A 56,642-nucleotide genomic window follows, 5' to 3' on the forward strand; every position below is an offset into this window, starting at 1 on the left:
GCCGGCACGGCCCCCTCCCCCCTTCGCCCCCGCCGAGCAGCGCAGCCGGCCCGGGGGGATGTCGGCGAGGACTGTTTGAGGCCGCAGGCCGAGTTCCGCAGCCGCCCCGGGACGGCGAGCAGCGCAGGGCACCGCCGGGCCAGTCTCATCGGCCCGGCGGCGGGGGCGCAGGGGTCGCTTTTTCTTTGGTGACTTTCTTTTGGCGACGCAAAAGAAAGTCACTCGCCGTCAGGGCGAAATACAGCCCCAACCCCAGCGCTCACGCCCGGCGAGGCCACCGACGCTCAAAGCAACACCTCTCACCAAGCGTCGCCACGCACCGAACCGCCAGGCTTCGCCTGACGGCGCGATTTCTTGACCCGCATCAAATGCCCCGCAACATAGTTGAGTAATCTACTCAACTATCCCTTCGCCCGAACAGTGCCGCCACCCGCGGCCCACCGGGCTGGCCCCGTCGGAGATCCCCATGGCCAAGAAATTTCCCCTCCACCCCAAGCACCCGGAGCGCATCTGCTGGGGTTGCGACAAGTACTGCCCGGCCGAGTCGATGCAATGCGGCAACGGTTCGGGGCGCACCCTGCACCCGGCGGAAATGCTCGGCGACGACTGGTACCTGTACGGCGACTGGGGCATCGACGGTAGCGAAGAGACGATCGTCCCCTCGGCCCTCCCCGCCAAGACTGCCTCCTGAGGCAGGCGTAGCGCCCGCCCCCAGCAAATCCGTCTTCAGCCGTAGCGCCGCGCCGCCTCCACGGCCAGGCCGGCGCCGATGCTGCCGAACAGGTCGCCTTCCACCGCCCGGGCGCCGGGCAAGAGGTTGGCGATGGCCCGGCGCAGGCGCGGGATGCCGCTGGAGCCGCCGGTGAAGAACACGGTATCGATGTCCCCCGCCGCTACCCCGGCGTCGCGCAGCAAGGCCGCCACCGTGGCCGCCACCCGCTCCACCAGGGGCGTGCCGGCCGCATCGAACTCGTCGCGCCGCACCGGCTGGACCAGGCCGGACTCCAGCCGGTCGAGGCTCAGATCGGCCACTTCCGCCCCCGACAGGGCGATCTTCACCCCTTCCACCTCGTTGGCCAGCCAGTGACCGGCCCGCTCATCGAGCAGGGCCAGCAGGCGGGCCGATTTTTCCTCGTCCCGGGCGTCCAGGGCCAGACGCTGCTGCTCGGCCAGGCTCTGGCGGGTGTAGGCGAAATTGATGGTGTGCCAGGTGGCCAGGTTGAAGAAGACGCTCGACGGCATCTCCCGGCCGGTCTTGAGCTGGCTGCGGTAGCCGAGCAGGGGCATGGCGCAGGCCAGGCTCAGGCTGCGGTCGAAGTCGGTGCCGCCGATGTGCACGCCGCCGTTGGCCAGCAGGTCGCCGCGCCGGTCCGCCGCCCGGGCCCGCTCCGGGGAAAGGCGGATCAGGGAAAAGTCCGAGGTGCCGCCGCCGATGTCGGCCACCAGCACCAGCTCTTCCCGGTCGATGCCGGTTTCGTAGTGGTAGGCGGCGGCGATGGGCTCGAACTGGAAGCTCACGTCGGCGAAGCCCACCTCCCGGGCGATGGCCGCCAGGGTGTCCTCGGCGGCCTGGTCGGCGGCCGCGTCGTCATCGACGAAATACACCGGCCGGCCCAGCACCACCTGGTCGAAGGAGCGCCCCGCCTTGTCGTCGGCGCGGCGCTTGATCTCGCCGATGAACTGGGCGAGCAGGTCGCGGAAGGCCAGGGCCCGGCCCTGGACCTCGGTGCGGCCGTCGATCAGGCTGCTGCCGAGCAGGCTCTTGAGGGAGCGCATCAGGCGCCCTTCCGACCCGGCCAGGTAGTCCGCCAGCCCGGCCCGGCCAAAGCGGGTGACCGCCTCTTCCGCATTGAAGAACACCACGGAAGGCAGGGTGGCCTTGCCGTCCTCCAGGGGCAGGAGGGTAGGCAGGCCGGGGCGCAGGCAGCCGGCGGTGGAGTTGGAGGTGCCGAAATCGATGCCGCAAGCGCGGGCGGCGGAAACAGGAGTCATGGACAGGCCAGGGTGCTGCGAGGGGCGGGGATGCTAAGCGAGCTTGGGCGCCCTGTCCATCCCTGCGACGGGCCGACGAGCGCCTGAAGACGCATCGCCGGCCCGCCGCTGCGTTCAGCGCCGCAGCGCGCGGAACACCCCCGCCAGGGTTTTGACCGCCGCTTCCAGCTCGTCCGGGGCATACGCCGCGAATCCCAGCAGGAAGCCAGCCTGCCGGGGTTCCGCCGCATGGAGGCCGGTCAGCCCCATCAGTTCGATCCCGGCCCGCCGCGCGGCAGCGATGGCGTCCTGCTCGGCGATGGCGCAGGTCAGCAGGCAGGGCAGCTGCAAGCCGCCGATGGGCACCCGGGGTTCGACGAATCCGGCCAGGTGGGTGCGCACCAGGCGGACCAGGGTGTCCAGCCGCTCGGCGTAGACGCCGCGCATGGCGCGCACGTGGGCGCCGAAATGGCCGCCTTCGATGAAGCGGGCCAGGGTCAGCTGGGCGATGGAGGCGCTGTGGCCGTCGAGCAGGGTGCGCGCCACGGTCATCGGCTCCACCAGGGCGCTCGGCAGGACCATGTAGCCGATGCGCAGCCCGGGGAACAGGGACTTGGTGAAGGTGCCGATGTAGATCGTCCGCTCGTGGGGGTCCAGCCCCTGCACGCAGGCCGTGGGCCGGCCGGCGTAGTGGAATTCGCTGTCGTAGTCGTCCTCGATGAGCCAGGCCGGCTGCCGCGCCGCCCATTCGATCAACGCCAGGCGCCGATCCAGGGCCAGGGTGGCGCCGGTGGGGAACTGGTGCGAGGGGGTCAGGCAGACCGCCTTGGCCGGACGGGGATCGGCGCGCAGGCGCTCCACCAGGAGGCCCTGGGCATCGAGCGGAATGGGCACGCACTCCAGGCCGGCGGCCTCGAAGGCCCGCCGTGCCCCGTGATAGCCCGGGTCCTCGATGAAGATGCGCTCGCCGGCGTCGAGCAGCACGTTGGCGCACAGCGCCATGGCCTGCTGGGAGCTGGTCAGCACCAGCACCCGGTCGGCGCTGGCGTGGGCGCCCCGCTCCAGATTGACGTAGTCGGCGATGGCCCGCCGCAGCGGCGCCATGCCCTGGGGGTCGCCGTGCCGCAGCGCCTGGCTGCCGTATTCCTTCAATACCTGGCGCTCCAGGCGCTCCCAGATCGGCACGGGAAAGCCCCGGGTTTCCGGCACCCCGGGCACGAACGGGCGCAGCACCGAAAAATCGCGCACACCGCCGCCCTTGAACATTACGGCGCCGCGCTGGCTGAGGGTGGCCGCCTGGGTGCGCGGCGGCCCCAGGCGCCGCGCCTGGCCGCGGCCGGAGGGGCGCTGGGTCATCTCAGAAACGAAGCTGCCGCTGCCCACCCGCCGCTCGATGAAGCCCTCGGCGTGCAACTGGCCGTAGGCCGCCTCCACCGTGTCGCGGGAAACCCCCAGGGACGCCGCCAGGGCGCGGGAGGCCGGCAGCGGCTTGCCCACGCCGAGGGCGCCGTCGAGGATCAGCTGGCGGATGGCGCGCTGGATGCGGGCGTGCAGCGGCAAGGCCGCCTGGGCGGGGTCGGCCAGCCAGGCTTTGACCGATTCGAGTTGGGAATGCTTGAACAATTGGCAGGTACACCTTGAAAAAAGTGGCGGGGAACATCAGGCCATTTACGCCGTATAAATCGGCTTCAAGCCCAGGTCAAGCACCGGGCCTTCAAGGAGCCTACCCATGCCGTCCCCCCACCCGCCCCCGTCCTTGCGCCTCAGCGATCTCACCCACCCGGTCGTGGCCGGCCTGATTTCGGTCATCGTCAATTACGGCGGCACCTTCATCCTGGTCTTCCAGGCCGCCAAGGTGGCCGGCCTGAGCCCGGAACTGACCGCCTCGTGGGTGTGGTCGGTATCGATCGGCGTGGGGATCACGGGCCTCTTCCTCAGTTGGGTCGCCCGGGAGCCGATCATCACCGCCTGGTCCACGCCGGCCGCCGCCTTCCTGGTCACGGCCCTGGCGACGACGCCCTACGCCGAGGCGGTGGGCGCCTACCTGATCTCGGCCGCCGCCTTCGTCCTGCTCGGCCTGTCGGGCTATTTCGAAAAGGTCATCCGGCTGATCCCGCCGGGCATCGCCGCCGGCCTGCTGGCGGGCATCCTGCTGCAATTCGGCATCGGCGCCTTCGGCGGCATGAGCGTGGACCCGCTGCTCGCTGGCCTGCTGATCGTCGCCTACGTCGCCCTCAAGCGCTTCACCGCCCGCTACGCCGTGGTGGGCATCCTCACCCTGGGGCTGGCCTTCCTGCTGCTCCAGGGGCGCGTGGACCTGTCGGGGCTGGAACTGCGCCTCGCCGCGCCGGTATTCACCGTCCCGGCCTTCTCCCTCAACGCCCTGCTCAGCGTCGCCCTGCCCCTGTTCCTGATCACCCTGACCGGGCAATACATGCCGGGCATGCTGGTGCTGCGCAACGACGGCTTCAAGACCAGCGCCAACCCGATCGTCACCGTCACCGGCCTGGGCTCCCTGCTCATGGCCCCCTTCGGCTCCCACGCCTTCAACATCGCCGCGATCACGGCGGCCATCTGCACCGGCAAGGAGGCCCACGAAGACCCATCCAAGCGCTGGATCGCCGGCATCGCCGCGGGCACCTTCTACATCCTGGTCGGAGTCTTCGGCGTCACCCTGGCCGCGGTGTTCATGGCCTTTCCCGCCACCTTCATCACCACCCTGGCCGGGCTCGCCCTGCTCGGCACCATCGGCGGCAGCCTGGCCAACGCCATGGCCGACGCCAAGTCCCGGGAAGCCGCCCTGATCACCTTCCTGGCCGCCGCCGCCAACATCAAGCTGCTCGGCATCGGCGGCGCCTTCTGGGGGCTGCTGATCGGCCTGGTCGCCTACGCGGCGCTCAACGGCAGCCTGCCGCGCCGCCAACCGCGCCACGAAGCGGCATCCCCGCTCCAGCCCGCCCTCGTCCCCGAACCGGCCGCCAGCGGCGGGAGCGCCAAGTGACGCCCAGCCCGCAGCCTGCGCCGCCCGGAACGTCGGCAACGTCCGGAGCCCCCGCAACGTCCGGTACATCGACCTGGCACGAACGGCACGGCCACTATCCCCGGGCCGACAGCGTCGCCGACTTCCAGCGCAACCTGGCGGCGGTCCACGGGCGCATCGCCGCCGCCTGCCGGCGCGTCGGCCGGGCGCCGGAAGAGGTGCGCCTGCTGCCGGTGAGCAAGACCTTCGACGACGCCCACCTGCGCCTGGCCTACGCGGCGGGCTGCCGCCAGTTCGGCGAGAACAAGGTGCAGGAGGCCCAACGCAAGTGGGAGGCCCTGGCCGACCTGGCGGACCTGCGCTGGTCGGTCATCGGCCACCTGCAAACCAACAAGGCCCGACTGGTGGCGCGCTTCGCCAGCGAATTCCAGGCCCTGGACAGCCTGCGCCTGGCCGAGGCCCTGGATCGCCGCCTACAGGCCGAGGGGCGTGGGCTGGACGTGTTCGTCCAGATCAACACCTCCGGCGAGGCCAGCAAGTACGGCCTGGCGCCGGAGGAGGCCGCCGCCTTCCTGGGCGCCTTGCCCGCCTTTTCCGCCCTGCGCGTGCGCGGCCTGATGACCCTGGCCCTGTTCTCCGCCGAGGCGACCCGGGTGCGCGCCTGCTTCGCCCTGCTGCGTCAGCTACGCGACCGGCTGCGCCAGGACGCCCCCGCCGGCATCGGCCTGGACGAACTATCCATGGGCATGTCCGGCGACTTCGAGATCGCCGTCGAGGAAGGCGCCACCGTGGTGCGCGTCGGCCAGGCCATCTTCGGCGCCCGCGCCCTGCCGGACAGCCACTACTGGCCCGCCGACGGCGCCCCGTGAGCGGATGCCGCCCCTCCATCCCCCCTCGCCGCGCCGGTCTCGGCGCGGGAGCCCTCCGACCATCCCGACCCTTCAGGGAGCATCACCATGCACGACCACTCCGCCATCGTGGCTGAACTCAAGGACTTCGACGCCGAACTGGCCGAGGCCATGGCCGGCGAAGCCCGCCGCCAGGAAGACCACGCCGAACTGATCGCCTCCGAGAACTACGCCAGCCCATTGGTGATGGCCGTGCAGGACTCGGTGTTCACCAACAAGTACGCCGAGGGCTACCCGGGCAAGCGCTACTACAGCGGCTGCGCCCACGTGGACGTGGCCGAGCGCCTGGCCATCGAACGGGCCAAGGCCCTGTTCGGCTGCGACTACGCCAACGTCCAGCCCCACGCCGGGGCCCAGGCCAACGCCGCGGTGTTCCTCGCCCTGGTCAATCCGGGCGACACGGTGATGGGCATGAATCTGGCCCAGGGCGGGCACCTGACCCACGGCAACCCCTCCAATTTTTCCGGCCGCCACTACCGCATCGTCCCCTACGGTCTCGACCCGGCCACCGGGCTGATCGACTACGACGAAATGGAGCGCATCGCCCTGGAGACCCGGCCCAAGCTGCTGATCGGCGGGTTTTCCGCCTATTCCCGGCACAAGGACTGGGCGCGCATGCGCGCCATCGCCGACAAGGCGGGGGCCCTCTTCTGGGTGGACATGGCCCACGTGGCCGGGCTGGTGGCGGCCGGCGAGTACCCCAATCCCTTGCCCCACGCCCACGTGGTCACCAGCACCACCCACAAGACCCTGCGCGGCCCCCGGGGCGGCCTCATCCTGTCCCAGGGCCAGGGCGAGGCGTTCAACAAGAAGCTCGATTCGGCGGTGTTCCCCGGCATCCAGGGCGGACCGCTGATGCACGTCATCGCCGCCAAGGCGGTGGCCTTCAAGGAAGCCCTGGCCCCCGAATTCACCGCCTACCAGCGCCAGGTGGTGACCAACGCCCGGGCCATGGCCGCCGTGCTGCAACGGCGCGGCTATGCGATCGTTTCCGGCGGCACCGACAACCACCTGATGCTGATCGACCTGTCGGCCAAGCCCTACACCGGCAAGGACGCGGACGCGGCCCTGAGCGAGGCCTGGATCACCGCCAACAAGAACTCGGTACCCAACGACCCGCGCTCGCCCTTCGTCACCTCCGGGCTGCGCATCGGCACTCCGGCCGTCACCACCCGGGGCTTCGGCGTGGCGGAATGCGAGCAGTTGGCGGGCTGGCTGTGCGACGTGCTCGACGCCCTGGAATCCGGCACCAGCGCCCAGGTGGCGCCCCGGGTGCGGGAACAGGTGGTGGCCCTGTGCCGACGCCATCCGGTGTATCGCTGACGCGGCGCATTTCCTGGGCGCGGGCACGGGGCGGCGTTCTCCCCAGAATCCGTGGACAGCGCTGTGGATAAGGTGAAAAACCGCCTGAACATTCAAGGCTATGACGGCGCGCTGAAAAAACAGGCAGGGGAGCGAAAATTCCGGAGGCGTGCCCGCCGGCACGAGGCCCCCCCCGGCAGCGGCCGTCAGGCGGGGCGGCAGCGGCGCCTCGTATCATGGGGCCTCGCCCCCTGCCTCAGGCCCACCGCCATGCCGCCCCTGCCCCGCGCCATTCCGTCTTCATCCCCCGCACCCGGCACTCGTGCCGCCTCGCCGAAGGCTTTCCCCGGGCGCATCGCGGCGCTCGCCGGCCGGCCCCTGGCACGATGCCGCCGGCTGGCCGCCGGGCTCATGCTGGCGGCGCTGGGGGCAGGCCTGGCCCCTCCCCTGCTCGCCGACGAAGCCGCCAGCCGGGTGGTGACCATTCCGACCCGGCCCGGGGTCGGCGAAAAGATCCTCTACCGCACCGTGCCCGGCGCCAAGGCCACCCTGGTGCTGCTCGCCGGGGGCCACGGCGGGCTGCAACTGGCCGACGACGGCGCCATGAAGTGGGGCAGTGGCAATTTCCTGGTGCGCAGCCGGGAGCGCTTCGCCGCCCGGGGCTTCAACGTGGCGGTGCTCGACGCGCCGTCCGACCGGCAGTCCTGGCCCTTTCTGGAGGGCTTCCGCCAGACGCCGGAGCACGCCGCCGACGTGGCCGCCCTGATCGCCTGGCTACGCCGGGACAACGGCCTGCCGGTGTGGCTGGTGGGCACCAGCCGGGGCACCCAGTCGGCGGCCTACGCCGCCACCCGCCTGGCACCGGCCCAGGGGCCCGACGGCCTGGTGCTAACCTCCACCATCCTCACCGACACGCGCAACTGGCCGGTGCCGTCCATGGCCCTGGACACGCTGGCCATCCCGGTGCTGGTGGTGCACCACCGCTACGACGGTTGCAAGCTGTGCAACCCGGCCGAGCTGCCGCGCCTGATGGAACGGCTCGGCCACCCCGGCGGCGCGCCCCGGGAACTGGTGCTGATGGAGAGCGGCACGAGCCAGGGCGACCCCTGCGAGGCCCGGGCCTACCACGGCTTCAACGGCATCGAGGACGAGACGGTGGCGGCCATCGCCGCCTGGATCGACGCCAACGGCGCCCCCCGCACGAAGGCCGAGGTCAGCGCTTCGCCCCGTTGAGCAGGGCCGCCACCGGCACCTCGCCGTCCCGGGTGAAGGGAATCTTGCCCAGCCCGCCGGCGCTCACCGTACCCTTCAGCCGGTAGGGCAGGGTTTCCGGCAGGCGGCCGTCGCCGTCGCGGCGCAGCTTGCGGAACTGCTTGAGCCAACCGTTCAGGTCGCTGGTGGCGAACACGGTGACCACCGCCTCGCCCTGGCGCGGCACGCTCACGGCCTCGGCGGACTGGCCCCGGGCCAGGGGCTCCCCGTTCAGGTCCAGGGTGAATTCCAGCCCGTCCACCGGCAGATCCCGATCGTTGGGGTTGCGCACCCGCAGCAGCAGCCGGAAGCGCTGCTCGAACAGCCGCACCTCGTCCACTTGCAGGGACGACAGGCTCACCTCCAGCCGGTTGGGGTAGCCGCTAAGGGCCGAGCAGCCGGCCAGCAGGGCGGCACAGAGCGCCAACAGGGCGAAAACGGCGGCGGGAACGAGGCGGACTGGGCGGATGAGGCGGAAATGGCGCATGGAAGAACGGAAGCGGAGCGCCCGCCGGGGAAAGGCGGGTCGGGACGGGTAGAATAGCGCATCCGGGGATCGGCCTCGTCCGCCCCGGCCGCGCCATCCGCCCCATTCCGGCCATCCGGCCCGCCACCACCTTCGCCGCTGCGCCCCAGGTTCCAGCCGATTCCCGACGTGTCTTCCGCCGCCCTCGCCACCACCTCCACGCCGCCCCGCCCCACCGACGCTCCCCTGGCCGACCAGGCCCTGCACGTGCTCCAGCACGTCTTCGGCTACCCGGCCTTCCGCGGCCGCCAGGCCGACATCGTCAGCCACGTGGCCGGCGGCGGCGACGCCCTGGTGCTGATGCCCACCGGCGGCGGCAAGTCCCTGTGCTACCAGATTCCGGCCCTGCTGCGCCACGGCGTCGGCATCGTCATCTCGCCGCTCATCGCCCTGATGCAGGACCAGGTGGAAGCCCTCACCCAGGTGGGGGTGAAGGCCGCCTACCTGAACTCGACCCTGGATTTTTCCACGGTGCAGCAGATCGAGCGGCAGCTGTTCACCGGCGAGCTGGACATGCTCTACATCGCCCCGGAACGGCTGATGACCGACCGCTCCTGGAGCCTGCTCGACCGGCTGGAGGAAAGCGGCAAGCTGGCCCTGTTCGCCATCGATGAGGCCCACTGCGTCAGCCAGTGGGGCCACGACTTCCGCCCCGAATACCTGCAACTCTCGGCCCTGCACGAACGCTATCCGGCGGTGCCGCGCATCGCCCTCACCGCCACCGCCGACCACGCCACCCGGGACGAAATGATCGCCCGCCTGGGCCTTGGCGAGGCCCGGGTGTTCGTCTCCAGCTTCGACCGGCCCAACATCCGCTACACGGTGGTGGAAAAGGACACGCCCAAGCGCCAGCTGCTCGCCTTTCTCAGCGGGCGGCGCAAGGAATTCGGCGTCGAGGCCGGCATCATCTACTGCCTGTCGCGCAAGAAGGTCGAGGAAACCGCCGAATGGCTCTCCGGCGAAGGCTTCGCCGCCCTGCCCTACCACGCCGGCCTGGGGGCCGAGGTGCGCGCCGCCAACCAGCGCCGCTTCCTGCGCGAGGACGGGCTGATCATGGTCGCCACCATCGCCTTCGGCATGGGCATCGACAAGCCCGACGTGCGCTTCGTCGCCCACCTTGATCTGCCCAAGAGCCTGGAAGCCTACTACCAGGAAACCGGCCGGGCCGGCCGGGACGGGGAAGCCGCCGAAGCCTGGATGACCTACGGTTTGCAGGACGTGGTGCTGCAACGCTCGCGCATCGACGATTCCACCGCCCCCGAGGACCAGAAGCGCCTGGAGGCCCAGAAGCTCAACGCCCTGCTCGCCTACTGCGAGACGCCGCGCTGCCGCCGGGTGGTGCTGCTCGACTACTTCGGCGAGGCGAGCCAGCCCTGCGGCAACTGCGACGTGTGCCTGGACCCGCCCACCCTGTGGGACGGCACCGACGCGGCGCGCAAGCTGCTCTCGGCCGCCTACCGCACCGGCCAGCGCTTCGGCGCCACCCACCTGATCGACGTGGTGCGCGGCAAGGCCAACCCCAAGGTCAAGGAATACGGCCACGACCAGCTGCCCACCTTCGGCGTCGGCAAGGATATGGACGAGGCGGTGTGGAAGTCGGTGGCCCGCCAGCTGGTGGCCGGCGGCTACCTGCGCGCCGAGCTGGCCGAGCACGGCGCCCTGAAGCTCACCGAGGCCGCCCGGCCGGTGCTGAAGGGCGAGCAGACGGTGGAGATGCGCCGCGCCACGGTGCGCGCCAAGTCCAGTTCAAGCAGCAGCGGCTCGCGCCTCAAGGCCAGCCAGGACCTGTCGCCGGAAGCCGCGCCCCTGTTCGAGCAGCTGCGCCAGTGGCGCTTCGAGGCGGCCAAGGAACAGGGCGTGCCGGCCTACGTCATCTTCCACGACAAGACCCTGCGCGAAATCGCCGAAATGCGCCCCGCCTCCCGGGGCCACCTGGCCCAGGTGCCCGGCGTCGGCGCGGCCAAGATCGACCGCTACGGCGACCAGATCCTGTCGGTGATCCGGCGGGCGGAGTAAGGCGGAGTGTAAGGCGGAATAAAGGCGGGGTAAGAGCGGAAGCCGTGGGCGTGGCCGGTGTTGCGGCCGACGCCGGCGATGGCGCCGCTGCGGCCCCTCCACCCCGCTCCCGCTTTATTCCCTCTTTTCCCCATTCCCCCGGCCCGGCCGATGCCGGATTGCCGGGTGGGATCGCCGGATTGCCGGCGCCTCACACGCAAGGCGCGGCGCCGCTCCAGTGCCAGCGATTCAAGCCATGCAGGCGATGTAACGCCGCAAGCAGAGCCGGGCAGCGCCGCCATCCCATTCCCCGAAAGCTGGGCGCTCCAATACATTAATTTTTTTCAAGTATCTCGGCAGGCGTGTTGCCAAACTCTACTACTGGCGCGGACCTTCGCTTTTCCGCCCGCAGAACGTATTAATTTTTTTCATATATCGCCCCGGTAAGGCGGTTCAATCCCGTCTACCGGACGGCGGACATGGGCGGTAGGCGCGGCGGCAGTTCAGACCCGCACACTCGCCGCGCCCAGGCCGGCGAAGCGCACCGTCAGGGTCTGCCCCGGACGGGCGAAATGAACGCCCAGCCAGGCGCCGGTGGTGACCACCGTACCGGCCATCAGGGTGCCGCCGCCGGCGGTGGCGTGGCGCAGCCAGTGGGGGATCACCCACAGGGGCGAGCCGCAGGGATGGCCGCCGGCACCTTGCGCCACCTCCTGCCCATCCACCTCTAGGCGACAGGCCTGTTGCGTCCAATCGTGGCCGACCCAAGGCCGGTAGGGCTGCCATTCCCCCAGCACCAGGCCGCCGTGGCAGAGCAGGTCGGCCAGCTTGAGGGCGTCCGGTGCCGCCAGCCCCTCGTCCCAGCGGGAATCCACCAGCTCGATGGACACGCACAGGGCGTCCAGCCAGTCGGCCAGGTCGTCCGCCGTGGCGATGGCGGCGGCCTCGGCGGGGCCCACCGGCCGGCCCAGACGCAAGGCCACCTCGGCCTCCACGCCGATCAGGTGGAAGCCCTGGCCGGTGGCGTCCGCCGGCGATGCCGGAGTGCCGGCCCACACCCCGGCCGGCGGCAGGGGGGCGTAGGAAGGCATGGCCTGGATGTCGCCGGCCCCGGCCTTCCAGTGGCCCGCCCGGTGACGCTCTTGCCACCAGCCCAACTGGCCGGCCACCGCGTCCTGGATCCGGTAGCCGGCGGCGCTATCGGGCCTCGGAGCCAACCCCGCCAGGGGCGCGGCGGAAACGGTGCGGCCGCTGCCGCGGGCCGCGCAGAGAGCGGCCACCAGGGGCGCCAATGGATCGGAGGCAGCGTCGGTGCGGTCGATGGAATCGGTCATGGGCGGCAGGGCGAAAAAGACGAAACAGCCGCAAACGGCGCGGCAAGCCAATCAAGCCGCCATGGGCGGCGTGTTGGGGTTGTTGGGGGTATTGGGCGGCTCCTCGTCTGGCGCATCGCTGGCGTCGGCACGGCGGCCCGGCCAGGGCAGGATCACGGCGCCGCCCATCTCGGCCTCGCCGTCATCGTCATTCGCGATGGCGGGCGGGAGCGGCACCACGTTGGCCCCATCCGCCGCCAGGCCGGTCTGGACCTCCGGCGGCAGGGGCACGCCGTACAGGCTGCGCAGGCGGATGCACTCCGGGTTCCAGGAACCGTCGTCGAGAAACACCGGGAACTCCCGGCAGGGGGACGGGCGCTGGGCATAAATGCCGCAACGGCCGTCGTCCTGAAAGGCCACGCAGCGGCCGTGGCCGGCCTCGGTGCCGCGCATGGCGACGCGGAACGGGGTGACCGGCACCGTCAGGGCGGCGGGCACGAGCCCCCCCGGGTAATCGTCGGTCTCGCCCTGATAGAAGGAGACCCGGTAGTGGCGGCAGCACACGCCGCAGCCATCGCAAGGGTTGTCGCTGGCGGACATGTCGTAGAAGACGCGCCCGTCCTCGGTCTGGATGACGATTTGCCTGGGAGCCATGGTGGTTTTGCGCTGGCGGCGGTTGATTAAAAAATAGGCAGCAAAAAGCATTGGACCAACAAAAGGGCGGGAAGACTCGCGTCTTCCCGCCCTTGTGGCTGTGTGCGGCGATTATAGCGCCGTATCGCCTCGTTTAGCGCTGCATAGCGCCGTTTGACCACCGCTCAGGGGATCAGCGCCCCCGGCTGCCGTTACGGTGGCCCGGACCGCCGCCGAGCAGGGCCGCACGGCCGGTGTTGCCGCCGCCGCGCCGTTCCGGATGCTGGTCGTGGCGGCGCTCGGGGTGGCGCTCACCCTGGGATTCCGCCGGGGCGGCGCTACGGCCCTGGCCGTCAGTGTTGCGGCCGTCGCGGCGCGGGGCGCCGGCGTTGCCGTTGGGGTTGTTCGGATTGCCGCCCTGGCCTCGCCCTTGGGAAGGCGCGCCGTTATTGGGCCCCGGGCCGCCCCCTTCGGAACGCCGCGCCCCGCCTTGCTCTTGGCGGCCATTGCCCGAAGAGCGTTGCGGGGCCTGGCCCCGCGGGGCGCCCCGGCCACCGTTACCGCCATTGCCGCCGTTGTTGCCACGCCCGCCGGGCTGACCGCCTCGGCCCTGGCGCTGTGGGTTGGCGGGCGCGGTGGAAGGGCCTTCGGTGGGCTCGAAGCCGGGCAGCACCAGCCGCTCCAGGTCGCGTTTGATCAGGCGTTCGATGTCGCGCAGGTAGGTGCGCTCGTCGGCGCAGACCAGGGAATAGGCCTCGCCCTCGGCACCGGCCCGGCCGGTGCGGCCGATGCGGTGCACATAGTCCTCGGGGACGTTGGGCAGCTCGTAGTTCACCACGTAGGGCAGCTGGTCGATGTCGATGCCCCGGGCAGCGATGTCGGTGGCCACCAGGGCCACCAGCTTGCCGGACTTGAATTCGGCCAGAGCCCGGGTACGGGCGCCCTGGGTCTTGTTGCCGTGGATGGCGGCGGACTTGATGCCTTCCTTGTCGAGGCGCCGGGCCAGGGCGTCGGCGCCGTGCTTGGTGCGGGTGAACACCAGCACCTGATGCCAGCCCCGGTTCTCGAACAGGTGCAGCAGGGCGTCCTTCTTGCGGTCCTTGTCCACCGGGATGACGGTCTGGGCCACGGCTTCAGCCGGGGTGTTGCGGCGCACCACCTCCACCGATTCCGGGTTGTGCAGGAAGCCCCGGGCCAGGTCCTTGATCTCGTCGGAGAAGGTGGCCGAGAACAGCAGATTCTGGCGGGTGCCGGCGGGAGGCAGCAGGGCCATGATCTTGCGGATGTCGCGGATGAAGCCCATGTCGAGCATGCGATCGGCTTCGTCGAGGACCAGGATTTCGACGCCGGACAAGTCCACGGTGCGCTGCTGCACGTGGTCGAGCAGGCGGCCCGGGCAGGCCACCAGGATGTCGATGCCGTTGCGCAGGGCCTGGATCTGGGGGTTCATGCCGACGCCGCCGAACATCGCCAGGGACTTGAGCGGCAGGTGGGCGCCGTAGGTGCGCACGCTCTCTTCCACCTGGGCAGCCAGCTCCCGGGTCGGGGTGAGGATCAGGGCGCGGGGGCGCTTGAGGCTCTTGGAGAGCGGGCTCTTCTCGGCGGCGCCGAGCTTCTGGCTCAGGAGGTGCAGGATCGGCAGGGTGAAGCCGGCGGTCTTGCCGGTGCCGGTCTGGGCGCAGGCCATCAGGTCGCGGCCGGCCAGCACCACGGGAATGGCCTGCTGCTGGATGGGGGTGGGCGTGGTGTAGCCCTGGGCCTCGATGGCGCGCAGGATCGGGGCCGCCAGGCCCAGGTCGGTAAACTGCATGGAATGTTGCTCCGGGAGCCGGCCACCGCGCTCATGGGAGCGGGTCAGTCTGGGCAGACTCGTCAGGGAGGGAAAGAGTGCCGGAAAGCGCGGCCGGATCGCATGGAATGGGCGAAAGCCCGGCCGGCGCATCGGGGACGGGCCGTCAGACTGTTGCGCGGCCCGGGAGTCTGGCACGAAAGCGCGTCGGCTTCGGCCAGGAGGGGGCGAGTGTAACACGGCGCCCCCCGCGCCGCCCGCCCACGGGGCTACCGCTGCCCCTGGCGCGGTCCCGCCTTGTCCCGTGCCGCAAACGGCGACGCCGCCCGGAGGCGGCGTCGTTCGTTGCGGCAGCAAGCCCCGGGACGTAAGGCCGGGTTACAGCCCCCGGGCTAGATCGGCCTTCAGGTCGTCCACCGCTTCCAGGCCCACGGCGATGCGCAGCAGGCCCTCGCTGACCCCGGCGGCGGCCCGGGCTTCCGGGCTGATGCGGCCGTGGGTGGTGGAGGCCGGGTGGGTCAGGGTGGTCTTGGTGTCGCCCAGGTTGGCGGTGATCGACAGCAGCTTGCAGGCGTCCACCACCTTCCAGGCTTCGGCGCGGCCGCCCTTGACCTCGAAGGAGACGATGGCCCCGCCGGTCTTCTGCTGGGCCATGGCCAGGGCGTGCTGGGGATGGGACGGCAGGCCGGGGTAGAACACCCGGGCCACGCTGGGGTGGGCTTCCAGCCAGGCGGCCAGCTCCAGGGCGGCGGCGGACTGGGCCATCATGCGGATCTTCAGGGTTTCCAGGCCCTTGAGCAGCACCCAGGCGTTGAACGGCGCCAGGGACGGGCCGGCGGTGCGCAGGAACTTCAGCACCTCGTCGGTCAGCGCCTTGCGGCCGCACACGGCGCCGCCCAGGACGCGGCCCTGACCGTCCAGGTACTTGGTGGCGGAATGGACCACCAGGTCGGCGCCCAGGTCCAGGGGACGTTGCAGCACCGGAGTGCAGAAGCAGTTGTCCACCGCCAGCAAGGCGCCGTGGTCATGGGCGATCTGCGCCAGGGCGCGGATGTCGGCCACCTCGGTGAGGGGGTTGGACGGGGTCTCGGCGAACAGCAGCTTGGTTTCCGGCCGCACCGCGGCAGCCCAGGCGGCAGCGTCGGTCTGGGGCACCAGGGTGGTCTGGATGCCGAAGCGCGGCAGGATGTTGGTGAGCAGCTGCACCGTGGCGCCGAACAGCCCCTGGGAGGCGACGATGTGGTCGCCGGCCTTGAGCAGGCCCATCACCAGGGAGAGGATCGCCGACATGCCCGAAGCGGTGGCGATGCAGCCCTCGGCCCCTTCCAGGGCGGCCAAGCGCTCCTGGAAGACGGTGACGGTGGGGTTGGAGAAGCGCGAGTAGACGTTGCCCTCCTCTTCCCCGGCAAAGCGCGCCGCCGCCTGGGCGGCGTTCTCGAAGACGAAGCTGGAGGTGAGGTAGAGGGCTTCGGCGTGCTCGTTGAACTGGCTGCGCTCCTGGCCGGCGCGCACCGCCAGGGTGTCCAGTTGCAGGTCGGGGGGCAGGCTCATGTCAAAGGTCCGAGGCGGTGGCGACCACGGTCAGCTCGACCTGCTGGGACTCGTTGGAGTCGTCCTCGCTGATCTTCTTGCTGTCGTGCTTGCCCCGGCTCTGCTCGACGCCGTCCAGGTAGGCCGCGTCGATGTCGCCGGTGACGTAGATACCGTCGAAACAGGAAGCATCGAAACGGGTGACGGCCGGGTTGCACTGGGTGACCGATTCCTTCATCGCCGCCAGATCCTGGTAGACCAGGGCGTCGGCGCCGATCACCTCGGCGATCTCGGCATCGGTGCGGCCGGTGGCGATCAGCTCGCCCCGGGTCGGCATGTCGATGCCGTAGACGTTGGGGAAGCGCACCGGGGGCGAGGCCGAGGCGAAGTACACCTTGAGGGCGCCGGCGGCCCGGGCCATCTCGACGATTTCCCGGGAGGTGGTGCCGCGCACGATGGAGTCGTCCACCAGCATCACCCGCTTGCCCTTGAATTCCTGGGTCACGGTGTTGAGCTTCTGCCGCACGCTCTTCTTGCGGGTGGCCTGGCCGGGCATGATGAAGGTGCGGCCGATGTAGCGGTTCTTCACAAACCCTTCCCGATAGGGGATGCCCAAGGCCTCGGCCAGTTGCATGGCCGAGGGGCGGGAGGAATCGGGAATGGGGATGACCACGTCGATCTGGGTCGGGTCGATGGTCTCACGCACCTTGGCGGCCAGCTTCTCGCCCATGTTGAGGCGGGTCTCGTACACCGAGATGCCGTCGAGCACCGAGTCCGGGCGGGCCAGGTAGACGTATTCGAAGATGCAGGGGGCCGGGGTCACCTGGGGGCCGCAGGCGGCACGGGACAGGTTGCGCTCCAGGTCGATGAAGATGGCTTCGCCCGGGGCCACGTCGCCGACGACTTCGAAGCCCTGGGTGTCCATGGCCACGGATTCGGAGGCCACCATCCATTCGGTGCCGGCCTCGGTCACATTGCGGCCGAGCACCAGGGGACGAATGCCGTAGGGGTCGCGGAAGGCCACCAGGCCGACGCCGGCGATCATCGCCACCACGGCGTAGGCCCCCTTGACGCGGCGATGGACGCCATCGACGGCCTTGAACACGGCGGCGGCGTCGAGGCGGATGCCCGGGGCGGCGGCGGCCAGTTCGTGGGCCAGCACGTTAAGCAGCACCTCGGAATCCGAGTTGGTGTTCACGTGGCGCCGGTCCTGGACGAACATCTGCTCTTTCAGGGTCGGGGCGTTGGTCAGGTTGCCGTTGTGCGCCAGCATGATGCCGAAGGGCGAGTTCACGTAGAACGGCTGGGCCTCGGCAAAATTCCAGGCGGAACCGGCGGTGGGGTAGCGGCAGTGGCCGATGCCCCAGTTGCCCGGCAGGGCGCGCATGTTGCGGGTGCGGAACACGTCCCGCACCAGGCCCGGCCCCTTGTGCATGTGGAAGGTGTTGCCCTCCGCCGTGGCGATGCCCGCCGCGTCCTGTCCGCGGTGCTGCAGCACCATCAGGCCGTCGTAGAGCAGTTGGTTAACCGGAGTGGTGGCGACTACGCCGATGATCCCGCACATAAAGCACCTTACTTGAAGCGAATTCGTTTCGAGACTTCGGACGGAAGCCACGGCCGCGAGGCCAGCACTGCCGTCTCGAAGGGAGCTGCAAACTGGGCGTTGGCCCACCAGTGCTGCTTCGGCAGGGCGGTCATGCCCCCCAGCAGCACCAGCACAAAGACGATCAGGGCGCCGCGCAGCAGGCCGAACAGCACCCCCAGGGCCCGATCGGTGAAGCCGAGGCCGAGGGCCTTCAACAAACCCTGGGCGGCCAACCGGGCCAGGGCCATCAAGGCGATCACGGCAAAGAACACCAGCACCCAGCCGGCCACGGTGCGCCAGAACGGATCGGCGACGACCTTGGTCAGGAAGGCGGCGCCGACCTCGTCGCCGAAGGCCCGGGCGGCGAAGAAGGCCAGCACCCAGGCCACCAGGGCGATCACCTCGCCGACCACGCCCCGCCAGGCCCCGAGCAGGACCGAGCAGAGCAGGATGGCAATGACGGCGTAGTCGAAATAGGTCACGAAAATGGACCGCCCCGGTCAGAGGAATCGGGGCGGCAGGAAAATCACGGTTTGGCAGCCACCACGCCCGACACGCCGACGCGCTTCATCTTGTCCAGGGCCTTGTCGGCGGCTTCCTTGCTGGCGAAGGGACCGGCCCGCACCCGGGTCTTGGTGCCCTGGGGCGATTCCAGGGCCTCGGTGTAGGTCTTTACCCCGACTTCGTCGAGCTTGGCACGCAGCTGCTTGACGTTGGCCGGATTGGCGTAGGCGCCGATCAGGATCACGTAGCCGTTGCCGGAAGCGGCCGGCTCCTTGGCGGCGGGCTTGGCGTCGAAGCGGCCGGCCAGGAGATCGGCGGCGCGTTTGCTGTCGGCGTCGCCCTTGGCTTTTTCGGCCGGTTTCTCGGTGGGCTTGTCGGCCTTGGCCGGGGCTTTTTCCGGCGCCTTTTCGGCAGGCTTGGCCACGGGCTTGTCGGCGGCTTTTTCCGCTGGCTTGGCTTCGACCGGTTTGGCGGCAGGACGTTCCGCCGGCGGCGTCACGGTCGCGACCGGGGGCGGCGCCACCGGCACAGGAGCAGCCACGGCGGGCGCCGGCTTGGCCGGCGGAGCAACGGGTTCGGGGGCCGCGGGGGCGGCCGGCACCGGCTCGGCCACCGATTCGGGCGCCTTGGCCGGGGCGGGCTTGGCCGGCAGGTCCCGTTCGGGGATGACGATCTGCACGTCGGTGGCCGGCGGCGGCGGGGCTTCGTCCATGACCATGGGCAGGATCACGGCGGCCAGGGAGGCGAACGCCACGGCACCTACGAGGCGGCGGCGGGCGCGCTTCTTGAGCAGGAGTTGCGCGTCGTTGTCGGTCATGCCGGTAGGCGGAGGGAAATCCAGGCTGGTGAAGGGGACGCGACGGCCAACAAGGCTCAGGCCGCCGGGCGGATCGGGCGTACCCGGGCGAGCACGTCGGCCACGGTGTAGAACGATCCGAAGGTGACGATTCTATCACTCTCCCCCGCCCGCTTCGCGGCGGCGGCAAAGGCGTCCGACGGCGCGGCGAAGGTTTCCACCGTACCGCCCAGGCCCTGAGCGGCGATAACCTCGGCCAGGGCGGCGGCAGTGGCGCCCCGGGGCACGGCCAGGTCGGCCAGCAACCAGTAGTCCACCTTGTCCTTGAGGGGCGCCAGGGTGCCGGCGATGTCCTTGTCGCCGAGCATGCCCAGCACCGCGTAGGTACGGTCGAAGAAGCCCATGGTGGAGAGGTTGCCGGCCAGCACCTTGGCGGCATCCGGGTTATGGGCCACGTCGAGCACCACCGCCGGGCGACCGGGTAGGACCTGGAAGCGGCCGGCCAGCTCGGTCTCGATCAGGCCGCGGCGGATGGCGCCCATGGCCACCGGCAGGCGCAGCTTGAGGGCTTCCAGGGCCGCCAGGGCGACGCTGGCGTTGCGCAGTTGGGTAGCGCCGCGCAGCCCCGGGTAGGCCAAGGAGCGGCGAGCCACCTCGCCGCCGCTGCGGCACCAGTAGCGCCATTGCAGGCGGTCCTCGGCGCTCTTCTCGAAGCCGAAGTCGCGGCCGAGCAGGCGCAGGTCGGCGCCGATAGCGGCGGCGGCATCGAGCAAGGACTGGGGCGGCTGCGGATCGGCGCACAGGGCGGGCTTGCCGGCCCGGTAGATGCCGGCCTTCTCGCGGCCGATGGATTCCCGGTCGGGACCGAGGAAATCCTGGTGGTCCAGGGCGATGCCGGTGACCACCGCCACGTCGGGCTCGTAGACGTTGACCGCGTCCAGCCGGCCGCCCAGGCCCACTTCCAGGACCACCGCATCCACGCCGGCCTCGGCGAACACTTCCCAGGCCGCCAGGGTGCCGAATTCGAAATAGGTCAGGGCCTCGTCGCCCCGGGCCGCCTCGACCCGGGCGAAGGCGCGGCACAGGGTCGCATCGTCGGCGGGTACGCCGTTCAGCGCCACCCGCTCGTTGTAGGCCACCAGATGGGGCGAGGTGTAGCAGCCCACCTTGTAGCCGGCCCGGTCGAGGATGGTGGACAGGTAGGCGCACACCGAGCCCTTGCCGTTGGTACCGGCCACGGTGATGACCGGCACGGCTTCGCGCTGGCCCAGGGCGGCCTTGACCCGAGCCACCCGTTCCAGCCCCAGTTCGATGCCGGCGATGCCGCGAGGGTGGAGGGATTCGAGGTGGGTGAGCCAGTCGGCGAGGGTACGGTGGGACATTGCCATTTCTCGCCGCCGAACCCGGTTTGGGGCTCGGCGGGTAAAGCCAGAAGAAAGTGGAGGACGCTTGACGCTTAAGCCGCCGCGGGCAGCTTTTGCAGCATGGTGATGAGCTGGGCCAGCTTGTCGCGCATTTCGCGGCGGTCCACGATCATGTCAATGGCGCCCTTCTCCAGCAGGAACTCGGAACGCTGGAAGCCTTCGGGCAGCTTCTCGCGCACGGTCTGCTCGATCACCCGGGGGCCGGCGAAGCCGATCAGGGCCTTGGGCTCGGCGATCACCACGTCGCCGACGAAGGCGAAGGAGGCGGACACGCCGCCCATGGTCGGGTCGGTGAGGATCGAGATGAAGGGCAGCTGGGCTTCCGACAACTTGGTCAGGGCCGCGGTGGTCTTGGCCATCTGCATCAGGGAAAAGAGGCCTTCCTGCATGCGCGCACCACCGGAAGCGGTGATGCAGATGAAAGGCACCTGCTGCTCGATGGCCGCCTTGACGCCGCGCACGAAGCGCTCGCCCAGGACCGAGCCCATGGAACCGCCCATGAAGTCGAACTCGAAGCAGGCGGCCACCACCGGCAGGGTCTTGATGGCGCCTTGCATGACCACCAGGGAATCGGTCTCGCCGGTGTCTTCCATGGCCTCGGAGAGGCGGTCCGGATAGCGCTTGCTGTCCTTGAACTTGAGGCTGTCCACCGGCAGCACCTCGGCGCCGATCTCGAAGCGGCCTTCGGGATCGAGCAGCAGGTCGAGGCGCTGGCGCGAGTTGATGCGGTTGTGGTGGCCGCACTTGGGACAGACGTGGAGATTGCTCTCCAGGTCGGTGGCGTAAAGCACCGCCTCGCAGGAGGGGCACTTGCGCCACAAGCCTTCGGGCAGGGGCGAGTTCTTGCGCGGGCCGCTTTCGCGTTTGATCTTGGGCGGCAGGAGCTTGTTCAGCCAGGACATGGACTCGGGGTCTCCAGCAAAGGGAATTCGTTGAAAGGGTCAGGCCGCGTCGATGCCGCGGCGGATGTCGGTGGCCACGGCGCGCACCGCCTCGGCCGCCTGGGCGGCGGGATGGCGCTCCATCTCCTCGATCAGGCGGCTGCCCACCACCACCGCGTCGGCGATGGCGGCGATGCCCCGGGCGGTCTCGGCATCGCGGATGCCGAAACCCACGCCCACCGGCAGGCCGGTGCGTTGGCGGATCAGGGGGATGCGGGCGGCCACTTCGGCCAGATTGAGGGTGGCAGAGCCGGTCACGCCCTTGATCGAGACGTAATAGACGTAACCGCTGGCCACCTCGGCCACCTGGGCGATGCGCGCATCGGTGGAGGTGGGGGCAAGCAGGAAGATGGGATCGATGTCCACCGCCCGCATGGCGGCGGCGAACTCGGCGGACTCCTCGGGGGGGTAATCCACCACCAGCACGCCGTCGACGCCGGCGTCAGCGGCGGCCTGGGCAAAGGCCTCCAGCCCCATGGCCTCGATCGGGTTGGCGTAGCCCATCAGCACGATGGGGGTGGTGGCGTTGCCGGCGCGGAAGGCGCGCACCATCTCGAACACCTTGGCCAGGGTCATGCCCTTGGCCAGGGCCCGCTCGGAAGCGCGCTGGATGGTGGGGCCGTCGGCCATCGGGTCGGAGAACGGCACCCCCAGCTCGATCACGTCGGCGCCGGCTTCCACCAGGGCGTTGAGCACCGGCAGGGTTTGTTCAGGATCGGGATCGCCGGCGGTGACGAAGGGGATCAGGGCCTTCTTGCCGGCGGCCTGGAGTTGGGAAAAAACGGTAGCGATACGGGACATGGTCAAAATCTCCTCGGCATTCGGTCAGAACTGGATGCCGGTTTTTTCGGCCACGGTATGCATGTCCTTGTCGCCCCGGCCGGACAGGTTCACCAGCAGCACCTTGTCGCGGGGCAGGGTCGGCGCCAGCTTGGCGGCGTAGGCCAGGGCGTGGGACGACTCCAGGGCGGGGATGATGCCTTCGAGCCGGCAGCAGTCATGGAAGGCCTGCAAGGCCTCGTGATCGCTGATGCCGACGTAGCTGGCCCGGCCGGAATCCTTGAGCCAGGCGTGCTCGGGGCCGACGCCCGGGTAGTCGAGGCCGGCGGAGACCGAGTGGGTCTCGATGATCTGGCCGTTGGCGTCCTGGAGCAGGTAGGTGCGGTTGCCGTGCAGCACGCCGGGACGGCCCTTTTGCAGGCTGGCGGCGTGGCGGCCGGTGTCCATGCCCTCCCCCGCCGCCTCGACGCCGATCAGCTCGACGCCCTTGACCGGGATGTAGGGATGGAAGATGCCCATGGCGTTGGAACCGCCGCCGACGCAGGCGATCACGTAGTCGGGCTGGCGGCCCACCTGCTCCTGCATCTGGCCGATGGCCTCGGTGCCGATCACCGACTGGAAGTCGCGCACCAGCATCGGGTAGGGGTGGGGGCCGGCCACGGTGCCGATGATGTAGAAGGTGTTGCCGACGTTGGTCACCCAGTCCCGCATGGCCTCGTTGAGGGCGTCCTTGAGGGTCTTGGAGCCGGACTCCACGGGGACCACGGTGGCGCCGAGCAGCTTCATGCGATAGACGTTGGCGGCCTGGCGCTTGACGTCCTCGGAGCCCATGTACACCACGCACTCCATGCCGTAGCGGGCGGCCACGGTGGCGGTGGCCACGCCGTGCTGGCCAGCGCCGGTTTCGGCGATCACCCGGGGCTTGCCCATGCGCCGGGCGAGCAGGGCCTGACCGATGCAGTTGTTCACCTTGTGGGCGCCGGTGTGGTTGAGGTCCTCGCGCTTGAAGTAGATCTGGGCGCCGCCCAGCTTCTCGGACCAGTGGCGGGCGTGGTAGATCGGGCTGGGCCGGCCGACGTAGTGCTTGAGCTCGTACTCGAACTCGGCGCGGAATTCCGGATCGCGCTGGGCCTCGGCGTAGGCTTCCTTAAGCTCTTCCAGGGCGGCGATCAGGGTTTCGGAGACGAACACGCCGCCGTAGGGGCCGAAGTGGCCGCGGGCGTCGGGCAGGTCGTAAGTGGAAAAATCGGCCACGGGAATGGCGGGGGTGGCAGAGGCAGGTTTCGGAGTGGTCATGGGAATCTCCAGGGGATGCAGGAGTGAATGCAGGATGAGGCGGGCGCTTGGCGACGCAAGGCCGCGCCGGACGGGTCGGCAGTGTGCCGGCCGGTCAGGTGTGGTTGGCCAGGAAGCAGCGCCACGCGCGGCGGCTCTGTCCTCCCGGAATCCTGCGCATCGATGTCCTCATGAAAACCCAACTCCTGGCGGAAGCGCCGGCTCAAGCGCCGCGCACCGCCGCGATGAATGCCCGGATGCGTTCCGGGTCCTTGACGCCCTTCACCGGCTTGCCTCCCTCGTGCAGCTCGACGCCGGAGGACACGTCCACCGCCGCCGGCCGGATCGCCCGGATGGCGGCGGCCACGTTGCCGGCATCCAGACCGCCGGAGAGCACGATGGAAAAATCGCGCGCGACGGGCGCCGGGATCAGGGACCAGTCGAAGGTCTGACCGCTGCCACCGTAGCCCTCGACGAAGGTATCGAGCAGCAGGCCCCGGGCCGAAGGAAAGTCAGCCGCGTATTTTAGCAGATCGACCCCGGCCTTCATCCGCGCCGCCTTGAGGTAGGGGCGGCGGTAGCGCCGGCACTCGGCTTCGCTCTCGTCGCCGTGGAACTGGAGCAGGTTGAGGGGTACCCGGTCGAGCACCGCGTCCACCTCGTCCGGGGCCGGATTGACGAACAACCCCACCACGGTGACGAAGGGAGGCACGGCCCGCACCAGTTCGGCGGCCCGCTCGGCGCTCACCGCCCGGGGGCTCTTGGCGTAAAAGACGAAGCCCAGGGCGTCGGCACCAGCCGCCACGGCGGCGGCCACGTCGGACTCCCGGGTCAGGCCGCAGATCTTGATGCGCGGGAGGGGGGCTGCGGCGGGAACAGTGGAAGCAGTCATGGCGCGATCCAGGGAAAGGCCTCGCCCTCGACGGGCGCGGCGGGCAGGGCGAAGCCGGCCGGGTAGTCGACGCTGGCCAGGTAAAGCCCGTCCGGGGCGAAGGTGGGGGCCGCCAGGGTGCGGTTGCGGGCCGCCAGCAGTTCGTCCATCCAGGCTGGAGGATGGGCGCCCTTGCCGATGTAGACCAGGCTGCCCACCAGATTGCGGATCATGTGGTGCAAAAAGGCGTTGGCGGCGAAGTCGAAGACGATCCAGTCGCCGAAACGGCGCACCTCGGCCCGGGTGACGGTGCGTACCGGCGAATTGGCCTGGCACTCGGCGGCACGAAAGGCGGAAAAGTCGTGGGTGCCCATGATCCGCGCCGCCGCCTCGGCCATCGCCGCCTCGTCCAGGGGGTGGTGGAACCAGCCGGCCCGCCCGCGGGCCAGGCCGGGGCGCTGGGGCCGGTTGAGCAGCAGGTAGCGATAGGCCCGGCCGGTGGCGGAAAAGCGGGCATGGAAGTCCTCGGGCACGACCGTGGCCCAGCGCACCGCCACGCTGTCCGGCAGGTAGGTGTTCACGCCGCGCACCCAGGCCGACTCGGGGCGCTGCACGTCCACGTCGAAATGCACCACCTGCTGGGTGGCATGGACGCCGCTGTCGGTGCGGCCGGCGCACACCGTGGCGACCGGGGTGCCGGCAATGCGCGACAGGGCCGCCTCCAGGGCGTCCTGGATGCCGGTGCCGGCGGGCTGGGTCTGCCAGCCGGTGAAGTCCCGGCCGTCGTATTCCAGCCCCAATGCGATCCTCATGCAGCGCCTCCGATCAGGTTTGCCGCCAGGGCCAGGGCAACGGCGCCCAGCAGCGCCAGCAGCCCGCGCTCCCCGGCCGTCAGCGTTTGCCGGGGAATCTCCAGCACATTGCCGGGCAGGGCGTCGTCGGGCAAGCCCGCACCGGCCAGGGAGGCCAGGCTGAGGCGCCAGGTGCCGGCCACGCCCGCCGCCCCGGTGCGGGCCGGTGCAGCGTCGATGGCGCGCAGCACCAGCACCAGCCGGGCCACCGCCCGCTCCACCGGCGCCCCGAGACGGGCCAGGGGCGCGAACAGGGTGAGCAGCCCCGCCGCCAGGGTCTGGGCCGGCGTCCGGGCCAGCAGCATCGCCACCACCGCCAGCACGGCCACCAGGCGGGCGCCGTGCTCCAAAGCCAATTCCAGTCCTTCCCGGGTCACCCACATACCCAAGGGCGGCCACCACACGCTTCCCGGCGTGCCCAGGGCGAACACCGCCACCAGGGACAGCAGCAGCCAGCGGGTGCGCCGGAGCAAACACCTCAGGTCCGCGCCGGCGCCGGCCGCCAGGGCCAGGGGCACCAGGGCTAGGACCAGCCAGGGACCCCAGGGCTGCTGGGCCGCGAGCAGGAGGACCAGGCTGGCCGCCAGGGGGAGGACGGGGTGATGGGAGGAAGGCACGAGGGGTAAAGAGGGGGAAAAGAGTGACCGGACGCCGGCCGTGGTCGGCAAGCGTCGCGGGGCTAGAAAGGGACGACGCGAAAAAACGAAGCGCCGCGGCCCCGGGGGGCGGCGACGCTTCGGGCTGGGCGCATTGTAGCGCCCGGCCAGGTCGGGGAGTTAGCGCAACAGCCGCTCAGCTCCCGATACGGCCGATGATGGCGCGAGCCTGTTCCTGCTGGGTGGCGTCGCCTTCGGCGAGCACCTCCTGCAACAGCTCCTTGGCACCTTCCACGTCGCCCATTTCCTCGTAGGCCTTGGCCAGGTCGAGCTTGGTGGCCACTTCCTGCCAGCGGGAGTCGCCGTCGGCGGGCTGCTCCGGCGGCAGGTCCAGGGGCACGTTGCTGCTTTCGCTGCCGAAGTCGATGGCGCTGTCGGCCGGGGCCATGATCACCGTGGCTTCCGGCGCCGGAGCTGCGGCGCCGGCCGCTTCGTCCGGCTGGCCGGGCTGACCCGGCTGATCCAGGTCCAGGCTGATCGAGGACAGGTCGAAGGAACGAGCCTGGAGGGCGTCGCCCAGGACGGTGGATTCGGTCAGCTGCACGTCGAATTCCAGCCCCGAATCGTCCGTAGCAGACGCATCAGGAGCGGCAGGCACGGCGGGCTCTTCGGGGGCCGGCTCGGCAACTTCGAGCGGCGCAACGGCCGGCAGCTCCTCGGCTTCCTCAAGCTGGGGCTGGGCCGCGGGCACGGATGCAGCCGGCGCGGCAGACGGGGCATCTAGCGCCAGGCCGGCGTCGCCCAGGTCGAGTTCGAAGTCCAGGCCGTTGTCGTCGTGCTCCAGGGCCGCCGGGGTCTGGACGGCGGTTTCGGCGCTGCTGAAGCTGTCGTCCAGGGAGAATTCGACGGCGCCCGGATCGGGCAGGGTCATGGTGCTTTCCAGGTCGGACTTGGGCGCTTCCTGGGCGGCTACCGGCCCGTCGTCATCCGCCGCAGCTGTAGCTGCAGGCGCCGGCGCCTCGGCTACGGGCTCGGGCAGGACCAGGTCGGGCAGGGGGTCCAGCTCCGGCTTGGCAACCGGATCGGCTCCCGCGTTGAGGACATTGCCCAAGTCGAAATCCAGGGTAGCCGCATCGGCGCCGTGGGACGCCAGCAGATCGGCCAGGCTGTTGTCGCCCTTCGCCTTGGCGGTGGCTTCGGTCGGCTCGGCACCGAAGACCTCGCCCAGGGCCAAAGCCGCAACACCGGCGGCAGCCGCGGTGCCGGCAGCCTGGAGCGGCGCGGAGGCCGGACTGGCGGCGGGCTTGTCCGCCGGCGCGCCGGCATGTCCGCCCTGGACGGCGGCGAACAGGGGATTGTTCGGATCGAGCTTGGCCCCCATGGCCGCCGCCTTGTCCCAGTCGCCGCCGCTGCCGCCGGTGACGGCGTACAGCTCGGAGGCCAGGGTCTCGAACTGCTTCAGGCTCTTGCGGTTGGAATAGATCTCCAGCAGCTTGAGGTGGATGGCGGTGCGCTTGGGGTCCTTTTGCAGGGCCTCGATGAGGATTTCCTCGGCCTGGGCGTCGCGGCCGTAGGCCATGTAGACGTCGGCCTCGGCCACCGGATCCACCTCGTCGGTGTCGATGGTGCCGGGACCGGCCTGGCTGAAATCGGTGACCGGGGTGTTGGAGGTATCCACGCTCTGGCCGCCGGTGCTCTTGAACACCGAATTGGCCCCCAGGCTCGGCTGGCTGGGCATGCTGGTGGTCATGGGCATGGTTTCGGACAGGTGGGAAACCTGGGCTGCCTTGCGCCGCCGGTAGGCCACCAGGCCGAGCAGCAGGGCCAGGACACCGCCTCCGCCGGCCAGCAGGGTCGGATTGCCGAGCAGGTCGTCGATCAGGCTGGGCTCATCCACCGGGGGCGGCGGCGGCACGGGCTTGGCGACGGGCTTCGGTGCGGCGGGCTTGGGCGCCTCTTCGACCTTGGGCGCCACGGGCTCGGCCGGTTTTTCCTCGGCCTTGGGCGTGTCGGCGGCCGGGATGGGGGTGGCCGAAGCGGCGGGCTCGCTCGCGGCGGCGGCGGGCGCAGGCGTGGCCGCCGGAGCAGCGGATTGAGGCTGGGGCTGGGGCGCGGGAGCAGGCTCGGCCGCCGGCTTGATCGGCGCCTGGGCCGACGGTGCCGGGGCCGGCTGGGCCTTGGCGCCGGACTGCTTCTGCAACTCGGCCAGATTCTGGCTCTTCAGCTCCAGGGCCTTTTGCAAATCGTTGACGTTCTTTTCCAGCTGGGCCAGGCGCTCGTTGGCATCTTTGAGGGCCTTGTCCTTGGCGACCAGGTCTTCCTCGGCCACGCCGGCACCGGCCTTGCCGCCCTTGCCCTTGGCCGTTTCGGTACGGGACACCCGCACCTGATCGCGGGGTTCGCTGGCCGGGGCGGCCTTGTCGTCCACCCGGGCGGTGACCTTGCCCGAGGCGGCCTGGCCGACACCGCTGTCCCGGGCCGGACCTTCGGCGGCCAGGCCGGCCAGCCGGCGGCGGTAGGCGTTCCAGTCGGAGGACTGGGCCACCACCACCTTCTTCGCCTCGCTCGGGCTGACCGCGGCCAGGGTGGCTTGGTCGGGCACGTTGAGGATGCGCCCGGCGCGCAGGCGGTTCATGTTGTTGCCGTCGAAGGCGTCCCGGTTGGCCCGATACAAGCCCACCAGCATCTGTTCCAGGCTGACCCCCTCGACCTGTTCGGCCGCGGCGATCTGGCGCAGGGTTTCACCGCGCTTGACCAAGTGGGTGGCGGAAGGCTCGCCGGCGGACTTGGCCGGGGCGGGCTCGGCCTTCTCGACCTTTTCCGCCTTTTCACGCACGCGCGGAGCCGGAGCGGCCTTGCCAACCCGGGGCTCCTTGGCCAGGGCGGGGCCTTCGGCGGCGGCGACGCCGGGCAGGGTCTTGGCCTCGACCGGGGCCACCTGGGCGGCCTTGCCGGAGATTTCCGGGGGATCGAGGAGGAAGGTGTATTCGCGCACCAGGCGGCCGGCGGGCCAGTCGATCTCGAGGAGCATGTCCACGAAGGGGTCGTTGATCGGCCGGTCCGAGGACAGGCGGATCACCGGTCGGGAGGCGTCCTTCTTGTCGATGGCGAAACGCAGGCCCAGCAGGGTCGAGGCATAGTCGATCCCGGCCTGTTTGAAGGTCCCCTGGGAGGCGAGCCGGGCCGTCATGCCGGAAAGCTCGTCTTTGGTGGCGTTGAGTTCGATTTCCGCACGCAAGGGCTGGCCAAGCGCCGAGTAAACCTTGAGTTTGCCGAGGCCCGCGGCCTGGGCCGCCAGGGGCGCCATGCCCAAGGCGATGGCCAGGGAAACGGCCACGGCACCGGCGCGCAGCCCGGTGCGAAGAGGATAGGTCATATGACGTTCTTTTTTCACGGCGCCACCCCTGAGCGTCGAAATTGGAATAATTAAAATAACATCATGAAGTTAGCCGATCAAGCTAAACCTCTTTGTGACAATATATCTGCCACCGTCGCGTCGCCGGAATGCCACACCGCGAATAAAACAAAAGCCGGGAAACCGCATTGGAGTGCTTTCCCGGCTTTTTTACAACAGGCAATGGCGGACAGCCGAGGCCGCCCGCCGCTGCATCAGGCTTCGAGCAGGATGCGCAGCATGCGGCGCAGCGGCTCGGCGGCGCCCCACAGCAGCTGGTCGCCGACGGTGAAGGCGCCCAGGTAGTCCGGACCCATGGCCAGCTTGTGCAGGCGGCCGACGGGAACGGTCAGGGTGCCGGTGACGGCGGTGGGGGTCAGCTCGCGCTCGGTGATCTCGCGCTCATTGGGAACCACCTTCACCCAGTCGTTGGCGGTGCCGATGATCTCGCTCACCTCGTCCAGGGGCACGTCCTTCTTCAGCTTGATGGTCAGGCCCTGGGAGTGGCAGCGCATGGCGCCGATGCGCACGCACAGGCCGTCGATGGGAATGCTGCCGGCGGAGCGGAAAGCCGGCTTGCCGAGGATCTTGTTGCACTCGGCGCCACCCTTCCATTCTTCCTTGGACTGGCCGTTGTCGACGGGCACGTCGATCCAGGGGATCAGGCTGCCGGCGAGCGGGGTGTTGCGGAAGTTCTTGGTCGGGAAGGCGGACGAGCGCATGGTCTCGGCCACTTTGCGGTCGATGTCGAGGATGGCGGAGGCCGGATCGGCCAGGTCGCCCTTGACCGCGTCGTGCAGGGCGCCCATCTGGGCGAGCAGCTCGCGCATGTTCTGGGCACCGGCGCCGGAAGCGGCCTGGTAGGTCATGGCGGACACCCACTCCACCAGGTCGGCCTTGAACAGGCCGCCCAGGCCCATCAGCATCAGCGACACGGTACAGTTGCCGCCGATCCAGTTCTTGCCGCCCTTGGCCAGGGCATTCTTGATCACGTCCAGGTTGACCGGGTCGAGCACGATCACGGCATCGTCGGCCATGCGCAGGGCGGAGGCGGCGTCGATCCAGTGGCCGTTCCAGCCGGAGGCGCGCAGCTTGGGGAAGACTTCCTTGGTGTAGTCGCCGCCCTGGCAGGTGATGACGATGTCCATCTTCTTCAGCTCATCGATGGAATTCGCATCCTTCAGGGTGCCGCCCTCCTTGCCGCCGAAGGCCGGGGCCTTGCCGCCCGCCGCCGAGGTGGAGAAGTACACCGGCTCGATCAGGGCGAAGTCGTTCTCTTCCTGCATGCGCTGCATGAGGACGGAACCGACCATCCCCCGCCAACCAACCAGACCAACCTTTTTCATGGTGCCAACCTTCAACCTTGATAACGAAAAAACCTGTCCCGATATAACGGCCGGGAAAAATCAAACATTAACACGTTAGCGGGCACTCGCGCGCATGGCACGCCAGCGCCCGCAACGATTTGGCGCCGGCACGGCGCCACGCCCATCTCAGAGGGCGGCCAGGACCGCGTTGCCCATCTCCTGGGTACCCACCTTGGTGGTGCCCGGCTCGTAGATGTCGCCGGTGCGATAGCCCTGGGCCAGCACCTTCTTCACCGCGTTTTCCACCTTCGCGGCGGCTTCTTCCAGGTTGAAGGTGTAGCGCAGCATCATAGCGGCGGAGAGGATGGTGGCCAGGGGGTTGGCCACGCCCTTGCCGGCGATGTCCGGGGCGGAACCGTGGGACGGCTCGTAGAGACCCTTGTTGTTGGCGTCCAGGGAGGCCGAGGGCAGCATGCCGATGGAGCCGGTGAGCATGGAGGCTTCGTCGGACAGGATGTCGCCGAACATGTTGCCGGTGACCATCACGTCGAACTGCTTGGGCGCCTTGACCAGCTGCATGGCGGCGTTGTCCACCAGCATGTGGGTCAATTCCACGTCCGGGTATTCGGGCGCCAGTTCGTTCATCACGTCGCGCCACAACTGGGTGGTTTCAAGAACGTTCATCTTGTCCACCGAGCAGACCTTCTTGTTGCGCTTGCGCGCGGCCTCGAAGGCGACCCGGCCGATGCGGCGGATTTCCGACTCGGTGTAGTGCATGGTGTTGAAGCCGAAGCGCTCCCCATCGCGCATTTCAATGCCGCGGGGCTGACCGAAGTAGATGTCGCCGGTCAGCTCGCGCACGATCAGGATGTCCAGGCCCGCCACCACTTCGGGCTTGAGGGTGGAGGCATTGGCCAGTTCCGGATAGAGGATGGCCGGGCGCAGGTTGGCGAACAGGTTGAGTTGCTTGCGGATGCCGAGCAGGCCGCGCTCGGGGCGCTGTTCCCGGGGCAGGCTGTCCCACTTGGGGCCGCCCACGGCGCCGAGCAGCACCGCATCGGCCGCCTGGGCCAGCTTTTGCGTCGCTTCCGGGTAGGGGTTGCCGGTGGCGTCCACGGCACCGCCGCCGAGCAGGCCCTCTTCCATTTCCAGGCCCAGGTCCAGGGCCTTGAGCACCTTGACCGCCTCGGCGGTGATTTCGGGGCCGATGCCGTCGCCCGGCAATACGCAGATTTTCTTCGTCATGTCGTCTCTCTCGTCAAGCCGAAGCCCCGCCGGTCGGGCGGGGCTCCAAAATGTCGCATCAAAAAGGAAGGTAGCGGCCCCGCGGGGCCTTGCCAATCGGCACTACCGCTACTCTGGCGTTCAGGCGAACAGCCAGGGCTGCTCGACGCGGCGCTTGGCCTCGAAAGCGCTGATTTCGTCGGCGTGGCGCAGGGTCAAGCCGATGTCGTCCCAGCCGTTGAGCAGGCATTCCTTGCGGAACGGGTCGATCGGGAAGGGAATGGCCTTGCCGTCGGGCCGGGTCACGGTCTGGGCGGCCAGGTCGATCACCAGCTTGTAACCCGGGGCGGCGTCCACCTGGGCGAACAGCTCGTCCAGCTCGGCCTTGGGCAGCACGATCGGCAGAATGCCGTTCTTGAAGCAGTTGTTGAAGAAGATGTCGGCGTAGGACTCGCCCAGAATGGCCTTGAAGCCCATGTCGAGGAGCGCCCAGGGGGCGTGCTCGCGGCTCGAACCGCAGCCGAAGTTGGCTCGCACCAGCAGGATTTCGGCGCCGGCGTAGCGCGGCTGGTTGAGCACGAAGTCCGGGTTCTTGGGCCGCTGGCTGCAATCCATGCCGGGCTCGCCGTGGTCCAGGTAGCGCCACTCGTCGAAGCAGTTGGGGCCGAAACCGGAACGCTTGATGGATTTGAGGAATTGCTTGGGGATGATCGCGTCGGTGTCCACGTTGGACCGGTCGAGGGGGGCGACGAGACCGTCAAGAAGGGTAAATGCCTGCATGTGCGTGCTCCCGCTCAGCTGAATTGGCGAACGTCGGTGAAATGGCCGGTCACGGCGGCGGCGGCGGCCATGGCCGGGCTCACCAGGTGGGTGCGGCCGTTGGGGCCCTGGCGGCCCTCGAAGTTGCGGTTCGAGGTGGAGGCGCAGCGCTCGCCCGGCTCCAGCCGGTCGGCGTTCATCGCCAGGCACATGGAACAGCCCGGCTCGCGCCATTCGAAGCCGGCGGCCTGGAAGATCTTGTCCAACCCCTCGGCCTCGGCCTGGCGCTTGACCAGGCCGGAGCCCGGCACCACCAGCACGCGCTTGACTGAATCGGCCTTGCGGCGGCCCTTGGCGACGGCGGCGGCGGCGCGCAGGTCCTCGATGCGGGAGTTGGTGCAGGAGCCGATGAACACCACGTCCACCGGGATCTCGCTGATCGGGGTGTTGGCGGTGAGGCCCATGTACTGGAGCGCCCGCTCCATGCCGGAACGGCGGGTCGCGTCGCTCTCGGCGGCCGGGTCGGGCACGCGGCCGGTCACGGCCACCACCATCTCCGGCGAGGTGCCCCAGGTCACCTGGGGCTGGATGTCCTCGGCGCGCAGCTCCACCACCCGGTCGAACTGGGCGCCTTCATCGCTGTGCAGGGTCTTCCAGTAAGCCACGGCGGCATCCCAGTCGGCGGCCTTGGGCGACAACATGCGGTCCTTGAGGTAGGCGCAGGTGGTGTCGTCGGCGGCCACCATGCCAGCGCGGGCGCCGGCCTCGATGGCCATGTTGCACACGGTCATGCGCCCTTCCATGGACAGGCCGCGAATCGCCGAGCCGGCGAACTCGATGGCGTAGCCGGTGCCGCCGGCGGTGCCGATCTTGCCGATGATGGCGAGGACGATGTCCTTGGCGGTGACGCCGGCCCCCAGAGTGCCCTCGACCGTGATGAGCATCGACTTGGACTTCTTCATCAGCAGGGTCTGGGTGGCGAGCACGTGCTCCACCTCGGAGGTGCCGATGCCGAAGGACAGGGCGGCGAAGGCGCCGTGGGTGGAGGTGTGGGAATCACCGCAGACCACGGTCATGCCCGGCAGGGTGGCGCCGTTTTCCGGGCCGATGACATGCACGATGCCCTGGCGCTCGTTCATGAACGGGAAGTAGGCCAGGGCGCCGACGGCCTTGATGTTGGCGTCCAGGGTTTCCACCTGCTGGCGCGAGATCGGGTCGGCGATGGTGGCCGTGCCCCGGGCCGCGTCCCAGCCTTCGGTGGGGGTGTTGTGGTCCGCCGTGGCGACGATGGAGGAGATCCGCCAGGGCTTGCGGCCGGCCAGCTTGAGGCCCTCGAAGGCCTGGGGGCTGGTGACTTCGTGCACCAGGTGGCGGTCGATGTAGAGAATCGCCGTGCCGTCCGCTTCCTGGTGGACGACGTGGCTGTTCCAGAGTTTGTCGTAGAGCGTCTGCGCCATGCCTGCTTCCTCGAATGAACATCCCCGAAAGGCGCCCGGTCGCGCCGGATGCGGCGGCGGGCGGGGTCGGGAGGGAGCACATCCTACCTCAGGGCGCCCCTCTCACGTCCGGCAAGGATGCCCGGGCAATGACGTCTTGGGTAGCGATGGATAAAGAATCTGCCATCGCCGTTGACGATGGCACTGCATCGCCCCCCGCCCATGGGGCGGGCGACCCTTCCCCTACCCGGGCTCAGGCCCGGCAAAGGTGGGTGAACAGGCGCTGGGCGGCCGGCGAGAGGGCCTCGCCGGCGCGGCGGCAGACGAACAGCTGGCGCAGGGCCCAGTCCTCGTCCAAGGTCAGGGCCACCAGGCCCAGGGAGGCGATGTAGGGGGTGGTGGCCGCCTGGGGCACCACCCCGACCCCCAGGCCGGCGGCGACCATGGCGCACACGGCGTCGAAGCTCGACACCCGGATCGGCAGGTGCAGCTCCCGCCCGGCCTCGGCGGCCTCGCGCTGCAAGCGGGCGTGCAGGGCGCTAGTGGCGGGCAGGCCCACCAGCGGGTAGTCGAGGGATTCGGCAAAGCGCACCTTGCCGCGCCCGGCCAGGGGATGGTCCGGGGTGACCAGCAGTTGCAGGCGGTCGGTGCGGAACGGCACCAGTTCCAGGCCGTCGCGCTGGGGCTGGTCGCTGACGATGCCCAGGTCGGCCACCTGCTCCACCACCGCCCGGGCAATGGCGTCGCTGACGTGTTCTTCCAGGTGCACCCGGATGCCCGGATGCTCCCGGCCGAAACTGGCCAGGGCCGCCGGCAGGAATTCGACGATGGCCGAGATGTTGGCGTGGAGCCGCACCAGCCCGGACAGGCCGGCGCCGTAGCCGCGCACCTCCTGCTCCACCTGGCGGGCCTGCTCGATCAGGCTGCGGGCGCGGCCGAGCAGGGCCTCGCCGGCGGCGGTCAGGCCCACGCCCTTGCTGTGACGCTCCAGCAGCGGCGTGGCCAGTTCCCGCTCCAGGTCGGCCAGGCGCTTGCTGACGGCGGAGGCCACGGTATGGCTGCGCTCCGCCGCCCGGGCGATGCTGCCGGTCTCGGCCACGGCGACGAACAGTTCCAGGTCGCGCCAGTCGAAGCGGATGCGGGATTCCACGCCGGCCTCCGGATCAGCGCGGCCGGTAGTAGGCCAGGGCCTCGGGCATCAGGGATTCGAGCTGGCGGATGCGGGTGGCGTCGGCCGGGTGGGTGGACAGCAGTTCCGGCGGCTTGGCCTGGCCCTTGCCCGCATCGCTCATGCGCTGCCAGAAGGCGACGGCGGCCCGGGGGTCGTAGCCGGCCTTGGCCATGTAGATGAGGCCCATGCGGTCGGCCTCGGATTCCTGCAAGCGCGAATAGGGCAGCAGCACCCCCACCGTGACGCCGGCGCCGAGCAAGCCGGCGTAGAGGTTGCGCCGGCCCGGATCGTCGGTGGTCAGGGCAGCGGCGGCGGTCAGGCCGCTCACCACCATCTGCTGGCTCATGCGCTCGCCGCCGTGGCGGGCGATGGCGTGGGCCACCTCGTGGCCGATCACCGTGGCCAACCCGGCCTCGTCCTGGGTGACCTTGAGGATGCCGGTATAGACCGCCACCTTGCCGCCGGGCAGGCAGAAGGCGTTAAGGGTCTTGTCGTTGTCGATGACCTTGAATTCCCACTGGTAGCTGGTCTTGCCAGTGGCCTCGGCGATGCGCCGCCCCACCTTCTGCACCAGGGCGTTGGCCGCCGGGTCGGCGGATACCTTTTCCTTCTTCAGCACCTCCTGGTAGGAGGTCAGGCCGAGCTTGGTCTCTTCCGATTCGCTGGTCAGCAGCAACTGGCTGCGGCCGGTCAGCGGCACGGTCTGGCAGGCGGTGAGCACCACCGCCAGGGCGGTCAGGCCCCACATCGACTTGATTCGCACTCCCTGCATTTCCCGCATCCCCGCATTCCCCTTTCAGACGGCGGCCGCGACCGGCGCCGGTTCATCCTCGCGCACCCAGCGGGCGGCGAGGAGCCAGCCGATCACGGCGAATCCGGCGCTCAGGGTATAGACCCAGGCCGGACCGATGGTGTCCCATAGATAGCCCGAGATCATACCGCCAACCAGCCCGCCGGCCCCGAACGACAGGCTCGAATAGAGGGCCTGCCCCCGGGCCTGGGTGCGGCCGGGAAACCAGCGGTTGATCGCAGCGATGGCCGCGGCGTGGAAGGCGCCGAAGGTGATGCCGTGGAGCAGCTGGGCGAGCACCAGCACCGGCAGGGAGCCGATGCCCCAGCCGATCAGCAGGAAGCGCAGCACCGCTGCCGCCAGGCTGGCGAGCAGGATCTGGCGCAGGCCGTAGCGGCGCATCAGCCGGGCCATGAAGTAGAACACGGCGATCTCGGCCGCCACTCCCAGGCACCACATGCCCCCCACTAGGGCCTTGCTGTAGCCGTAGTCGGACAGGTAGATCGAATAAAAGACGTAGAGCGCCCCGTGGGTCGCCGACATGAAGAAGCAAGCCGCCAGCAGGGCCCGCACCCGGGACTGGGCGAGCACGCCGCGCAGCCCGCCGGGGGCCGATGCGTGACGCTGCCCGCCGTGGGCCTCGGGCAGGGTGAAGGCCAGGGCGGCGATGCCGGCCAGGATGGCGGCCACCAGGGGCACCACGGCGGACACGGACATCCGGTCGAGCAGCGCCCCGCCCCCGGCCACGGCGACGATGAAGCCGACCGACCCCCACATGCGGATGCGGCTGTAGCGCCCCGCCTCGCCCTTCAAGTGGTCGAAGGTGAGGGATTCCACCAAGGGCAGGGCCGCGCTCCAGAAGAAGGCCATGGCGATCATGGCTGCCATCAGGGCGGCGAAGCGCTCGGCGACGAAGAAGCCGCAAAAGCCCAGCACCGCCACCGCCGAGGTCCAGCGCACCACCGTCAGGCGCTTGCCGCTGCGGTCGGCGAACCAGCCCCACAGGGCCGGGGCGAACAGGCGCATCAACTGGGACTGGGTCATCAGCAGGCCGATGTCCCAGGCCGACAGCCCGAGGGATTGCAGGTACAGGCCGAAATAGGGGGAGAACGCCCCGACGTAGGCGAAGTAGAAGAAGTAGTAACCGGCGAGGCGCCAGTAGGGCAGCCCGGGGGCGGAAGGCATGGGAGGGGCGGAAGAAGCGGAGGCCCCGCGCGGCGGGACGGAAAGGGGGCGACGGAAGGGGTCGGCGGGAAGGGAGAAAACGGGGCGGCGGAAACGACCGCGGGGGGCCTAGCCCCCCGCAGGCGCGACTGCCGGACGGTTCAGGCCGGCACGTGATCCTTGAGCATGCCGTAGAGGTCGTCCTTGAGCTTGAGGCGCTGCTTCTTCAGGGCTTCCAGCTCGATGTCGCCGAGCAGGGTGCTGCCCTCCTCCGCCTTCACCACCTCGTTGTTCACCACGTGGTATTCGCCGAACAGGCGGGCGAAGTGGGCGTTGGACACCTTCAGGCTGCTGATGGCCTCCCGGTACTCGGGAAACTCGTGATGCAGGTCGTGCGGATCGATCACCATGGCGTACCTCCCTTGTTGGTTTGAATCAGGGTACTGCGTAACCTGGGGCGCCCGGCCGTTTCGCCACGGTGCGCGCGGTTCAGCCGACCGCCCCCGGAATGCGCGGCGTGGCGCACACCACATCGCCGCATTGGGCGCGGTGGCGCAGGGCGTGGTCGATCAGGGTCAGGGCCAGCATGGCCTCGGCGATGGGAGTGGCGCGGATGCCGACGCAGGGGTCGTGGCGGCCGAAGGTTTCCACCATCACCGGGGTGCCGGCCACGTCCACCGACTGGCGCGGGGTGCGGATGCTGGAGGTGGGCTTGATGGCGATGCGGGCGACGATGTCCTGGCCGGTGGAGATGCCCCCCAGCACGCCGCCGGCGTTGTTGGAGAGGAAGCCCTGGGGCGTCATGGCGTCGCCGTGCTCGGTGCCGCGCTGGGCGATGCTGGCGAAGCCGGCGCCGATCTCGACGCCCTTGACCGCGTTGATGCTCATCAGGGCGTGGGCGATGTCGGCGTCGAGCCGGTCGAACACCGGCTCGCCCCAGCCCGGCGGCAGGCCGGTGGCGGTGACGGTGATGCCGGCGCCAACCGAATCGCCGTCCTTGCGCAGCTGGTCCATGTAGGCCTCCAGCTCGGGGACGATGGCGGCGTTGGGGGCGAAGAACGGGTTCTGGCCGATCTCTTCGGCGGACTCGAAGGGAATGGCGATGGGGCCGAGCTGGTCCATCCAGCCGCGGATGGAAACGCCGTAGCGCTCGAACAGCCACTTGCGGGCGATCGCCCCGGCGGCCACGCGCACCGCGGTTTCCCGGGCCGAGGAGCGGCCGCCGCCGCGGTAGTCGCGGAAGCCATACTTTTGCGTGTAGGCGTAGTCGGCGTGGCCCGGGCGGAACTGCTGGGCGATGTTGCCGTAGTCCTTGCTGCGCTGGTCGGTGTTGCGGATCAACAGGGCGATCGGCGTGCCGGTGGTCTTGCCCTCGAACACCCCGGAGAGGATTTCCACCTCGTCCGGCTCGCGGCGCTGGGTGACGTGGCGCGAGGTGCCCGGCTTGCGCCGGTCCAGGTCGGCCTGGATGTCGGCCTCGCTCAGGGACAATCCCGGGGGACAGCCGTCCACCACGCAGCCGATGGCCGGGCCATGGGATTCGCCGAAGGAGGTAACGGTAAAGAGGGTGCCAAAGGTGTTGCCGGACATGAGCGCGCAAATCCCGAAAAGCGCACCGAACAGGTGCCAAAAGATAGGGATGAGTTTAGCATGGGCGCCCTGCGCATCCCTCCCGCCCGGCGGGAGGGCAGCCCCCGAACGACGCTCCGGCGCCCGCAGAGGTGCCGACCCGGCCCCCACAGGAACACCCTCATGCTTACCATCGACATCGTCTCCGACGTGGTCTGCCCCTGGTGCTACATCGGCAAGCGCCGCCTCGAAGCGGCCCTGGCCGACCTGCGCCAGGCCCGGCCCGATCTGCCGGTGGCCATCCGCTGGCTGCCCTACTTCCTCAACCCGGACACCCCGCCCCAGGGCGAGCCCTACCGGCCCTTCCTGGAGGCCAAGTTCGGCGGCCCGGAAAAACTGGCCGAAACCTGGGCCCGGCTCCGCGAGGCGGGCAACTCGGTCGGGATCAACTTCGCCTTCGAGCGCATCGAGGTGCGGGCCAACACCCTGGCCGCCCACCGCCTGATCCACCACATGCAACGCACCCTGCCCCAAGCCACCAAGGATCTGGTGGAGGGCCTGTTCATGATCAGCTTCGTCGAGCCGCGCAACCTGGGCGACCACGAAGTGCTGGCGCGCATCGCCGACGCCGCCGGCTGGGACTACCAGAGCGCCCTCGACTTCCTGGCCGGTGACGGCGAGGAGGAGCAGGTTCTGGCCCTGGCCGAGCGGGTGCAGCAGATGGGCGTCACCAGCGTGCCCTTCTTCATCTTCGGCGGCCGCCTCGGCGTCTCCGGCGCCCAGAGCCCGGAAATCCTGCGCCAGGCCATGGACCAGGCCATCGCCGGCGCCGCGGCCAACGACTGAGCCCGGCGGGCACGTCCCGGAAACCCAATAGGGGCGCGGACTTTCAACCAGGCCGTCTGGAAACCCAGAAGGGACGCGGCTTTCCGCAGGCGTGCCGCGAAGATGCCCGCCCCGCCTTGGGTTCAGCCCAGGCACACGAAAAAGCCACCGCTCATGCGGTGGCTTTTTCGTCGCTGGATCACGGGGCTTCCCGCCGGTAGCGGGATCAACACCACAGCGCAGCGAATCGGGTCCGGGCGCCCGGCAAGCCTGCGCCGCACCCACCTACTCAGCGCACTCTGCCGCCGCCACAGGGCACCGCAGCGCCTTCCGCCAGGGCGCCTCTAGGCGCCGCGGGCCAGCAACAGGTCGCGCAGCACGATCGCGTGGTTACGCTCCGTCTCCCGGGTGCTGTAGACCAGGGTCAGGGGACCGGCGGCGGCCAGCTGGCGCAGCTCGGCCAAGGCGGCGGCCGGTCCCGGCTCGGCCAGTTCGGCCAGGTAGCGGCGGCGGAATTCGTCCCACTTGGCCGGATCGTGGCCGAACCACTGGCGCAGGGCGGTGCTCGGCGCCACGTCCTTGAGCCAGAGGTCAAGGCCGGCCTCGGCCTTGGTCACGCCCCGGGGCCACAGGCGGTCCACCAGCACCCGGCGGCCGTCGGCGGGGCTGGGCTGTTCATAGGCGCGCTTGAGCTTGACCATGGCGAATGAGGGAAAGTCGTCGATCCGGCCAGCATGGCCCAGGCCGGGCGCCCCGTCCAGGGGGCAGAAATGACGGCGGGCCGCCCGGAGGCGGCCCGCTGAGGCACAGACTGAGGCACGGTAACGGAGCGGGCACCGGCCCGCCCCCGGGTCAAGCCTGGGTGAATTCCTCCAGGCGCTCGAACACCGGGTGCTGGTTGCCGTGGCGGCGGACGGCCAGCACGTCCTCGAGCTTTTCCACCTGCTTGATCATCTGCTCCAGACGGGCGTCCTCGTTGACCTGCAACCAGATGCGGCTGGTGGCGCCGTCGCCCTGGGGCAGCACGACGATGCCTTCGACGTTGTAGGCGCGGCGGGAGAACAGGCCGACCACGTGGCTCATCACGCCGGCATGGTTATTCACGTCGAGCTCGACCACGGTGCAGGCGAGGGCCTGGCGTTCGGATTGGGTGCTTGCGTTCATGTTCATTCCTCCCGGACTCAGCCGATCATTTCCTTGTTGGCGGCGCCCGGGGGCACCATGGGGAACACCTTCTCGGCCACGTCGATGCTGACGTGGATCAGGCAGGGGCCGCGGCGGTTGAGGGCCTCCCCGAGCATAGCCCGGGCGCCGGCGTCGTCGGCGGCCTCGTCCAGATCCACCGCGTCCAGGCCGAAGGCCTTGGCCAGGGCCATGAAGTCGGGAATGCCCTTGTACTTGGAGGCGAAGGTGCGCTCGCCGTAGAACAGGGTCTGCTGCTGGTACACCAGGCCCAGGGAGGCGTTGTTCATCAACACCACCTTCACGTTGGCCTCTTCCTCGGCCAGGGTGGCGAACTCCTGGATGTTCATCAGCAGGCTGCCGTCGCCGGTGAAGCACACCACGGTGCGCTCCGGCTCGGCCAGAGCAGCGCCCAGGGCGGCGGGCACGCCGAAGCCCATGGTGCCGAGGCCGCCGGAGGTCAGCCACTGGCGCGGCCGGCGCAGGGGGTAGGCCTGGGCCACCCACATCTGGTGCTGGCCCACGTCGGTGGCGATGGCCGCCGAATCGTCCAGGGCGTCGGCCACGGCCTTGACCAGGCCGTAGTGGCTGCGGGAATCCTCGACCTTGGGCATGACCAGGGGGAAGTCGCGCTTGAGCTGGGCGACGCGGCCCAGCCACTCTTCACGGATCACCGGCTTGACCAGGGGCAGCAGGCCCTTCAGCACCTGGCCCACGTCGCCGTTCAGACCGACGTGGGCGGCCTTGAGCTTGTCCAGCTCGGAGGGATCGATGTCCACGTGGATGATCTGGGCCTGGGGGCAGAACTGGGAAAGCTTGCCGGTGGCCCGATCGTCGAAGCGGGCACCCACGGCGATCAGCAGGTCGCACTCTTCCAGGGCCAGGTTGGTGCAGCGGGCGGCGTGCATGCCGAGCATGGACAGGGACAGGGGATGATCCACCGGCATGGCGCCCAGGGCCATCAGGGTCATCACCGTGGGCAGGGAGGCCTTCTCGGCCAGAGCCGTGGCCAGCAGCGAGGCGCCGGAGTGCACCACGCCGCCGCCCAGGTAGAGGAGCGGCCGCTGGGCGCCGTTGATCATCTCGGCGGCGATGGCCAGGGGTTCGGCCGGCACTTCCGGCAGCGGATCGGCCACGCCCGGGGCGGGCCAGGCGGATTCGTCGGCGGGCAGTTCGATGGACTGGACCTGGACGTCCTTGGGAATGTCCACCAGCACCGGACCGGGACGGCCGGACAGCGCCAGGCGGAAGGCCCGGGGAATCACCTCAAGCAGCTCGTGGGCCGAGCTGACCATGAAGTTGTGCTTGGTGATGGGGATGGTCAGCCCGTAGGTGTCCACCTCCTGGAAGGCGTCGGTGCCGATCATGCTCTGGGGCACCTGGCCGGTGATGGCCACGATGGGAATCGAATCGAGCTTGGCGTCGGCGATCGCGGTGAGCAGGTTGGTGGCGCCGGGCCCGGAGGAGGCCAGGCACACCGCCGGAACGCCGGTGGCCCGGGTCATGCCCTGGGCGATGAAGCCGGCGCCCTGCTCGTGGCGGGCTAGCACGTGGCGGATCGCCTGGGACTGGGACAGGGCGTCGTAGAAGGGCAGGATGGCGCCGCCGGGAATGCCGGAAACGATGCGCACGCCCTGGCGTTCGAGCAGGCGCACGGCGAGCTGGGCGCCGGTCAGGGTGATGGTCTTGGGTTGGGTCGTCATGGAGGCTCCTTGCAATTCTCGGGTTCGGATCACCGCGTCCAGGTTGCTGGGCTGGCTGTTCGTCGCCGGCAGGAGGCCCCAAAAGGCGAAACCCCCGTCGGCGTCGCCGGCGGGGGTTTCTGGATTCGGTTCGGTCAGTGTCTGGACCGCTTCGTTCAGCTCGCGCAACCCCGCGCCGGCATAGTAACGACTACGCCTACGACGACTACGACGGGGACTGCGACCAGGGTGCGGAACATGATGTTGGCGGTGGGCAGAGTCAAAAGGTCGAAGAAACGACGGAGGCTGGGCCGCTACGGCAACCGCTCGATGAGGCGGCTGGAAGCAACGTGGGTAACGTCTGAAACTAACCGCGAGGATGGCGGATAACCACCCACGCAAAACTACGGGTAAGCGCGAAGTTTCTGCCAAAAATTGCGGCGGTGCAAGAAAATTTTTTCACGGACCCGGCAAGAAACATAGCCAAGCCCCGATGCATCCGGTAAGGTGCGCGCCTTCCTGGCCGCACCGGCCATGCCATTGTTTTGCAACGCTTTCCCATGAACGCCGTCCTGCTCGCCGTCGCCCTGATGCTGGGGCTGTCCCTCGCCCGTGTCCACGTGGTCATCGCCCTCCTCCTCTCCGCCGTGGCCGGCGGGCTGGTGGGCGGGCTGGACCTGAAGGCCACCCTGACCGCCTTCAACAACGGCCTGGGCGGCGGTGCCGGGGTGGCCCTGTCCTACGCCCTGCTCGGCGCCTTCGCCCTGGCCCTGGCCGAATCGGGCCTGCCCCACGCCCTGGCCGATTTCCTCGAAAAGCGCCTGGCCGCCGCCCCGGGGCGCAACGCCGGGCGGATCAAATGGGCCATCCTGGGCGCCCTGCTGCTGCTCGCCATCTCGTCCCAGAACCTGCTGCCCATCCATATCGCCTTCATTCCCCTAGTGGTACCGCCCCTGCTGCACACCCTGGCGGGCCTCAAGGTAGACCGGCGCCTGGTGGCCTGCCTGCTCACCTTCGGCCTGATCACCCCCTACATGTGGTTCCCGGTGGGCTTCGGCGAAATCTTCCTCAAGCAGATCCTGCTCGGCAACGTGGAAAAAGCCGGGCTGGGCGCCGACGTCATCGCCCGCCTGGATATCAGCGGCATCATGACCATCCCCGCCCTGGGCATGCTCGCCGGCCTGCTGCTGGCGGTGTTCGTCAGCTACCGCCGGCCGCGCCGCTACGACCTGGCGGCCATCGACGCGGTGGAGCGGGAATCCGTCGCCTACACGCGCCGCTCCCTGACGGTGGCCGGGCTGGCGGTGATCGCCACCTTCGCCGTGCAAATCTGGGCCGACTCCATGCTGCTCGGCGCCCTGGCCGGCTTCGCCCTGTGCGTGGCCGGCGGCGCGGTGCCGCTCAAACGCGCCGACACGGTGTTCGCCGACGGCATGCGCATGATGGCCACCATCGGCCTGATCATGATCGCCGCCGCCGGCTTCGCCGAGGTGATGAAGGCCACCGGCCACGTAGCCTCCCTGGTGGAAAACTCGGTGCAGCTGGTGTCCGGCAGCAAGGCCCTCGGCGCCTTGCTGATGCTGGTGGTGGGGCTGATCGTCACCCTGGGCATCGGCTCATCGTTCTCCACGGTGCCGATCATCGCCACCCTGTACGTGCCCTTCGCCCTGCAACTGGGCTTCTCCCCGGCCGCCGTGGTCTGCCTGGTGGGCACCGCCGGCGCTCTGGGTGACGCGGGCAGCCCGGCCTCGGACTCGACCCTGGGCCCCACTGCCGGCCTCAACGTGGACGGCCAGCACGACCACATGTGGGACACGGTGGTGCCCACCTTCCTGCACTACAACCTGCCGGTGCTGGCCGCCGGCTGGATCGCGGCGATGGTGCTGTAGGCAACATAGGCACTGTAGACAGCCCGGCCGACGACCCCTGCCTTGGCCCCCGTCAACGACAAAGCGCCCCGCGGGGCGCTTTGTCGTTGGTGCCGCGGTGCAGCTCCGTATCAGGCCACCTTGCGCGCCGCCTGCTGCTTGGCCTCGTCCTTCAAGGCGCGGCGCAGGATCTTGCCCACGTTGGTCTTGGGCAGCTCCTCGCGGAACTCCACCAGGTGCGGCACCTTGTAGGCGGTCATGTTGTCGCGGCAGTGGGCCACCAGGGCCTCGGCGGTGAGGGCCGGGTCCTTCTTCACCACGTAGATCTTCACCGCCTCGCCGGAACGCTCGTCGGGCACGCCCACGGCAGCCACTTCCATCACCCCGGGATGCATCGCCACCACCGCCTCGACCTCGTTGGGATACACGTTGAAGCCGGACACCAGGATCATGTCCTTCTTGCGGTCCACGATGCGCACGAAGCCCTGCTCGTCCATCACTCCCACGTCGCCGGTGCGCAGGAAGCCGTCGGGCCAGAACACGCCGGCGGTTTCGTCGGGGCGCTGCCAGTAGCCCTTCATCACCTGGGGCCCGCGGATGCACAGCTCGCCGGCCTGGCCGATGGGCAGGGGGTTGCCGTTGTCGTCGCGGATCGACGCCTCGGTGCTGGAGATGGGCAGGCCGATGGCGCCGTTGAACTCGGCCAGGCTCAGGGGGTTGATGGTGGCGGCGGGGGAGGTCTCGGTGAGGCCGTAGGCTTCCACCAGGGCCTTGCCGGTGACCTTCTGCCACTTCTCCGCCACCGCCTTCTGCACCGCCATGCCGCCGCCCAGGGCGGCGCGCAGGTGGCTGAAATCGAGCTTGGCGAAGTCCGGGTTGTTGAGCAGGGCGTTGAACAGGGTGTTCACCCCGGTGATGACGGTGAACGGGTACTTGCCCAGCTCCTTGACGAATCCGGGGATGTCCCGCGGGTTGGTGATCAGTACGTTGGTCGCCCCCTCCTTGAAGAAGGTCAGGCAGTTCGCGGTGAGGGCGAAGATGTGGTACAGCGGCAGGGCCGTGATGATCAGCTGCTGCTCGCCCTGGAGGAAGGGCTCGATCCAGGCGTGGGCCTGTTGCAGGTTGGCGATGATGTTGCGGTGGGTGAGCATGGCGCCCTTGGCCACCCCGGTCGTGCCGCCGGTGTATTGCAGGTAGGCGATGTCGTCGTGGGTCACCTTGACCGGGGTGAAGCGGGCCGCAGCCCCCTGGGCCATGGCCCGGTTGAGCGGCACGGCGCCGGGGATCGACCAGTCCGGCACCATCTTCTTGACCTTGCGCACCACGAAATTCACCACGGTGCGCTTCACCGCCGGGAAGAAATCCCCCAGGCCGGTGACCAGCACGTGCTTGAGGGCGGGGGCGTGGGGCAGGGACTCTTGCAGGGTGTGGGCGAAGTTGTCCACCACCACGATGGCCTCGGCGCCGGAATCGGCCAGCTGGTGCTCCAGTTCCCGGGGGGTGTAGAGGGGGTTGCAGTTCACCACCACGTAGCCGGCGCGCAGGATGCCGAACATGCACACCGGGTATTGCAGGACGTTGGGCATCATCAACGCCACCCGGGCGCCCCGGGGCAGCTTGAGCACGTCCTGGAGGTAGGCGGCGAAGTCGCGGGAACGCTGCTCCAGCTCCCGGTAGGTGATGCCCACGTCCATGTTCAGATAGGCCACCCGGTCGGCGAACTTGGCGCAGCTTTTCTCGAACAGCTCGCCCAGGGAGGCGAATTCATTGACGTCGATTTCCGCCGGCACCCCCTCCGGGTAGCTCTTCAGCCACGGACGGTCCGCGAGCTCGTGTTGTTCCATGTGTTCTCCTCCAATGGCTAAGCCCTGGTTATTGGTCGACCGCTCGAGGCGGCGGCTTCTTGTTGGTCCGGCATCCGTCAATCGGGCCGACATAATTCAAACGATCGTTTGATGCCGTCGATTCTACCCATTTTTTGCCCGGCGGGAACACCCCCACCGCCAACGCCACGCTCTCGCCGCCAAATCGCCGGAGCACCAAGCAAAACGGCCACCCGAAGGTGGCCGTTGCCGGATCGTCGTCCATCCGCCGTCCTCAGGCGGCGGCGCCGCCGTCCCCTTCGGGCCAGTTCTTGATGTAGTTCTTCAGCATCTTGTTCTCGAAGCTCTGTTCTTCGAGCACCGACTTGGCCACGTCGAGGAAGGACACCACGCCCATCAGCAGCTCGCCGTCCATCACCGGCAGGTAGCGCTGGTGCTGGTCGATCATCAGGCGGCGCAGGTCGTTCACGTCCATCTCCGGGGTGGCGAAGGCCGGGTTGCGGATCATCACTTCCTCGACCTTGACCTGGTCGAGGGCGCCGCCACAGAAGTTGGTGGCGCGGCTGGCCACGGCCTTGAGCACTTCGCGGAAGGTCAGCATGCCCACCATCTTGCCGCCCCCCATCACCACCAGGGAGCCCACGTCGTGGTTGGCCATCACTTCCACCGCGCCGTCGAGGGTCTGCTGGGGCATGGCGGTGAACAGCACCGAACCCTTGATGCGCAGAATTTCCCGGACTTTCATGCTCTTCCCCTTTATCGGAACTGGCCGGCTTCTGCTTCGAACGCCGCGCCATCCGTGGCTAAAAATTTAATGGGCGGATGGTAGTGCATCGCACTATTTTGGGGAAGAGCAAAAATGCGGCCCCGCCCCCCGGATGCCAAGGAAATCACGGCGTTGCCCCGGCTCGGGGCGGCAGGGGCAACGCCGTAGCTTTCCGACACGCTCACACGTTCACACTTCGACCACGGAAGCGTCGGCAAAGATCAGGGCGCCGCGCACCGGCAGGGGAAAAAGGGCCGCCAGGGTGGTGCAGTAGCCGCGCACCTGGGCCCGGTAGTCGGCCAGCCGGGGCGTGTCCGCCGTGCCCGATTTGTAGTCCACCACCCACACCGCCTCCTCGGTTTCCACCACCCGGTCGGCCCGTAGCACCGAGCCGTCGGGCAGGCCCATCTCCAGCTCGTTCCAGGCGCGCTTGTAGCGGGCCGGATCGAAGAAGGGCGCCAGGTCCGGATGGGCGAACAGCTTGGCTCCGGCGGCGTGGGCCCGGGCCAGCAGCGGATCGGCGGATTCGGGCAGGGGCAGGCCGTCGGAGAGTGCTTCCAGGGCGGCGTGCAGGGCCGTGCCGTAACGCTCCGCCTCGCCCTGCTCGGCTCGCCGCTCGCCGATGGGCGCCACCGGCAGGGGCGCCACGGAAGGCCCGGCGGGACGCGCCTCTCCAGAGGCATCGCCCGGAGAACCAATAGGGACACGGGGTTCCGCAATGGAGGCCTGGAAATCCCCGTCCTGCGCCATCTCCAGCGCGGCGCCGTAGGCCGCGCCTTGGCCGGGATCGGCGTCCTCGGCCAGGGCGCCGAGGCGGCCCAGGGCCCCGGCGATGCGGCCGTAGGGGGTCGGCGCGTTCACCGCCCGCTTGGGCACGATGCCGCTGGCGAAGAAGCCTTGCCTGGCCCGGGTGATGGCCACGTACAGCAGGTTGAGGGCCTCCCGCTCGGCCAGGGCCTTTTCCTGGTCGAACCAAGCGGAAAGCGCCGATTGCTTGCGGTCCTCGCTGCGCCAGGCGGCCAGCCAGGCCGGGGCCTCGGCCTCGGGGGGCCATTCCACCGCCCAGCCCACTGTGTCGTGGCGGCCACCGCCCGGGGCGTTGGCATCCACCAGCCAGACAAAGGGGGCCTCCAGGCCCTTGGCGGCATGGACCGTGAGCAGGCGCACCCGGCCGCCGTCGCTACCGTTGCCACCGGCACCGTTGGTGTCATCCAGCTCGCCCTCGTCCGGGGCCTCTTCCGGGTCGGCGTCGGCCAGCTCGCGCAGGGCGTCGAGAAAGCGGGGCAGGCTCGGGTAGCGGCCGCCCCCCTGGTCCAGGGCCAGTTGCAGCACGGCTTGCAGGTTGGCGGCCACGGCCCCGTAGGCGGCCTCGCCCAGGGACGCCCGGTAACGGGCCAGCACCTCGCCCTCGTGGAACACCCGGTCGAGCAGGTCGTGGGCGGGCAGTTCCAGGGCGGCGCGACGCCAGCGGCGCAGCAGGTCCACGGCGCGGCGGCGGCGGGCCAGGGCGGCAGCCTCGGCCGGAGTCGGCGCGGCGGCGAATTCCGGGGAGGAATCAACGGCATCGGCGCTGCCGGCCACCAGGCGCTTGAGGCGCGCCCACCAGGGGCCGCCCCCGGCCCGACTCACCGCCAGCAGGTCGGCGTCGGTGAAGTCGAACAGGGGCGAGCGCAGCACCTGGGCCAGGGCCAGGTCGTCGGCGGGCAGCACCAGAAAGGCGATCAGGGCCGCCAGGTCCCGGGCCTCCAGGGTGCCAAGCAGGCCGCCCCGGGAAGCCGCCAGGTAGGGAATGCCGGCGGCGCGCAGGGCCGCTTCCACCGGGGCGAAGCCGCGCCGGGTGCGGGACAGGATGAGGAAGTCGCCGCAGCGGGCCGGCCGTACCGGACCGCCAGCACCCTGGGGATGGACGGCCCAGCGCCCCACGGCCCGGGCGATGGTGGCGGCGACCAGGGCCGCCTCCCGCTCCCGGCGGGAATCCTCGGCTTCCACCTCGGGCTCGCGCAGGGGGTCGCGCAGATGCGGGAGCTCGGCACCGCCCCCCTCCCCTGCCGCAGCCGCAGCATCGTCGCCGTCATCGGCCACCAGAGGCAGCAGCTCGATGCGCCCGGGCAGGTCGCCGGCCAGGGACTCCTGGGGGCGGAAAGGGGTGAACAGGGGTTCGGCGGCGAACAGGGCGTTCACCCCGTCGATGATCGCTTTGGCGTTGCGCCGGGTTCGGTCCTGGGCCAGGCGCACGGCGTGGAAGTTGTGTTCGAGGAAATCGGCGGCGGCGGCGAACAGGCGCGGTTCGGCGCGGCGGAAGCGGTAGATCGACTGCTTCGGGTCCCCCACCAGGAACACCTGGGGCGCCGCCTCCCCTTCCGGGTAGGCCGCCAGCCAGCCGCGCAGGATGGCCCATTGCAGGGGGTTGGTGTCCTGGAACTCGTCGAGCAGGATGTGCCGGTAGCGGGCGTCCAGCCGGGCCTGGAGAAAGGCCGCCTGGGTGTCGTCGGCGAGCAGCTTGGCGACGCGCCATTCGGCGTCCACGAAGTCGATCACCCCCCGGGCGGCCTTGTGCCGGTCCAGGGCGGCGAGGAAGGCGGCGCCGACCAGGGCGGCGTCGCCGTTGAAGGCGTAGCAGGCGGCGTTGGCCAGCCGGGCGCGGCAGGCGAGCAATTCGCCGCACAGGCGCTGGTGGCGGGCGACGAAGGCCTCGGCGGCGGCCTCGCTGCCCAGGCGCTTGGCCGAGGCGGCGCTGGGCTTGCGCGCCAGGGGCGATCCTTCCTTGGTCAGGCTCATGGCGCACAGCAGCGCAAAGCGGTGCGCGGGATCGGCCTCCGCCAGCGCCTGGCGCAGCACCGCCGCCTGGTCCTGCTCCTTGCCCGTACCCACTTCCAGGGCGCCGAGCAGGGCCTGCCATTCCAGTTCCCAACCCGGCGGGAACAGGGCGGCGTAGGCGTCCGCGGCGGTGGGAGCGGAACCGTCGCCCAGGGCCGGCAGCAGGGCGTTCAGGGCCCGGGCGGCGGCGGCGGGCGCGGCGGTGGCGGGGTCGAGTCCGTCCGCGCCGTTCTCAGGTGCGGCAGCCTCGTCCGGCTCGTCTTCCCCCACCAGGGTCATCCACTCGGCGCGGCGGGAGGCCAGGTCGGTCATCAAGGCATAGGCCCCGGCCCCGCCCTGCTCCGCCAGCAGGCGCAGGAAGGCCAAAGCCACCGGGGTGTCCGGGGCGGCGCCCTGGGCCTCGGCAAATTCTTCCCACACCTCGGCCAGCAGCCGGGCCGGGGCGTCGGCCAGGGATACGCCGGCACAGCCGGCGGTGAGCGGCGCACTGGCCGCCAGTTGCAGAAACCAGCCGTGGAAGGTGTGCACCGACAGCCCGGGCTCGGCGGCCAGCACCGCCTCGTAGAGGCCCCGGGCCTTGTCGCGCAGGGCCGGCGACTGGTCGGCAAGAGGAATCGCCCGCTCGGCCAGGAAGCGGCCCAGGGCGGCGTCGTCGGCCACCGCCATGTCGCGCAGCCAGCCGCGCACCCGTTCCTCGATCTCCCGGGCGGCCTTGCGGGTGAAGGTGATGGCCAGGATTTCGGAGGGGGCCGTGCCGGCCAGCAGCAGGCGCAGGATGCGGGAGGCCAGCAGCCAGGTCTTGCCGCTGCCGGCGCAGGCTTCCACCACCACCGAACGGCGGGGGTCGAGGGCGAGGCGGATCAGGTCGTCGGTGGTCATGACGGTTGGTTCGGCAATCATCCCGGGTCAGCCCCGGTGCGGGGTGCGGCACAGGCCGGCGGCCTCGCACCAGGCGCAGGCGCTGACGCTGCCGTGGGCCGGCAAGGGGGCGCGGGCGCGCATGTCGACGTAGGCCCGGGCGAGGCGCTCGGCCTGGGCTTCGCCGGCCTCCCCCGGGTCGCCCTGGACCGATACCTGGCCCACCTCCGCATCGTCCAGGGCCACGTAGGCCGCCTGGGAAACCGGAGGCAGATCGGCCGCTTCCAGCCCCGGGGCGGCAAGCCAGCCGTAGGCGGGCAGCTGCACGTCCTCGGGCAGGGCCTTCTTGAGGGCGTCGATGCGTTTCAGCTTGTAGTCGAACAGGGCAGTGCCCTCATCCGGGTGCACGTCGATGCGGTCGATGCGCCCCTTGAGGGTCACGGCACCGCCGTCGGCCAGGGGCAGCACCCGCTCGAAGGGCCGCTCGCCGTCCTGCCAGCGCCAGCCGGCGGCTTCCTTGCCGCGCTGCCAGTCCAGGTAGGCGGTGAGCCGGGCTTCCCAGCGCAGGCGCCAGGCCACCGACAGGTAGTGGTCCCCCACCACCGGGCGGAAGGCCTCGTCCACCGCCGCCTGGAGTTCGGCCAGGGCGGTTTCCGGCGCCAGGTCGGCGATGACCGGGTGGGCGCGGTGGAAGCCTTCCAGCACGCCGTGGATCAGCTCGCCGTAGCCGGCCTTGTCCAGCCCTTCGGCCACCTCGTCGGCCTCGCCCAGGCGCAGCACGCGGCGGGCGAAGAAACGGTAGGGGCAGGCCACCAGGTCGGCCAGGGCGCTCACCGTCAGCGCCTCGGGCAGGTCGTCCGGGGTGAGCACCGGGGCGGCCTGGGCCAGGGGCGCCGGCAGGGGTACCTGCGGCAGGTCGGCCAGGGTGGCCGGGGGCGGCGCCTCGGGCAGCCCCAGGGGCGGGCGCTTCAGGTCGTCGCCCCAGGCCAGGCGGTGCAGCAGGGAGAGACGGTCGAGGCAGGGGGCGAGCAGGCGGGCCTCGCCGTCCCGCTCCTCCTGCCAGGTCACCGCCACCCGGGGCACGGTGGCGACCAGCAGGGCCAGGTCGGCCTCCAGCCGGGCGGCGCCGTCCGGGGCGGGCAGGCCCAGTTCGCGGCGCACCGCCTGGTTGAAGTAGGCCGACTCGGGCCGGGGCGGGGCCAGCTGCTCGGCGTCGCCGCCGAGGATCAGGGCGCCGTCGAAGGGGCGCAGCAAAGCGGCGGCCAGGTGGGTCATGACCACCGGACTGACGATGGTGCGGTCGCGGAAGGTCTCGGCCTCGCATTCCCGGTCGAGCCACTGGCGGAAGTCCGACAGGGTGAAGGGCAGGGTCTCCCCGGCCAGTTCCTCGGCCCGGGTGGCGAGCAGGGTGAGCAGGGCCTCGCCGGCGGCGTCGCCGGACAGGTGGTCCAGGGCGGCCAACCCCTCCAGGGCCCAGGTGAAGCGCTTGATCCACTCGGGCAGGGGCGCCGGACGGCGGCCGAGGCGGTTCACCGCCTCCTCGATGCGCACCAGCAAGTCCTGGGCGGCGGCCAGGGCCGCGTCGTCGGCGGCAGGCAGGCCGCCACCCTCGCCGGCGGCCTTGGCCAGCCGCTCGGCTTCCAGGCCCAGGGCACGGCGGAAGCGGTCCAGGCCGGTGCGCACGTTGGCCCGGGCCACGGCTTTTTCCAGCGCCGTGGCGGCGGCCTCGCGGCGGCCGGCGGGCCAGTCGGCCAGGGCGAAGGGGGATTTGGCCAGGTCGAGCACGTCCCGGTGGTAGGCGCCGCCCTGCCCCGCGCCCATTCCCGCCCCGCCGCGGTGGCGGCCGGCCTGGCCCAGGGCCACTTCGAGCAGGCTGTCGGCCAGGGTGGCGGCCCGGGCGGTGGAAAGCTTCCAGCCGGTTTCGTCGGCGACGCGCACGCCGTAGCGTTCCAGCAGGGCGCGCACGCGCCGGGCGGTGAGGCGGTCCTGGGCGATCAGGGCCAGGTGGGTGCGCCCTTCCCCCAGCCAGGCCAGCACCTGGGCGGTGGCGGCCCGGGCCTCGGCCTCCCGGCCCCGGGCGGGGATCAGGGCGAGGCGCCCGGCCAGGGGGGCGGCGGCATCGGGGGGAACCGGCAGGGCCGCGGCGATGGCCCGGGCCCGGGTGGCCAGGGGGGGCACTGTATTCGCTGCCTCCGCCCCATCCGGGGATTCCCCGCGTCGCGGCATCGGCCAGGCGGCGGCAAGAATGCGGGGGATGGCGCGGGTGGCGTCAGCGGCGCCAGGAGTGTCCGGCGCGCCCGCCATGCCGTCCCGGTCCGCCGGACGCAGCACGGTGAGGGGCGCGCGGCGGGCGTAGGCGGCGAGGAACTCGGCCTCGGCGCCTTCCCAGGGGCGTTCGCACACCACCACCAGGGGGCGGCTGGCGGATTCGGCCAGGGCGCCCAGGCGCAGGGCGTGGGCGGCGGCGCTGTCGGGACGGGGGTCGTCGCTCAACACCCGCCACAGCTCGTGCACCAGCCGGGCTTCGAGGGCCAGGGGCTGGCTGGCGGTGAGGCGGTAGGCGCTTTCCAGCCGGGCGACAAAGTCGTCGGCGCTGCCGGGCAGGCGCACGGCGTGGGCGGTAAGCTCGTCGAACAGGGTGAGCAGCTCGGCGGCCACGTGCCACAGGGCCCGGTCGTGGAACCAGGGCCGGCCGGCCAGGGCTTGGCGCAGCAGCAGCAGGCGGGCCGAATCCGGCAGGGGTGCGGGGCAGCCTTCGGGCAGGGGCTGGGCGGCGGCGAGTCGGGCCAGGGTGTCGCAGCGGGGCAGAAGGATCGGCCGGCCGGCGGCCCGGGCGATGGCGCGGCGCAGCTCGCCGGCCAGGTGCAGGTTGGGGGCGATCACCCAGCCCAGACCGGGATCGGCGCCGGCGGCGGCGAAGGCGTCCAGCACAAAGACCGCCGCCCGGTCCAGGAAGTCCGGGCCGGGCGGCAGGGTGTGGAGCGCGGGAGTGGCGTCGCGCAGGGTCAAGCGGTCAGCGCTCCAGGTGTTGGAGCTTATCCGGGGTGCCGTTCCAGTCGTCGGCGTCGGGCAGGGAATCCTTCTTCTCGGCCAGCACCGGCCACTGCTTGGCCAGCTCGGCGTTGAGGGCGATGAACTGGATCTGGGCCTGGGGCACATCGTCCTCGGCGTAGATGGCCTCGGCCGGACATTCGGGGACGCAGATCGAGCAGTCGATGCACTCGTCCGGGTCGATCACCAGGAAGTTGGGCCCCTCGTGGAAGCAATCCACCGGACAGACATCCACGCAATCGGTGTATTTGCACTTGATGCAGTTGTCGGTGACGACGAAGGTCATGACCGTTCTCCCGGAGTGGCGCCAAGGGCGCGGTAATGGTTGTGACGAACGGGACTATACCCCAGCCGGGAAGCGGCCGCATCGGCAGCAATGCCGATGGCGAGTCCCGATGGCGAGCCGGCCCGCTCAGAAGGTCAGGGTGCGCCAGTCCGCATCCAGGGTACGGCCGATGAAGGCGGCGGCGCCGGCCTGGGCGGTGACTTCAAGGCGCAGCTCGGCGGCGGGCAGTCCCTGGGCGGCCATGGCCGTGGGGCAGGCGTACATCTTCACCCCCAGGGCGGCCGCCTCGCGCAGGAAGTGGACGACGCTCTTGCCGGCAGCGTTGGCCTCGCCGGCGGCGGCGTACAGGGTTTCGGCGACGCCGGCGCGCAGCAGCTCCACCGCCCGGGCGGTGAAGTACATCTCCACTTCGGCGTCGAAGGCCGCCGCGGTGGCGGCGAAGTAGAAGGGGGTGGCGCAGCGCTGGGGCGCCTCGGGTTCGGCGGCCCAGACCAGGATGGCCAGGCGCTGCGGCGCCGTGCGCTTCGCCTCAGTAGTCACGCAGGTGCTCCATGGTCAGCGGTGGAGTGAAGGTGGCCGGGTCGGTGAAACCGTAGACGTCCATGATGCGCTCGAACTCACCCCGGGCCTCGGCGTAGGACAGCAGGGCGCCCCGCTGCCCCTCCCAGTCGAGGGGGGCCAGGCGGGCCAGCCAGACGCCGTAGGGGTCCTTGTTGAGGGGCGCGGCGAGGGGGTCCAGGGCCGGGTTGGCGTCCACCATGCGCACCGCCAGGGGGGTCTTGATCGGAAAGACGGTCTTGCCCGCTTCGAGCAGGGCGAAGGAGCGGCCCGGGTCGAGTTCGACCCCCAGGGGCTTGGGCGAGAACAGGATGATCTCGCCGGACAGGGCCAGGCCCAGGGGGGTGATGCCGACGGTGAGCAGGCCATCGTCGCCGCGGCGAAACCACAGGTGGTTCTCGGGCCAGTAGAGCAGGTCGTCGGGAAAGGTGCAGCCGCGCAGTTCGGACATGGGAGGGACAGTGAAAAGCCGGCGCGAACGCCGGAAGATGAGGCAGGGAGCCATTGTGCCGGGGAACCGCCCCCGGGGAAATCAGCGCGCCGCCCGGGGCGGGGCCTGGCGGTAGCAGTTCTTGCCGGCGGCCTTGGCCGCGTACATGGCTTCGTCGGCTTCGGCGACCAGCAGGTCCGGATCGCCGCCCACCGCCATGGCGATGCCGATGCTGGCCCCGACCCGGGCGTCCGGACAGTCCGCCAGCAGGGGCCGCTGGACGGACATGCCGAGGCTGTCGATCAGCCGCTGGGCCAGGCGGGCGGCATCCTGGGCCGAAGCCACCTCGGGCATCAGCACGGCGAACTCGTCCCCGGCCAGGCGGGCCAGCACGTCGCTCTCCCGCACCAGGCGGCGGAAGCGGAGCGCCACCTCCTTGAGCATGGCGTCGCCGGCCTCGTGGCCGAACCGGTCGTTGACCGCCTTGAAGCCGTCCAGGTCGATGAACAGCAGGGCCAGGGGCCGGCCGCGGCGCCCCGACTGGGCCCCCAGGCGCACCAGCCAGTCCATGAAGTAGCGGCGGTTGGGCAGGCCGGTGAGGGCGTCGTGGGTAGCCTCGTGGGCCAGGCGGTCCCCCAGGGCGCGCTTGCTGCGGATTTCCTGGGAAACGGCCCAGTAGGTGCCGATCAGGCCGAGCAGGGTCATGCCGCCGAACAGCATCAGGCTGAAGCGGGACTGGCTCGCCCGCTCCTTGCTGTCGGCGATTTCCTGGCGCAACTCGTCCCGCTTGGTGTGGTAGGGCAGGCCGATCACCACCCGCAGCCGGTCCATCAGTTCCTTGCCCTGGTGGCTGTCCACCACCCGCATCGCCACCTCCAGCCCCTTGGTATTGCGCAGATGGATGGTGAAGGCCAGCTCGGTCATCTTTTCCCGGCGCAGGCTGTCCATCTCGTCGAGGAGCGGCAGCCACTGGGGATCGTCGTCCAGGCGGTCGCGCAGGTAGGTGGCCAGTTCCTCCTGGTGGCGCACGGCGCGGAAATAAGGCTCCAGGTAGCCGGCCTCGCCGGTGAGCAGGTAGCCGCGCTGACCGGTCTCGGCGTCGCGCAGGTTGCCCAGCATCTGCTCCAGGGCGAGCAGGGTCTCGTTGATGCGCAGGATGCGCTGCTCGCTCTCCAGATAGGCGCGCCCGTCCTTCACCGCAAACCAGGCCGAGGTGGCGAATACCGCGAAGCCGATCACGAAGGCAGCGAAGATGATCCGTTCGAGGGGCAGGCGCATGGCGGAGGGGCGAAAGTGTCTGGCGAAAGCTGGCAGGGCGGACGGCAGGCTAGGCAATTGGCCCTGCCGCGTCAATCCGGCGGCCCCGCCTCACCCGGCATCAGGCATCGGGCGCCCGCGGCCGGGCGGCCAACCAAGCCTCCAGGTCGCACCGTTCGATGAAGGTTTCCTGGGGGTTGATGTTGCCCGGCAGCTGGTGGCCTTCCCACTGTTCCGAGGCCCAGCGCTTGACGTTGGCGTGCAGCTCGCCGTGCTCGATGGCCTGGGCCAGGGCCCGGGCGGCGTCGTGGGCGGACAGGCCGATACCGGCCATGGCCAGGGCGGCGTCGTGAAGGCTCAGGGCAGATGCTGGCACGGGGGTGGTGCGCGGTTCGCGCGTCGAGGTTTCCATCGCGTCCTCCTTTCGGCGTCCGGGTCGGTGCCCCGGTTGCCAGGATAGACCCGGCGGCGGGCCGATGGTGCCGCGGCACCGCGCCCTTGTGACCCAATTCACGGCGTTGGAGGAAGTGGCGGAAGGGAATGGGAGTCGAACCCACCTGGGACCGGCTGACGGCCCCATCCGGTTTTGAAGACCGGCCGCCCC

At 70.1% G+C, this 56,642-nt stretch carries 48 protein-coding genes and 1 tRNA gene (1 of these 49 running past the window's edge); 8 read left to right on the top strand and 41 right to left on the bottom strand.

Annotation, left to right across the window (positions count from 1 at the left end; all coding sequences use genetic code 11):
* Positions 1–466 precede the first annotated feature (466 nt).
* Positions 467–691, top strand: a complete 225-nt coding sequence (locus tag V7Z98_RS14995; protein ID WP_334158864.1) for a DUF3079 domain-containing protein — start codon at positions 467–469, stop codon at positions 689–691.
* A gap of 35 nt (positions 692–726) precedes the next feature.
* Here V7Z98_RS14995 and V7Z98_RS15000 read toward each other — a convergent pair whose 3' ends face one another.
* Together V7Z98_RS15000 and pdxR are read right to left on the bottom strand one after the other, a co-directional pair.
* Complete coding sequence (locus V7Z98_RS15000) at positions 727–1,992, bottom strand: Hsp70 family protein (protein ID WP_334158866.1); 1,266 nt, start codon at positions 1,990–1,992, stop codon at positions 727–729.
* 114 nt (positions 1,993–2,106) lie between these two features.
* Positions 2,107–3,594 carry a MocR-like pyridoxine biosynthesis transcription factor PdxR gene (gene pdxR / locus V7Z98_RS15005; RefSeq protein WP_334158868.1) on the bottom strand — a complete coding sequence of 496 codons (1,488 nt, stop codon included), beginning with the start codon at positions 3,592–3,594 and terminating at the stop codon, positions 2,107–2,109.
* Positions 3,595–3,700: 106 nt separating this feature from the next.
* On the opposite strand from pdxR, the gene V7Z98_RS15010 reads away from it, so the two are divergent.
* The 4 genes from V7Z98_RS15010 (at position 3,701) to V7Z98_RS15025 (ending at position 8,394) form a co-directional block, all read left to right on the top strand.
* Complete coding sequence (locus tag V7Z98_RS15010; RefSeq protein ID WP_293265054.1) at positions 3,701–4,972, top strand: benzoate/H(+) symporter BenE family transporter; 1,272 nt, start codon at positions 3,701–3,703, stop codon at positions 4,970–4,972.
* Positions 4,969–5,820: a YggS family pyridoxal phosphate-dependent enzyme gene (locus V7Z98_RS15015; protein ID WP_334158871.1), complete on the top strand. Its 852-nt coding sequence runs from the start codon at positions 4,969–4,971 to the stop codon at positions 5,818–5,820. The genes V7Z98_RS15010 and V7Z98_RS15015 overlap by 4 nt, the downstream gene beginning before the upstream one ends.
* Before the next feature lie 87 nt (positions 5,821–5,907).
* A complete protein-coding gene (gene glyA / locus V7Z98_RS15020; RefSeq protein ID WP_334158873.1) occupies positions 5,908–7,182 on the top strand; it encodes a serine hydroxymethyltransferase in 1,275 nt (424 codons plus the stop codon).
* A 249-nt stretch (positions 7,183–7,431) separates the two neighbouring features.
* Positions 7,432–8,394: an alpha/beta hydrolase gene (locus V7Z98_RS15025; protein WP_334158875.1), complete on the top strand. Its 963-nt coding sequence runs from the start codon at positions 7,432–7,434 to the stop codon at positions 8,392–8,394.
* Here V7Z98_RS15025 and V7Z98_RS15030 read toward each other — a convergent pair.
* On the bottom strand, positions 8,375–8,899 hold the full coding sequence (locus V7Z98_RS15030; protein WP_334158877.1) for an LEA type 2 family protein: 525 nt from the start codon (positions 8,897–8,899) through the stop codon (positions 8,375–8,377). The two genes, V7Z98_RS15025 and V7Z98_RS15030, sit on opposite strands and share 20 nt — an antisense overlap.
* A gap of 168 nt (positions 8,900–9,067) precedes the next feature.
* Between V7Z98_RS15030 and recQ the strand changes: the two genes are divergently transcribed.
* Positions 9,068–10,954 carry a DNA helicase RecQ gene (gene recQ, locus V7Z98_RS15035; protein WP_442951852.1) on the top strand — a complete coding sequence of 629 codons (1,887 nt, stop codon included), beginning with the start codon at positions 9,068–9,070 and terminating at the stop codon, positions 10,952–10,954.
* Positions 10,955–11,436: 482 nt separating this feature from the next.
* Here the strand turns inward: recQ and V7Z98_RS15040 are convergent, their stop codons facing one another.
* The 24 genes from V7Z98_RS15040 to aroC form a co-directional block, all read right to left on the bottom strand.
* On the bottom strand, positions 11,437–12,267 hold the full coding sequence (locus V7Z98_RS15040; RefSeq protein ID WP_334158879.1) for a fumarylacetoacetate hydrolase family protein: 831 nt from the start codon (positions 12,265–12,267) through the stop codon (positions 11,437–11,439).
* A 51-nt stretch (positions 12,268–12,318) separates the two neighbouring features.
* Complete coding sequence (locus V7Z98_RS15045; RefSeq protein ID WP_334158882.1) at positions 12,319–12,900, bottom strand: YkgJ family cysteine cluster protein; 582 nt, start codon at positions 12,898–12,900, stop codon at positions 12,319–12,321.
* A 172-nt stretch (positions 12,901–13,072) separates the two neighbouring features.
* Positions 13,073–14,689, bottom strand: coding sequence for a DEAD/DEAH box helicase (locus V7Z98_RS15050; protein ID WP_334158883.1), 1,617 nt, complete (start codon positions 14,687–14,689; stop codon positions 13,073–13,075).
* A 357-nt stretch (positions 14,690–15,046) separates the two neighbouring features.
* Positions 15,047–16,219 (bottom strand): O-succinylhomoserine sulfhydrylase, encoded by a 1,173-nt coding sequence (locus V7Z98_RS15055; RefSeq protein ID WP_334158885.1) that lies wholly within the window; start codon positions 16,217–16,219, stop codon positions 15,047–15,049.
* Between the two features lies 1 nt (position 16,220).
* A complete protein-coding gene (gene purF / locus V7Z98_RS15060; RefSeq protein ID WP_334158887.1) occupies positions 16,221–17,762 on the bottom strand; it encodes an amidophosphoribosyltransferase in 1,542 nt (513 codons plus the stop codon).
* 8 nt (positions 17,763–17,770) lie between these two features.
* Positions 17,771–18,265: a CvpA family protein gene (locus V7Z98_RS15065; RefSeq protein WP_334158888.1), complete on the bottom strand. Its 495-nt coding sequence runs from the start codon at positions 18,263–18,265 to the stop codon at positions 17,771–17,773.
* 44 nt (positions 18,266–18,309) lie between these two features.
* Complete coding sequence (locus V7Z98_RS15070) at positions 18,310–19,104, bottom strand: SPOR domain-containing protein (RefSeq protein ID WP_334158891.1); 795 nt, start codon at positions 19,102–19,104, stop codon at positions 18,310–18,312.
* A gap of 56 nt (positions 19,105–19,160) precedes the next feature.
* A complete protein-coding gene (gene folC, locus V7Z98_RS15075; protein ID WP_334158893.1) occupies positions 19,161–20,471 on the bottom strand; it encodes a bifunctional tetrahydrofolate synthase/dihydrofolate synthase in 1,311 nt (436 codons plus the stop codon).
* Between the two features lie 68 nt (positions 20,472–20,539).
* Entirely contained in the window at positions 20,540–21,409 is an 870-nt protein-coding gene (gene accD / locus V7Z98_RS15080) for an acetyl-CoA carboxylase, carboxyltransferase subunit beta (protein ID WP_334158894.1), read from the bottom strand.
* A 39-nt stretch (positions 21,410–21,448) separates the two neighbouring features.
* Entirely contained in the window at positions 21,449–22,249 is an 801-nt protein-coding gene (trpA, locus tag V7Z98_RS15085; RefSeq protein WP_334158896.1) for a tryptophan synthase subunit alpha, read from the bottom strand.
* A 24-nt stretch (positions 22,250–22,273) separates the two neighbouring features.
* On the bottom strand, positions 22,274–23,524 hold the full coding sequence (trpB, locus tag V7Z98_RS15090) for a tryptophan synthase subunit beta (protein ID WP_442951853.1): 1,251 nt from the start codon (positions 23,522–23,524) through the stop codon (positions 22,274–22,276).
* A gap of 202 nt (positions 23,525–23,726) precedes the next feature.
* Positions 23,727–24,395, bottom strand: coding sequence for a phosphoribosylanthranilate isomerase (locus tag V7Z98_RS15095; RefSeq protein WP_334158897.1), 669 nt, complete (start codon positions 24,393–24,395; stop codon positions 23,727–23,729).
* Entirely contained in the window at positions 24,392–25,186 is a 795-nt protein-coding gene (gene truA, locus V7Z98_RS15100; protein ID WP_334158899.1) for a tRNA pseudouridine(38-40) synthase TruA, read from the bottom strand. Before truA ends, V7Z98_RS15095 begins: the two co-directional genes overlap by 4 nt.
* The gene (locus tag V7Z98_RS15105; protein WP_334158900.1) at positions 25,183–25,842 is read right to left on the bottom strand and encodes a CbiQ family ECF transporter T component; all 660 of its coding nucleotides are present in this window, start codon (positions 25,840–25,842) and stop codon (positions 25,183–25,185) included. The genes truA and V7Z98_RS15105 overlap by 4 nt, the downstream gene beginning before the upstream one ends.
* Before the next feature lie 175 nt (positions 25,843–26,017).
* Positions 26,018–29,197 (bottom strand): FimV/HubP family polar landmark protein, encoded by a 3,180-nt coding sequence (locus V7Z98_RS15110; protein WP_334158904.1) that lies wholly within the window; start codon positions 29,195–29,197, stop codon positions 26,018–26,020.
* A 233-nt stretch (positions 29,198–29,430) separates the two neighbouring features.
* A complete protein-coding gene (gene asd / locus V7Z98_RS15115) occupies positions 29,431–30,561 on the bottom strand; it encodes an aspartate-semialdehyde dehydrogenase (protein WP_293265092.1) in 1,131 nt (376 codons plus the stop codon).
* Between the two features lie 147 nt (positions 30,562–30,708).
* Positions 30,709–31,767 (bottom strand): 3-isopropylmalate dehydrogenase, encoded by a 1,059-nt coding sequence (leuB, locus tag V7Z98_RS15120; RefSeq protein WP_293265094.1) that lies wholly within the window; start codon positions 31,765–31,767, stop codon positions 30,709–30,711.
* 120 nt (positions 31,768–31,887) lie between these two features.
* On the bottom strand, positions 31,888–32,526 hold the full coding sequence (gene leuD / locus V7Z98_RS15125) for a 3-isopropylmalate dehydratase small subunit (protein ID WP_293265096.1): 639 nt from the start codon (positions 32,524–32,526) through the stop codon (positions 31,888–31,890).
* 14 nt (positions 32,527–32,540) lie between these two features.
* On the bottom strand, positions 32,541–33,962 hold the full coding sequence (gene leuC / locus V7Z98_RS15130) for a 3-isopropylmalate dehydratase large subunit (protein WP_334158906.1): 1,422 nt from the start codon (positions 33,960–33,962) through the stop codon (positions 32,541–32,543).
* 232 nt (positions 33,963–34,194) lie between these two features.
* Positions 34,195–35,091: a LysR family transcriptional regulator gene (locus tag V7Z98_RS15135; protein ID WP_293265100.1), complete on the bottom strand. Its 897-nt coding sequence runs from the start codon at positions 35,089–35,091 to the stop codon at positions 34,195–34,197.
* A 13-nt stretch (positions 35,092–35,104) separates the two neighbouring features.
* A complete protein-coding gene (locus V7Z98_RS15140) occupies positions 35,105–35,884 on the bottom strand; it encodes a M48 family metallopeptidase (protein WP_334158907.1) in 780 nt (259 codons plus the stop codon).
* A gap of 24 nt (positions 35,885–35,908) precedes the next feature.
* Positions 35,909–37,087: an MFS transporter gene (locus tag V7Z98_RS15145; RefSeq protein ID WP_293265104.1), complete on the bottom strand. Its 1,179-nt coding sequence runs from the start codon at positions 37,085–37,087 to the stop codon at positions 35,909–35,911.
* Positions 37,088–37,227: 140 nt separating this feature from the next.
* Complete coding sequence (locus V7Z98_RS15150; RefSeq protein WP_334158909.1) at positions 37,228–37,476, bottom strand: YdcH family protein; 249 nt, start codon at positions 37,474–37,476, stop codon at positions 37,228–37,230.
* Positions 37,477–37,555: 79 nt separating this feature from the next.
* A complete protein-coding gene (gene aroC, locus V7Z98_RS15155) occupies positions 37,556–38,656 on the bottom strand; it encodes a chorismate synthase (protein ID WP_334158910.1) in 1,101 nt (366 codons plus the stop codon).
* A 162-nt stretch (positions 38,657–38,818) separates the two neighbouring features.
* Here aroC and V7Z98_RS15160 point away from each other — a divergent pair, with 162 nt between their 5' ends.
* Positions 38,819–39,481: a DsbA family oxidoreductase gene (locus V7Z98_RS15160; protein WP_293265108.1), complete on the top strand. Its 663-nt coding sequence runs from the start codon at positions 38,819–38,821 to the stop codon at positions 39,479–39,481.
* Between the two features lie 323 nt (positions 39,482–39,804).
* On the opposite strand, the gene V7Z98_RS15165 is transcribed toward V7Z98_RS15160, so the two are convergent.
* The 3 genes from V7Z98_RS15165 to ilvB all read right to left on the bottom strand — a co-directional run bounded on the left by V7Z98_RS15165 (position 39,805) and on the right by ilvB (position 42,345).
* A complete protein-coding gene (locus V7Z98_RS15165; RefSeq protein ID WP_334158911.1) occupies positions 39,805–40,161 on the bottom strand; it encodes a DUF488 domain-containing protein in 357 nt (118 codons plus the stop codon).
* A 151-nt stretch (positions 40,162–40,312) separates the two neighbouring features.
* Complete coding sequence (gene ilvN, locus V7Z98_RS15170) at positions 40,313–40,624, bottom strand: acetolactate synthase small subunit (RefSeq protein ID WP_334158913.1); 312 nt, start codon at positions 40,622–40,624, stop codon at positions 40,313–40,315.
* A 17-nt stretch (positions 40,625–40,641) separates the two neighbouring features.
* Positions 40,642–42,345, bottom strand: a complete 1,704-nt coding sequence (gene ilvB, locus V7Z98_RS15175; RefSeq protein WP_334158915.1) for an acetolactate synthase large subunit — start codon at positions 42,343–42,345, stop codon at positions 40,642–40,644.
* A gap of 539 nt (positions 42,346–42,884) precedes the next feature.
* On the opposite strand from ilvB, the gene V7Z98_RS15180 reads away from it, so the two are divergent.
* Positions 42,885–44,213 (top strand): Na+/H+ antiporter family protein, encoded by a 1,329-nt coding sequence (locus V7Z98_RS15180; protein WP_334158916.1) that lies wholly within the window; start codon positions 42,885–42,887, stop codon positions 44,211–44,213.
* Between the two features lie 110 nt (positions 44,214–44,323).
* Here V7Z98_RS15180 and fadD read toward each other — a convergent pair whose 3' ends face one another.
* The 11 genes from fadD to V7Z98_RS15235 all read right to left on the bottom strand — a co-directional run.
* On the bottom strand, positions 44,324–46,036 hold the full coding sequence (gene fadD / locus V7Z98_RS15185; RefSeq protein WP_334158918.1) for a long-chain-fatty-acid--CoA ligase FadD: 1,713 nt from the start codon (positions 46,034–46,036) through the stop codon (positions 44,324–44,326).
* Positions 46,037–46,064: 28 nt separating this feature from the next.
* Positions 46,065–46,280 (bottom strand): hypothetical protein, encoded by a 216-nt coding sequence (locus V7Z98_RS15190; RefSeq protein ID WP_293265120.1) that lies wholly within the window; start codon positions 46,278–46,280, stop codon positions 46,065–46,067.
* A 9-nt stretch (positions 46,281–46,289) separates the two neighbouring features.
* Positions 46,290–46,760: a CBS domain-containing protein gene (locus V7Z98_RS15195; RefSeq protein WP_334158920.1), complete on the bottom strand. Its 471-nt coding sequence runs from the start codon at positions 46,758–46,760 to the stop codon at positions 46,290–46,292.
* A 210-nt stretch (positions 46,761–46,970) separates the two neighbouring features.
* Positions 46,971–50,477, bottom strand: coding sequence for a UvrD-helicase domain-containing protein (locus tag V7Z98_RS15200; protein ID WP_334158922.1), 3,507 nt, complete (start codon positions 50,475–50,477; stop codon positions 46,971–46,973).
* A 27-nt stretch (positions 50,478–50,504) separates the two neighbouring features.
* The gene (locus V7Z98_RS15205) at positions 50,505–53,465 is read right to left on the bottom strand and encodes a PD-(D/E)XK nuclease family protein (protein ID WP_334158924.1); all 2,961 of its coding nucleotides are present in this window, start codon (positions 53,463–53,465) and stop codon (positions 50,505–50,507) included.
* Between the two features lie 4 nt (positions 53,466–53,469).
* Entirely contained in the window at positions 53,470–53,793 is a 324-nt protein-coding gene (gene fdxA / locus V7Z98_RS15210; RefSeq protein ID WP_293265128.1) for a ferredoxin FdxA, read from the bottom strand.
* A 126-nt stretch (positions 53,794–53,919) separates the two neighbouring features.
* Positions 53,920–54,333, bottom strand: a complete 414-nt coding sequence (locus V7Z98_RS15215; RefSeq protein ID WP_334158925.1) for a DsrE family protein — start codon at positions 54,331–54,333, stop codon at positions 53,920–53,922.
* The gene (locus tag V7Z98_RS15220) at positions 54,323–54,802 is read right to left on the bottom strand and encodes a glycine cleavage system protein H (protein WP_334158926.1); all 480 of its coding nucleotides are present in this window, start codon (positions 54,800–54,802) and stop codon (positions 54,323–54,325) included. The genes V7Z98_RS15215 and V7Z98_RS15220 overlap by 11 nt, the downstream gene beginning before the upstream one ends.
* A gap of 81 nt (positions 54,803–54,883) precedes the next feature.
* Positions 54,884–56,059, bottom strand: coding sequence for a diguanylate cyclase domain-containing protein (locus V7Z98_RS15225; RefSeq protein ID WP_334158927.1), 1,176 nt, complete (start codon positions 56,057–56,059; stop codon positions 54,884–54,886).
* A gap of 100 nt (positions 56,060–56,159) precedes the next feature.
* Positions 56,160–56,450 carry a hypothetical protein gene (locus tag V7Z98_RS15230; RefSeq protein ID WP_334158929.1) on the bottom strand — a complete coding sequence of 97 codons (291 nt, stop codon included), beginning with the start codon at positions 56,448–56,450 and terminating at the stop codon, positions 56,160–56,162.
* Between the two features lie 116 nt (positions 56,451–56,566).
* Positions 56,567–56,642, bottom strand: a tRNA-Sec gene (locus V7Z98_RS15235); it runs 21 nt beyond the window's last position.

The organism is Oryzomicrobium sp., from assembly GCF_036820405.1.
Lineage (GTDB): Bacteria > Pseudomonadota > Gammaproteobacteria > Burkholderiales > Rhodocyclaceae > Oryzomicrobium.

Coding starts and splice junctions, on each gene's coding strand:
- V7Z98_RS14995 (WP_334158864.1), top strand. CDS start 467: ATGGCCAAGAAATTTCCCCTCCACCCCAAGCACCCGGAGCGCATCTGC.
- V7Z98_RS15000 (WP_334158866.1), bottom strand. CDS start 1,992: ATGACTCCTGTTTCCGCCGCCCGCGCTTGCGGCATCGATTTCGGCACC.
- V7Z98_RS15010 (WP_293265054.1), top strand. CDS start 3,701: ATGCCGTCCCCCCACCCGCCCCCGTCCTTGCGCCTCAGCGATCTCACC.
- glyA (WP_334158873.1), top strand. CDS start 5,908: ATGCACGACCACTCCGCCATCGTGGCTGAACTCAAGGACTTCGACGCC.
- V7Z98_RS15025 (WP_334158875.1), top strand. CDS start 7,432: ATGCCGCCCCTGCCCCGCGCCATTCCGTCTTCATCCCCCGCACCCGGC.
- V7Z98_RS15030 (WP_334158877.1), bottom strand. CDS start 8,899: ATGCGCCATTTCCGCCTCATCCGCCCAGTCCGCCTCGTTCCCGCCGCC.
- V7Z98_RS15040 (WP_334158879.1), bottom strand. CDS start 12,267: ATGACCGATTCCATCGACCGCACCGACGCTGCCTCCGATCCATTGGCG.
- V7Z98_RS15045 (WP_334158882.1), bottom strand. CDS start 12,900: ATGGCTCCCAGGCAAATCGTCATCCAGACCGAGGACGGGCGCGTCTTC.
- V7Z98_RS15050 (WP_334158883.1), bottom strand. CDS start 14,689: ATGCAGTTTACCGACCTGGGCCTGGCGGCCCCGATCCTGCGCGCCATC.
- V7Z98_RS15055 (WP_334158885.1), bottom strand. CDS start 16,219: ATGAGCCTGCCCCCCGACCTGCAACTGGACACCCTGGCGGTGCGCGCC.
- purF (WP_334158887.1), bottom strand. CDS start 17,762: ATGTGCGGGATCATCGGCGTAGTCGCCACCACTCCGGTTAACCAACTG.
- V7Z98_RS15070 (WP_334158891.1), bottom strand. CDS start 19,104: ATGACCGACAACGACGCGCAACTCCTGCTCAAGAAGCGCGCCCGCCGC.
- folC (WP_334158893.1), bottom strand. CDS start 20,471: ATGGCAATGTCCCACCGTACCCTCGCCGACTGGCTCACCCACCTCGAA.
- accD (WP_334158894.1), bottom strand. CDS start 21,409: ATGTCCTGGCTGAACAAGCTCCTGCCGCCCAAGATCAAACGCGAAAGC.
- trpA (WP_334158896.1), bottom strand. CDS start 22,249: ATGTCCCGTATCGCTACCGTTTTTTCCCAACTCCAGGCCGCCGGCAAG.
- trpB (WP_442951853.1), bottom strand. CDS start 23,524: ATGACCACTCCGAAACCTGCCTCTGCCACCCCCGCCATTCCCGTGGCC.
- V7Z98_RS15095 (WP_334158897.1), bottom strand. CDS start 24,395: ATGACTGCTTCCACTGTTCCCGCCGCAGCCCCCCTCCCGCGCATCAAG.
- truA (WP_334158899.1), bottom strand. CDS start 25,186: ATGAGGATCGCATTGGGGCTGGAATACGACGGCCGGGACTTCACCGGC.
- V7Z98_RS15110 (WP_334158904.1), bottom strand. CDS start 29,197: ATGACCTATCCTCTTCGCACCGGGCTGCGCGCCGGTGCCGTGGCCGTT.
- asd (WP_293265092.1), bottom strand. CDS start 30,561: ATGAAAAAGGTTGGTCTGGTTGGTTGGCGGGGGATGGTCGGTTCCGTC.
- leuB (WP_293265094.1), bottom strand. CDS start 31,767: ATGACGAAGAAAATCTGCGTATTGCCGGGCGACGGCATCGGCCCCGAA.
- leuD (WP_293265096.1), bottom strand. CDS start 32,526: ATGCAGGCATTTACCCTTCTTGACGGTCTCGTCGCCCCCCTCGACCGG.
- leuC (WP_334158906.1), bottom strand. CDS start 33,962: ATGGCGCAGACGCTCTACGACAAACTCTGGAACAGCCACGTCGTCCAC.
- V7Z98_RS15140 (WP_334158907.1), bottom strand. CDS start 35,884: ATGCAGGGAGTGCGAATCAAGTCGATGTGGGGCCTGACCGCCCTGGCG.
- V7Z98_RS15145 (WP_293265104.1), bottom strand. CDS start 37,087: ATGCCTTCCGCCCCCGGGCTGCCCTACTGGCGCCTCGCCGGTTACTAC.
- V7Z98_RS15150 (WP_334158909.1), bottom strand. CDS start 37,476: ATGGTGATCGATCCGCACGACCTGCATCACGAGTTTCCCGAGTACCGG.
- aroC (WP_334158910.1), bottom strand. CDS start 38,656: ATGTCCGGCAACACCTTTGGCACCCTCTTTACCGTTACCTCCTTCGGC.
- V7Z98_RS15160 (WP_293265108.1), top strand. CDS start 38,819: ATGCTTACCATCGACATCGTCTCCGACGTGGTCTGCCCCTGGTGCTAC.
- V7Z98_RS15165 (WP_334158911.1), bottom strand. CDS start 40,161: ATGGTCAAGCTCAAGCGCGCCTATGAACAGCCCAGCCCCGCCGACGGC.
- ilvN (WP_334158913.1), bottom strand. CDS start 40,624: ATGAACGCAAGCACCCAATCCGAACGCCAGGCCCTCGCCTGCACCGTG.
- ilvB (WP_334158915.1), bottom strand. CDS start 42,345: ATGACGACCCAACCCAAGACCATCACCCTGACCGGCGCCCAGCTCGCC.
- V7Z98_RS15180 (WP_334158916.1), top strand. CDS start 42,885: ATGAACGCCGTCCTGCTCGCCGTCGCCCTGATGCTGGGGCTGTCCCTC.
- fadD (WP_334158918.1), bottom strand. CDS start 46,036: ATGGAACAACACGAGCTCGCGGACCGTCCGTGGCTGAAGAGCTACCCG.
- V7Z98_RS15190 (WP_293265120.1), bottom strand. CDS start 46,280: ATGGACGACGATCCGGCAACGGCCACCTTCGGGTGGCCGTTTTGCTTG.
- V7Z98_RS15195 (WP_334158920.1), bottom strand. CDS start 46,760: ATGAAAGTCCGGGAAATTCTGCGCATCAAGGGTTCGGTGCTGTTCACC.
- V7Z98_RS15200 (WP_334158922.1), bottom strand. CDS start 50,477: ATGACCACCGACGACCTGATCCGCCTCGCCCTCGACCCCCGCCGTTCG.
- fdxA (WP_293265128.1), bottom strand. CDS start 53,793: ATGACCTTCGTCGTCACCGACAACTGCATCAAGTGCAAATACACCGAT.
- V7Z98_RS15220 (WP_334158926.1), bottom strand. CDS start 54,802: ATGTCCGAACTGCGCGGCTGCACCTTTCCCGACGACCTGCTCTACTGG.
- V7Z98_RS15225 (WP_334158927.1), bottom strand. CDS start 56,059: ATGCGCCTGCCCCTCGAACGGATCATCTTCGCTGCCTTCGTGATCGGC.
- V7Z98_RS15230 (WP_334158929.1), bottom strand. CDS start 56,450: ATGGAAACCTCGACGCGCGAACCGCGCACCACCCCCGTGCCAGCATCT.